Below are 56,203 nucleotides of genomic sequence, written 5' to 3' on the forward strand. Positions count from 1 at the left end.
CCATAATTGTCACACTATAAACCACTTAAATTTTACATTATGAGCAACACGAATCAAAATTTGCTGAACCAGGTTCTTGCGGAGCTGGCAATTACTGAAATTATGGAGGCCCTAACCACCGTAGAGTCCGCCCTGCCCACCGCAACGCTCACAGATGAGCAACGCAGGGAATTGAATTCCATAAATGTGGATAACAAGGTTTTTGCCGAAGAGGTGCTGGACGAGATGAACACCAACCCAATGGCCGCGGTGAACGGCACCTACAACAAGGAATTTCTGGCGAATGACCTCAGTCTATTTGAACAAACGGAGAGCATCTTAAGCCGGCTGACCTTAGCCAGAGGGTGGAGGACATCCGGCGTCTGGCGGGGCACGAGGGCTATGGCCTTGCCACGGCAGCCTATGGCATGTATGATGTTTTGGCTCGCAGCGGCGTGCCGGGCGCACAGGCGAGCTATGACAGGCTGAAGCCTCGGTTTGCAAGGAATGGCGGTAATCAAAACGCTGATCCAGAAATGGAAATCTAAATCCACATTGGTTGAAAAGCGGGCATTGTTGCCCGCTTTTTTGGTTCCTTATTCTAAAAAAAAGTAACGGCTTAAGGCGTTGAACCTTCGGCTTAAACCGATGAAGTTACGCCTTAAACCGATGAAGTTACGCCCTAAGGCGTTGAAGTTACGCCTTAAACCGTTGAACCTTTGTTTTAAACCGTTGAAGTTACGCCTTAACCCGATGAAGTTACGCCTTAAACCATTGAAATTACGCCTTAAACCATTGAAATTACGCCTTAAACCGTTGAATCTTCGCCTTAACCCGATGAACTATCGGCCTAAACCAATTAAAACACAAAAAAATGAGTGAAAAAACCATCTTAACACCGCCCCATATAGGAAACATGCTAAAAAACCATTTCCGAAAACAGCGATTACGCCGGGGCGCGCTGGCCCGTCATTTGCAAAAGAGCTATAGTACCGTATATGAATACCAAAAAGCCGAAAGCATGCGCACACATACCTTGTGGCAGTTATGCATTACCATAAAGCACAACTTTTTTCTGGACCTGGCCGCCCAACTGCCACCGGACTTTACCACCAACGCCCCAGACCAAACCCTGCCCCTGCAGCAGCGCATTGCCGCACTGGAGGAGGAAAATAAGGTGCTGACGACTAAGGTGGAGACGCTTATGGCGGTGGTACGGAAATAAATTTTATATTTGGAGGAGGCTGCTGGTTGTGTGCTTTTGCGGGGTAGCGGTAATAACATTTAAAAATATGCGTATATGCGCATGTTGTGCAACATTAAAATGAACATAGACGCAAAAAGACATAAACTTCTTGGAATATTAAGCAAGCAAGCTAATGATTTGGACTTAAATAAGGCTGAATACAATGCTCTTGGCGTTTCATTTGAACGCATCTTGTATGAACTTAATTGTAACGAAGATGAGCTACAATTAATTACCTCTGACCTATATACTTCTGATGAAATTGGATATCATAATGCTTACGAGATTGTAGGACTTTTCGCAAAAGAAAAGGGAATGACTGCATTTGCTAATAAAAAATATAGAGAACGGATTTATGAACGGAGAAAGGAATTCATTAAATTTCTTGTACAAACTATAATACCAATTTTAGCCCTGATAGTTGCAATACTTTCTTTGTCTTTAAAGTTTGAGAATTTAAAATTACAATCTGATAAAGAATTACAAGAATTAAAAGACAAGTTAAATAAGCAAGAGAATCAGTTGAATCAATTAGAATTAAAAACAACTGCGCCAATAAGAATAGATTCCTCAAAATTTAAAAACCAATAAATAATGTCAGAAAATAAAACACCAAAAACATTTGCAGATTTTGGACTAACGTTCGTTCCAAACGAAGATTGTATAACTTGTAATACAGGCTCCTGCCACAATAACGTAACTTCAAGAATGGATGGGAAAGAATATAATGTTCATATTACAGTTGATTTTGATAGTAATGAATACTTTGTTATTGCACAAGAAAATGCTTCGTCAAACTCTGCTTTCGATACTTTTGAAATATTTAAAAAGGAAGAAGATGCTGTCAAATTTGTCTGTGATAGATTCAATTGGTTTAATTGTTTTTAGTTAAAGAAAAATAAAAACGTTGCACAACAATATATAACCGCAATTACGGCGGATTCGACTGCGTTCCAATCCACGCGTAATTGCTAAAGTCAGTGACAAACTAAAAATTAACGCATATCATCCCGTAACTGCGGTTATACCAAACGTTGCCCTCAATTTAAAAATATATGAAATTACAAGAAGCTAAAGAATTATATGACAAACTCAAACCGTTTGAAAACAATTCAGAAATGGAAGGAGGATTTATTATTCACAAATTTTTCATTTTACCATTAAAGTATATTAAACAAAATAAAATAACAATTGATTGGCATATTCTTATGGAAAGCGATGATATTCTTGAAAATAAGCTATTAGACAATAAAAATTTAGATTTTGATATTGTTGCTATCCACCAAGCAAGATTAAGTGTATTTCTGACATCAAAGGATATTAAGCTATTCAAGTCCTTTCTAATTTAGAATTACAAGTAAAAAGCAAAACAAATTGTAAGCTATAATTTCAATAATTTTCGAATGGATTATATACTAATTTCAAAAGCAATAGTGTTGATTATTATTTTCTTAATTATTAAAACTGGGTATAATAAAATTAATTGGGATAAAAAATCATTGGGAAACTCAGAAAAATTTTTAATTATTCTCTTTGTTTTAATATTGACAATTCCTTTACTTTTTGGTTTAATGGTATTAGTATTCTTTATTTTTCTTAAAGGCACTTTTGATTTTTTATCAAATCAAAATTATTTAGAGCAAATTGTGATTATTACAGGCTTTTTTGTAATATACTTTTTAATTGTACATAAGATTGAAAAAATATTGATTGAGAAAAAAGAGAAAGAGCAGAAAATATTAGAACAATCAAATCACATATCAAGATTAGAATATGAATTAAACCAATTAAAGAATAATTTAAATTAATGAATAGAATTTGAATAAAAAAAGATAAATTAATTAATTCATTTTATATAATACTGTTGAATAAAAACTGTGGCAACAACGTATATAAAAAATAGCGCGATCCATTGCTAACACGGAGGTTCGGGCATTTTTAGGAAGTCGCCAAATTTTTAAATTTGACAAATTCCTAAAAGCAAAATAATTATTAAAATTTAAAAAATCGGCTTGTGTAAAATCGAATGGTTAGTACGTTTTTTGCGCCCTTCTATTCATATACAAATCCGTTGTGCAGCAGCTAAAAAAAGAATATTATGATTGATAAGCAGATAGAACTTTTAAAAAAACAGATTGAGAAACTCGACGAAAATAATTTTAATCTTGATGCTTGGAAAAGTTCGACAATTATTATCTTAGGTAGAATATTTAATACTAACTATCAAGGAATTACATCAATAGATAAAATTAAATTTAGTAGAGGCGGTGGTGGTTTTAGTGGCAAGACACATTTTTGGGACAATATGACTTCTTGCAAAAAACAAGGTAAAGACATTCTAGAAGCGTGTATAACTGAACTTGAGATTTTTGGCGAACCAGAAAAGGTTAATTCTGAAAAGTCTGAAATAACTATTAATCTATCTCAGAACCAAAATCAAACCATAAATATTACCCTTTTAATTTCCGCACTTGAAGATGAGTTAACGATTTCACAATTAAGTGAAGTGAACGAACTAATGAAAGCTGATGAGCCAAAATCTGTGAAAAAGGTAAAGATAATTGAAAAAATAAAAACTTTTGGAAGTGATGTAGCTTCTAATATTCTAGCAAACATTTTAACGAATCCAAACATTTGGGGATAATATGGACTTTAGTATTTTAATCGGCTCACTTCAATTAGCTCTAGCAGCATTTCAATTAAAATTAAACACCCCGCTAGCGCGAGCGTCCCGCTCGTGCATACCCACACAAAATAAAACCAAGAGCCAAGAGGAAAAAAAATCATTCCTCCCTCATATCCCTCTTTCATAACCATTATTCATTACTCTTTATACATTATTCACAAAACCAGCGTTATATAGGCTCATCAATCTAAAAAAATCCTATGCTACAACGTTTTTTCATCTTCTGTTCCGGCGCAGATACCGCCATCCTTGACGAATGTTCCCCCGGCGAGCGCACCAAATATGCCGGCATTGGCGCCACGGTTTTCTTTACCGCCGTTATGGCAACCATTGCGGGCGCCTATGCGCTTTACACGGTTTTCGACAATTATTACTCTGCCATTTTCTTCGGAATTATTTGGGGATTACTGATTTTTAATTTGGATAGATTCATCGTTTCCACCATCAAAAAACGCGACAGTTTTTTTGACGAGCTGCTGCAAGCATCGCCGCGGATTGTTTTGGCAATTATTATTGCAATAGTAATTTCCAAACCCTTGGAAATGAAAATTTTCGAAAAAGAAATCAACCAAGTATTGCTTACCGAAAAAAATGAAATGACTCTCGCCAACAAAGACCAGTTGGCGCTGCAATACACGCCATCGGTAACCGCTTTGGAAACCGAAATTACAGGGTTAAAAAAGGAGGTAACCGATAAAGAAGCCGAAGTAAACGCACTTTACAGTACTTACATTTCAGAAGCGGAAGGAACCGCGGGAACACAAAAATTAGGAAAAGGGCCGGTTTATAAAGAAAAGCGCGACAAACACGACGCCGAACTTATAGCGTTGGCAGATTTGAAGAAAACCAACGCAGAAAAAATAACCGCTGCAGAAGCTAAAATTGCAACCCTAGCCAGCGAATACAAAACGAAGGTAACCGAAACGCAGCCAATAATTGACGGATTTGATGGCTTGATGGCGCGCGTAAATGCATTGAATAAATTACCGCTATTGCCATCACTTTTTATCTTTTTATTGTTTTTGGCAATTGAAACTTCACCCATTCTTGCCAAATTATTGTCGCCAAAGGGAGCTTACGATTTAAAACTTGAAGAACAGGAAAGCGCATTAAAATCGTGGGTAACGCAACAAAGAACCCAACGCGATGTGCTGGTAACAACCGATCGCGACATCAATAACCGCGTGTATGCCGACATTGCCGAAGAACAGGAATTGTATGATTACAAACGCAAAAAAGCCCGCGAACTGATGCAAATGCAAGCGGATGCTTTTTATAAAAAACAGAAAAGCGTTCTCTAAGTTTGAATATTGAATTTGTTTAATTATTGAATAATTTAAATACTCTTTTTGAATGAAGGGTTGGATTTTTCTTATTTTTCGGAATAATTAAAAAGATGCTCTCGACCAATTTCACTTCTTCGGAAGAATTTAAAAATTTCGCCCGAAACCATACCGTTTCACTACATAATCTGTTTCCAAAAACTTCCTTTTCAGAAGTTTTGAAAATAGATATGAGCACAGAACTTTCACCCGATTCCAATTACGACACCGTTGTGGAATTGGGTGATTTTATTTCTGAAATCCAAAAGAAAAACCCCAATGCGCTTTTGGCAAACGGCTATTTGGAACGACGGATGTTTTACACCACCGAAGCTTATAAAAGAATAACACCAAATAGCTCGGAATATAGAAACATCCATTTGGGAACCGATTTTTGGGTTCCTGCGCAAACGCCCGTTCACACGCCATTTGATGGGAAGATTGTCATTTTGGAAGACAATAATTTTCCAAAAGATTACGGCCCGACATTGGTCTTGGAACACAGTTACAATGGCCAGTTATTTTACACCTTGTATGGCCATCTTTCCCGAGAGAGTTTGGCACTTCATAAAAAAGGAAATCAAATAAAAGCTGGGGAACGTATAGGTTTTATAGGCGAACCCGAAGAAAATGGCAATTGGGCACCACATCTTCATTTTCAAATTATTTTGGATTTACTCGGAAACACTGAAAACTTTCCCGGTGTGGCGTTTCCTTCAGAAATTGAAAAATGGAAAACTATTTGTCCAAACCCCAGTCTATTATTTGTTGAAGATTTTTAGAAAAAACAGTCTATCTTAGTTCGAAATTAAACCACCCAACCATGAAAAAGCTATTCGTATTCTTCCTATTTCTTTCCTTAACCACCATCGCCCAAACCGAAGCCGAAGACAGAAAAGCAATTCGGGCAACACTGAAAATGCAACAAGACGCCTGGAACAATGGCGATTTGGAAACATTTATGCAAGGTTACGAAAAAAGCGATTCCCTAAAATTTTATGGTAAAGGTGGCCTTACAAACGGCTGGCAAAATACGTTGGACAACTACAAAAAAGGCTATCCAACAAAAGCGGAAACGGGAAATCTTTCCTTTACAATTGATGCGATTACCAAAATTGAGGAAGGTGCCTATTATATGATGGGGCAATTCCATTTGGTTCGGGATGCGGGAAATGCAAATGGTGTTTTCCTAATTATCTTCCGAAAAATTGACGGGGAATGGAAAGTAATTGCAGATTTAAGCTGTTAATTTCCCTTTATCCGTTCCCACAAATCTGAAAGTAATTTTTTCGCATCGCCGGAAGTTTTGGGATTTTCAGAGATTTCTATTTCATCCCCTTCCTTTTGAATCAAATAACTGAAGGCATATTTATCTGCTTTTGGATCTACGCTTATCATTCCGAAGCGAAGGTCGTTTAGATAAATTTCCCCCTCCCGTTCCGAAATTGTGTACCAACCTTTAGTGATTTTTATAAGCCGCTGTACTTTATTTTCTTCCGCCAAGGAACCGAGCGCCGAATGGTTTTTTGGGTGCGGATAAAATTGTATCGGTTTTGAATCGAAAAATGAATAATCCCCTATCAAAAAAGCATCCTCGGTTTCAACATTTGCCGTCCACAAAATTGTATTTAAAGGACTGGGTTTGGTATCCAATTCTATATAGGAAATATTCTGTGCTTCCAGCGCATTTTCGAATTTTAGGAATGCGATTCCCTTTAAAACCAAGGTTAGCGCCAAATATGATGTACTTATTATCAACCCCAGATTGTTATATTTTCTTCTTTTGGGGCTTGTCCTTTTTTGAAACATTGCCAAAATAACAAACACCAAAAATGGCAGGGTATAAAGTGGGTCAATTACAAATATATTTTTGTATTCCAAGCGAATTTCCGAAGGCCAAAAGAGTTGTGTACCCCAAGTAGTATGCGCATCGAGCAACGGATGCGTTACAAAACAAAGAAACCAAAATAGACACCATTCCTTCAATTTCGCACGCCGGTCCCAAAGCGAAAGCAACCATCCAAAAAACAGTCCGAAAACTACCGCAAACACAATGGAATGGGTAAAGCCTCTGTGCATTTCCAAAGCGGTTACGGTATCGGTGAAATTACTTGCGAGAACATCCAAATCTGGAATCGTTCCGGCAATGGCACCCAAAACCATGGCTTTGTTTCCGATTTTTTTCCCTAAAACCGCTTCGCCCACGGCGGCTCCCAAAACTATTTGCGTTACTGAATCCATAAGCCCGGCCCCCTAACCCCCGAAGGGGGAATTTTTAATTGTTTTTAAATCTGTTTGAAATACTAGTTTACTCATTGGTTTTAAATTGACTTTTTTAAATTCCCCAGGGAAAGTCCCCTTCGGGGATTTAGGGGCCGTGGGGCTATTAATCAACAATCTGCATTTTTTTCAGCAGAAAAGAGGCATTCATATTTTGGCAAATTCCCGGTTTAAACCTATAATCGAAAAAAAGTTCGTCGTTTTCAATGCGTGCGTCGAAGAAATAGTTTTTTACTTCGGGCAATTCCTCCGCGGCGGCGCAAAGGCTTAAATCGTGTGTGGCAATAATTCCCGTGGAATTGCTGGCGACAAGCTTTTCAACAAATTTTCGAGAACCGATGGCTTTGTCTGTGCTGTTTGTTCCTTTTAAAATTTCGTCGAGAATTATGAAATACCTGTCGGTTTTTATTTCGTCCACAATAAATTTCAAACGCTTCAATTCACTGAAAAAGTAGGATTCGTCATCGGTCAAACTATCGGTGGTACGCATACTTGTAATGAGTTTTATTGGGTTATATTCAGCACTTTCGGCACAAACGGGAAGTCCGAGATTTCCCATTACAATTTGAAGAGAAACGGTTCGTAAAAAAGTACTTTTCCCCGCCATATTCGCCCCGGTGATAATAAAAAACTCTTCGGAATTTATTTGAATATCGTTAAGAATCATAGTCGACTCCTTTAACAACGGATGCCCCGCACCTTTCACTTTTAGAACTGGAATGGCATCGGTTATTTTTGGAAAAACATAATTGGGATGGTTAAAAACGAAATTGCCCAAACTGTTGTAAGCATCAAAAAAAGTAATTGCCTCAAACCATACGGGAACGCTTATTTTATGGGCTTCAATCCATTTTTCTATATCATAACTTTGGCGCAAATCACGCAACATAAATCCATTTGTGATCGCACCGATAAACATATTGTTGCGTTGGTCCAAAGCATCCAAATGTTTTGCGAATTTCTTCAGAATTGCAGACGCTTTCTTATCCACATTTACTACTAAACTTCTTTTTTCCGAAAGCAATTCCGAAGAAAATTCCTGATTTTCAATTTCCAAAATAAGTTTGTGAAACTGCTCAAACGTGCTCTGTATTTTTGAAGTGTGGGAAGAAAGATCATTTACTTTTTTCAAATACCGCCCAGAGATTGCAAGCCCCAAAAAGAACCAACCGGCGATGGCATACCCGGAAACCAAATCGAAATAATTCGCTACAATCACAGCCACGGAAACGATTGAAAAAATAAACGAAACAGGTATTATCCATTTTGGGACAAAAGTTTTATAATCCTTTAACCAATCGGTAACTTCGGTGGCAGAAACCTCTGTTTTTACCAAAGATGCAATGCCTGAAAATTGCTGGCGCCACTGGGGCATTTCTGAAAGTTCAGAAATAGCTTTTTGCTTTTTTGGAATGGAATTAATTTTGTTTTCCGTGAAAAGTTTTGCCAAAAAATCGGAACCACTTTCCAACGCCGTCCTATTCAAATATTGAAAGAAAGAACCACGGCCAAAAAGATCAATATCCTGACTATAATAATGTTGCGCATCCTTATATTTTTCGCCGGAAGGCAAGTGGTGAAAAATTCTTTCCAAAACCTGCAATTCGGTTTCATTTTGGGAAATCAAAGCATTTTTTAAATCGCGTTCATATTGCAAACCGCTGTGTTTGGTCACCAAATAAATGAAGGTTATAATGGCGAGCGCTATAATGGTTAGTACAATTTGTGTATTTCCGAAGAAAAAGTAAATTCCAAAACAGGCAAGTAAAAAAACCACAAGGCGAATGACGCTTGAAACAGTGAGTTTTTGCGTTATTTTTTGCCATTCCCCGGAATGGATTTCAATCTGTTTTGTATAAAAATTGGAAGGATGGTTCATTTAATTTTTTAAGATTTTAAAGAGAAGCAAGTTCCGCTTGCAGTTTTTTGGTGAGGCTTTTTACAACCAAATCATAGGAATGGTCAATCAAATCCAAAAGCAATTTGTGGGGGATGTTTCTTTCAAGTTCCACCGTATTCCAATGCACTTTGCTCATATGATAGCCTGGCCTGATCAATCCGTCGTATTCTTCCCGCAGCTCAATGGAACGTTCGGGATCGCATTTAAGATTGGCTTGCGCAGGATTATATTCCAAACCCGTAAGTGCAAACATTTTGCCCATAACTTTAAAGACAAGTGTTTTCTCATCAAAAGGAAAAGTTTCCTCGACACCTCTTTTTGAAAGACAGTAATCCCTGAATTCTTCTATATTCATAGCTTAATTATTACCGATTTTTCCCAAATGGGTATTCTTAAAACTGTCCGGATATTTCAAACCGTAACCGAAAATTCTGTCGAACGATGCGTGGGAAAACAAAATTATTCCTATTAAAATTAAGATCTGATTGTTGGAATAAAATCCAATTAAACCAATGACAATCGCAATTGCTTTATGGTGAAAAATATTATAAATGAGCGCCCCGATTTTTGCATTTATTAAATAGCCAACCATTCCAATATCCGGCAAAAGCAGCAATGCCGGAAACCACCACCACGCAAAATCCAATTGCGAAAACATGAAAATCCCAAAAATGAATTGCGCCAATTCTTCCATTTTTAATGTTGTTTTCATAGGTTTTCTATTTTATACAGCACTGGTTTGCTGGGCGAAGCGTCATTGTGAAAAGAAGCAATCTGTAAATTCAACAAATAACTTCCATCTGCAATGGAATCTGGAACATAAATCAATTCAGTTATGGTGCAATAATGGCGCGGATTTTCGGGATAATTCCAAAATGCTTTGTGCGCCAATAGTTTGCCTTCGTCCCTTTCCTTGTCAACCGATGGCAGGTCAATCAACAAATGTTTTACGCCGATTTCCCGTAAAAACAACGCTGCATTTTCATGAAGAAATGGCCAATTTGTGTCAGACCAATGTTTGGATTTTTTTTCTGAATTGTTCGGAAGTGTTCTTATTATTATTGCTTCGGGTGTTTTTCCGTTTAATGCTTTTACAATACTTTCTTTGGAAATGATTTCATCTTCACCAACACTTTCTGGTTGCACTGAAATTACTTCAGCCAAAAAGAAAAAGGTTTTTAGCGCGTCGTTTACCGAATAACACTCTTCCGAAATATGACCCAAACATTCGGTGTGCGTTCCGTGTGCGTGCGGATTGAAAAAAACATTATTGAAATTAACCGAAGCGCCTTCCGAAACTTTTCCGGTCCAATCGCCCATTTTTACGGGTTCAATAGCGGGTGCGTTTTGATACCAAGCCAAGGGGTTTTTCGCCGAAGCCTGCAATGGGATTGAAATATCCAAAGGTTTGGAAAAGTCAACTTCGATATATTGATTATTAATTTGAATGGTAGCTTTCATCAATCCAAATTTACCAAGAATAAATCGCTCGCAATCCCATCGCTTAAAAACTTTCCTTTTTTTGAGATTTTCAAGGTTTGGTTTTCAAGGATTAAAAGTTCATTTTGCAAATGATTTTCGGCTTGCTTCAAAAGATATTCTGAATAATTAGTACCAAATTCACTTTCAATTTTTTCCAACGAAATCCCTTTTTTAGTTCGCAAACCCGTCATTATATATTCATTGTATTTGTCTTCAATTGAAAGAATTTCCATTTCCGAAGGGAGTAATCCTGCTTCAATACTTTTAATATATTTTGTATTATTTGCAACATTCCAGCTTCGAGATTTTCCGTTATAACTATGCGCAGAAGGGCCAATTCCCAAATAAGGTTTACCTTCCCAATAAGCAGTATTGTTGCGCGAATAGAAACTTGGTTTTCCAAAATTTGAAAACTCATAATTTTCATAACCGGCTTTTTCCGTTTCGGAAAGCAAAATTTCATAATGCTGTTGGGCGGATTCTTCATCAACCGGCGGCACGATTCCTTTTTCGATGAATTTTTTTAAAGCTGTTTTCGTTTCTACCGTTAAAGCGTAACAGGAAAGATGTGGAACGTCCAAATTTAAAGCGATTTCAAGATTTTTTTTCCAGCGTTCATTACTCATTCCGGGAATTCCGTAAATAAGGTCGATGCTGATATTTTCGAAATATCTCTTTGCTTCAATAATACATTCCAAAGCTTCGGAAGCGTTGTGGGCGCGGTTCATCAGTTTTAGGTCTTCTTCGAAAAAGGATTGGATTCCGATGCTTAAACGGTTAATTCGTGAATTTGTGAATTTGTGAATTTGTGAATTCGAAAGATCATCGGGGTTTGCTTCGAGGGTGATTTCGGGGTATTCGGAAATTTTATAATTGGAATAAATCGTTTCAAAAATTTGATTTAATTCTCCCGAAGAAAGCAAGCTCGGAGTTCCACCTCCAAAATAAATAGTCTCAACTTCATCTTTCAATTCATCTTTCCGAAGAACTAATTCTTTGCAAAGCGCATTAACCAATTCTGCTTTTTTCGTCAATGAAGTGGAAAAATGAAAATCGCAATAATGGCACGCCTGTTTGCAAAATGGAATATGAATGTATAAGCCAGCCATCCTATTTATCTATTCGCCCCTCGTTTTGTTTGACGAAGGCCGCCCAACCCGTATAACTTTTACCAACCTCGACTTTGCCGGAATTGTAAAAATGACAAACCGCAGCCGCCAAACCATCCGTACTATCCAAGTTTTTTGGGAGTTCCTTTAATTGAAGTTGGCTTTGAAGCATTTTTGCAACCTGTTCCTTGCTGGCGTTTCCGTTGCCGGTAATCGCCATTTTAATCTTTTTTGGGGAATATTCCGTAATGGGAATTTGTCGCGAAAGTCCCGCCGCCATTGCTACACCTTGCGCCCTGCCCAGCTTCAACATTGATTGTACATTTTTTCCAAAAAATGGGGCTTCAATTGCAATTTCGTCCGGATTATGGGTGTCAATCAATTCGATAGTTCGTTCAAAAATGAGTTTTAATTTTAAATAATGATCTTCGTATTTTTTTAAATGAAGTTCATTCAATTGCATAAACGTCATCTTTTTCCCTACCACTTTTATCAAACCAAACCCCATAATTGTAGTTCCGGGGTCAATGCCTAAAATGATTTTTTCAGATTTGGTTTCCATAATAATGAGATTCCCGCCTTCGCGGGAATTTGTATTTTAGCCCGATGATTTCCATTTCTCACAAAACTAAACAATATCTGCTGGTTAGTGCGAAAGTTTCGGTGCTTGCCGTAACTTTTGGATATATTTTTTATAAAATCACTTTCGGAGCATCAGTTAGCCTGGGTGATTTTATTACCGTTTTAAGCGCGAAAGCTACTATTTCGGGTTATTTGCTTTTGCTCTTTACAATATTGGCCGCCGGAAATTGGTTTTTTGAAATATTGAAATGGCAAAATTTGGTTTCAGTTGTTCATAAAATAACCTTTGCCACGGCCATGAAACAATGCTTGGCCTCCTTAACGGTTTCATTGGCAACTCCCAACAGGATTGGTGAATACGGCGCAAAGGCCATATATTTTGCACCTGCCAAAAGACGGAAAATATTATTATTGAACCTCATTTCCAGTAGCTCACAAATGCTGATCACCAGTGTTTTTGGACTTGGGGGCTTACTATATTTTATGCGAAATTTTAGCGTGGACTATTCCGTGAAAACAATATGTTATTTAGGGATTGGAGTTATTTTATTATTCGCTGTTGGCTATTATTTCAAGGAAAAGGAATTATTGTTGAAAGGATTTTCGATTTCTAAAGCAGTGGAATTTTTTAGAGAAATTCCGTTCCAAATAAAACTGAGAGCACTCGTATTCTCCGCCATTCGTTATTTTATTTTCAGCGGTATGTTTTATGGGCTTTTAGTTTTTTTTGGGGCAGATATCAAATTTTCTGAAGGTATTGTTACGATTTTTGCGATGTACTTTTTCGTATCGGTAATCCCCACTTTTTTTATTTTTGATGTAGTAATTCGCGGAGGGGTGGCAGTTTGGCTTTTTTCCTTTTTGGGGGTGCCGGAACTCACCATTGTATCGACAGTGCTTGCCACATGGCTATTAAATTTTGTGCTGCCAGCAATTTTTGGAAGCATTTACGTACTAACGTATCAACCGGCCACAAAATGATTTTACCTTTTTTCATCCTGTTTTTTGTCTACTTCTTATGTATAATGGGGTTGGTTTATGGATGCACGAGAGTGACTAATTTTTCTTCGAAAGACTTAATTCCCGAAACTCGATTCACCGTTGTAATTCCGTTCAGAAATGAAGCGGAAAATCTTCCACATCTTTTGGAAAGCATTGAAAATATCCAATATCCAGCAATGCTTTTTGAGATTATTTTGGTGAACGATGCTTCCGAAGACAATTCCGAAGCCATTATTATTGAGGCGATGAAAAAAACCAGATTCACAATAAAGCTTATTCAAAATAAACGTTTTTCCAAGTCGCCAAAAAAGGACGCAATTACCGAAGCAATCCAAAATTCCAAATTTGAATGGATTGTGACCACTGATGCCGATTGTAAACTTTCAGAAAATTGGTTGACCACCCTTGATTTGTTCATTCAAAAAAATAATCCCACTATGGTTTGTGGGCCGGTAATTTATGAGTCGGATGGGAGTTACATCCAGACTTTTCAGCAATTGGATGGCTTTAGTTTGCAGGCTTTGACGGTGGGCAGTTTCGGTGTAAAACTGCCACTGCTCTGCAATGGGGCGAATTTGGCTTACCGCAAAAAAGCTTTTAAAGAGGTGGATGGGTTTTTAGGGAATGGGCATATTGCCAGCGGGGATGATATTTTTTTATTGGAAAAAATGCAGAAAACATTTCCAGGCAAAGTGATGGTTTTAAAATCGCAGGAAGCTATTGTTTCCACCAAGCCTCAAAAAAACTGGAAAAATGTTATAAATCAGCGAATTCGATGGGCCTCGAAAACTTCAAAGCAAAAAAATCCCGCTTCAATTTTATTGGGAATTTTAATTTTTTTAGTCAACGTCTCCCTTTTAGCAACACCCGTTCTTATAGTTTTCGAACCCGGAAATTGGGGATTTTACTTTTTTCTTTTCTATTTAAAACTGATCTCCGATTTTATTTTTGTGAAGCAATCCGGAATGTTTTTCAATAAAAAAATATCGTTTTGGAAATTTCATTTGCAAAGTTTCACTTATTCTGCGGTGGTTTTTATCACCGTTTTTGGAAGTGTGTACGGAACCTATTCGTGGAAAGGGCGCAGCTTTGAAAAACAGTAATATTGATTAAATTTTTTACCTTAGCCTTACCTAAAATCACGCCCTTATGAAATCGCTCCTTTCTATTTTCGTATTTTTCTTTTTCCTTTTTTCAATTACACTACAGGCGCAACAAGAATATACTGTTGATGGGCAAACCTATAATTTAAATACCGATGTTGAAGGTTCGTTGACACTGCTTTGGAATTCCATAAATGGCGAATACCGCTATTTTTCAAAAAAAGGAAATGCAATTGTTGAGCTTAAAAACACAAAACAAGACGGCGATTTTCAGGAAGAATATAAAGAAACGCTCAAACAACAAACTAGTGATGCCGCGGTTTCCACGAAAAATTTAAAGTTGACGCTCCCCAGCCTTCACGACTTTTTTGTGGAATACAATAAACAGAAGGATCCCGGTTTTACTGATGAAAAACAATCGATTGATTTACAACTTCGGATCGGATTTTTTGGAGGTGTGGGCAATAGTATTTATTCCGAAAATCCCACCAATGCTTTACAGCCATTGGCCGGGGCGGACTTGGAAATTATTGATAACGTAAAACTGAAAAGACACGCAATGGTGCTACGTTTTAAACAGACTTTTAAGAGTAATGACTATAAATATTCGGCTTCGCAATTTTCGCTGAATTATCGTTTCAAATTTGTAAAAACACCCAAGTTTGATGCTTTTGTCAATTGTAAATTTGCAAGTTTAACTTTTGTGAACCGCGAGGAAATTATCATTGGAGTTGATGAAGCAGACCAACCAATTTATGCTGAAAACGGTAGCGATTTTAATGCGCCGATAACATTCGGAATTGGTGCCGATTATAGAGTTGGCAATGGGTATATAACCTTCAATTACAACGATATTGTTGGTTTAAATGTGGAAAGCAATGATGAGTTTCCGATAGATTTTACGCTTGGCTACAAATTTAATCTGTAATCAATTAGTTTGAATTATCACCGGCAAAGTGAACTGTGTTTTCACGGGAATTCCGCGTTTATAGGCTGGGGCCACAGGTTGCAGAGAATCGATGCTCTGCAAAATCCAAGTTTCCAGATTTGGAAATTCTTTCCGCAATAGTGTATCCATTTTTATTTCGAGAATTGAAAGCTGGCCGGTGCTATTTACTTCAAAATTTACCTTTACGGTATCGTAAACTTCCCGTACAGCGACCATATTTTCGTGGCTAATGGACTGATAAAGCTGTGAACTTATTGTATTTATAAAACATTCCTTTTGTTCTGGTTTTTCCAATTTATTCTCGCAGTGGGAAAAGGAGGGATATCGGTCCACGTCTTTCCAATCTATTGTTCCCATTTCTTCTTTGAAAATTTCTTCGGAAGAAACCTTTTCGGTCTTAAAAAACTGGCAGGAGGTTGCCACCGCGAAAAGAAAAATGAAAAGAAACCGTTTTGCCATTCCAGAAAATTCTACTTTGAAAAGTACAAATTTATTGAAACTTACACGATTAATGGAAAGTATATTGTAAAGGAAAAATATCGTTAAATCCAAACAGTTTTTTCGGCAATGTTGCTTTTGCGCGTGCCTTCAGGAAGTTTTCCGTCATACTTACCCAAATAGAAAAACCCGAGACAGCATTCCCCTTCTTCATGTTGGATAAATTGGTCAAAATATTTTCTGAGACCTGGGGACGACCAATATGCGCCAATTCCCATCTCATGAGCGGTTAACCACATATTTTGAACAGCCATTGCAGTGGCGGCTATTTCTTCCCATTCCGGCAGGCTTTCCGAGGGGTCGCGCTGCATGCAGATTGCTATAACGCAGCCGGCCTTTACAGGGTTGTCCATAAATTTCTTGTATGTAAATTCAGAAAAATTCTCCGTGGTATGTTTATACGTTTCCGCCAAAAACTTTCCGAGTGCAACCTGTGATGTGCCATGAAAAACCTTGAAACGCCATGGTTCTGTACGTTTATGGGTGGGGGCCCAATTCGCGGCTTCCAAAATGGCGGAGATTTCTTCCTTTCTGATTGGCTGGTTGTTGTATTGCGCGGGAAATACTGCGCGTCGGTTTCTGATAATTTCTGAAATCATTTATATTAATTTGCACGTGAATATACTAAAAGCTAAAGGGGAAAAAAAAATTATTTATATAGAATCTCCACACGCCGAATAGTACATTTCATTGTAACAATACAACTATTGTAAGTTTCAATTCTATAAAGGTTTTTCTTTTGGGAATAGACGTTGAAACTAATGATGAGGCATTTTTTTCGACTTGTTTTTTAAATCCCCACGAGACATTTGTACATCTAAAACCAAATACACCGGTAGTCATTAAGTCAGATAGCACCATTCGGTCACAGTATGGCGCCACGAATGTGAACTATGAATAATTGGCTGTCACTACTCAAATTTATACCGTGTGGATTATGATAGAGTAAAGTGCCATTAGGGCGGCAAAAAATGCAATAATGAAATAAATTTTGAACGAGGCTCGATTCTTGCGTTCCGCTGATTTTGAATTTGGCAATCGCATTATAATTTTTAAAATTCGAAAGTTTGATATGCAGTTTTGGGCAAAGGATAAATAAGTTTGCCACCACAAGAAATGGCTTTTATTGTTTCATCATCTGGTATAATTCGACCGTTCCTTCGCTTTTGCTGTAAATAAGCCCCGTTATCATGGCTACTTTTTTTCCAGCGGTTACTGGATCTATAAATTTAGGAAGTGGGCCGTCAAATTCAATCATTAAATGAATTAGAAACCCGCCGTCATAATAACTCCATTTTTTCAGTTCTCCTATATGGTCACTAACAATACTCCATTGCATCGGCAAGCCTAAAAAAGTACCTGTATTATCAGGATTTAGGATAGCGCTGAAATTTTCGTCATACATCCCCCTATAACTTCCGGTAATTATATCGTTTTCGATTTGAGTGACATTGCTGTGGATAAAACAATTGCCTGTACTAATCTCATTGTTGTCAGTTACAAGTATTCTAGCCTTGGAAAACCCACCCTCAGTTTCGTCATAATAGGTTTTTATGCCTGGGCCAGGAATGGAATTATCGGGATGCAATAATTTAAGTTTTATAGGGTGGTTTATATTAAATGGGTTGGCAAATGAAACGATATTAGTTTGTAAATCAATATCCATAATAATTTGGTCGCCACCGTTCCACCCGAATTTATTGGTAGTGCCCAATTCTTTAAATTCAAACGTATTATTGGTCATTGTTAATGGACTATCGAAGCGCTGGCAGGGTTCAATTAAGATAATTGCGTTATCCTTCTTTTTCAAGGTATAATGGGTATCTGTGAATAACGACATATAGGTACCTTCTGGAATTGATTGGGCAGACAAAGAACTATAGAACCCTAAAAGACACAGTAGATTAAGGATTGTTGAAGTTGATTTCATATGGAATATTTGATTATTTATACGTTCTGTTATTTTCCCACCTCCCTCAATAAAGCATCCATTTCGCTGAATGCAACGGGTGTTCGGAGGTTTCTTTCTATTTTGCTATTTAGGAGCGATAATGTATTTTCATTTCTGCGGAGCATTAAGGTTAATGCAAAACATTTATTATCCTTATCTGACCAGATTACCATTACTCCTGAATCGGCAGCGCTAACTATTGGATTATCTGAATTTGTACGGGACAAATATTTATAATACACTGGTTTTATTCCCAACAGTTCATTGTAATATTTGATTTCATCCCACATCTGTTGTTGAAATTCTGCCATTGCTTCCACAGAGAAAGTGTTGGTTTGTACCTTTACTTGTTGTATTTCACCAATAAGTTTCTTTTTCCCCATTCTCATAAAAGTCTGCGATTCTATTCCCTTACCCGTAATTTGCCACTTGTTGGGACTTACGTTTTTCCAGTTGTAGTCGGGGATCAGTTGTTTGAAATCATTATACTTCAAATCTACCGTATATCCGGAAATGATGCTGATTTGGTGTAGATTTTCAAAATTTTCCGAAAAAGTGCCCGCTTCAAAAAATTGTTCGAGGGTTGCCTGATCCAGTGACGCATCAAACGATTTGCCCCTATTCTCAAATTCAAATAATATTTCCGATTTAGACTTCTTTAACCGTGCTTTGGCTTTATCCATAAATGTTTTGGATTCTTTCTTATAGGTTGCAGATTCGGCAATTGCCCCAATGGTGGTTAGCGCCCCCAAGCCTGGATCATAATTTCGGGCTTCCCCCGCAGCTGAATGACTCAAATCTGAAATCATGGACTTTATTTTCAAATGCTTGGTTTCAAGACTATTCAAGTTTTTTGATCGTCCGTCGTAATCCTTATTAATTTCTTCTACTGAAAGGAAATACCTATGCTCCATTACGGAGTTCTCCTTCACAGCATTCTCAATCTTTGTGAGTTCCGCTTGCAACTGCTCATAAGAACTATCGATTTGGTTAATAGCGTCTAAATAATTTAACCCGTTTATCAACGCATCCATTTCTGACTGAAATGCAGTGTGTTCAGCAATAGATGGGGTTGCCGCCGCATTGCCGGCAGGTGGAGTTCCCCATTTTGGAGATTTTCCCAAAAGTTCGGGGCAACAGTCGGTTCCCATGGATTTGATGTTCGACTTGGTGTCATTTATACTTTTTTCTATACCCCATTTTCCGCAATGCAATAAAGGTTGGCCAGCCAGGCGCACATGGAACATCCTTGGGCATCCTCGGAATTTCGGGTGAGTTCCGCATATTTTTTCATGTTTGCATTTTCCATTTCGGAGCATTGGGCGTAAGCTACGTCCGAAAATATGATTAACAGGAATACAAGAATACCGGGGAGGGCGTTTTTCATAGAGGATGGTTTATTGTTATTTTTTACAAACATAAATTCGATATTTTTATGAAAAAATAGCTATATGTAGCCATTTTTAATGTAAACCCATTCTCAAATTTGGATAAAGTAAATAAGCTATTAGACATCTGGGACCGCATTCCACAAGCAGTGAATGAGCAATTGGACCTATCCCAGAAAGATATTATCAATAATTATATGGACGTCTTTCATTTCGGGGAATACTTCTATGTGATTTTCAACACACGGACCACAGAAATGGAATATGTGAATCCGAATGTCGAAAAGTTATTGGGATATACACAGGACGAATTTCAACTTCAGATAGTGTTGGACAATTTACACCCAGACGACTTACCTTATTATTATCATTACGAACAGAGTGCCGTTAGGTTTTTCTCTGGTTTGCTCCCCGAATTATTTTTTAAATACAAGTTTGCATATGATTATAGACTGAAAATAAAGGACAATAGTTACAAAAGGATTCAGCAACAGATTGTTCCCCTTTATTATTTTCCAGAGGGCGGGGCTCGCACACTAGGGATTTTCACAGATTTAACACACCTAAATATTCAGGGAATCCCAAAGCTCTCTTTTATTGGAATGAAGGGAGCTCCCTCTTATTACAATGTGCATTTGAAGGAAGAATTTCATCTATCCTCCAATATTTTTACCAAAAAAGAGGTGGAGATTCTAAATTACATAGCGAAAGGATTGACAAGTGAGCATATAGCCAAACATCTGAACCGAAGTATTTTTACTGTTCGAAACCACCGAAAAAATCTTTTGCACAAATCGGGTTGCGCCAGCGTACCAGAACTTTTAGTGAAATCCATACGGGAAGGTTGGGTATAAACGTAATGTCCGTGGCAGGTTAGTATCCTTCTGAATCAACAATCTGATTAGCAAGCGCCACTTTCACATGGACAATAGTTAAATAGGTGCGCCCATGCATAGCAATTGTAACAACCAACCTACTCCGAAAATGCCTTCTGTAATGAGTGCCTTGCGCCCCCAAGTATTATTGTTTCTTCCTAGTCGAGAAGGATCCCCGCCAAGCTTCGATTGACCATTAAAAGAAAGCTTTACATATTTTTTAATACTTCAAATTCTTAAAACTTTGAAAAAATCCAACATGCGGCAGCTTCCGCCATTGTTGCGATATCGATCGCTCAGGCTAATACACCCCCCCATCCGTGAAGGAATTACGTTGCTCACTATAATATTAAACTTTTTTTTAGGCTTATAAAGCGCGAGCAATGTTATTCCTCATCCTCAGTAATGGCATTTAGGATTAAACCTGTTGCCAATCCTCCAGTTAAATAGTACGCTATGGTTAAGACCTGGGTTTTTGTGTTTTTCGTGACAGGTTTAGGATTAAGACCTAATGGCTTTGGAAGGACCACCGCACCGACTCCGGCAGATAAGCCATAAAAAATGGCGCGTTTCCATAAATGCTCTCTACCGCCCATTCCTATCATGCTATAGTATAAGGTATTGCCAACAATATCGGCGGCCAATGTGGCCTTATATAAGGTGGGCTTATCTTCAATAGTAGTATCAAATTGATGCAATGTTTTTTGAATTGCTTCTTCACCCAGCAGGTCTACTCGTGGCATATAAGCAGCTTTATTCTTTAGGGTTTCATGGAGTATATTGAGGGTGAGCGCGCCCCCTAGCGCTGCCAATAAATTTTTTAGTTTTCTCATTTTACTTCTAATTTTTCAATAAAGATATATATAGAACGAAGATGTTATTAACCTTAAATTTCAAAGTTTAAACTCAAAAGGTTTTTAACTTTCCATGAGATAAGCAATTTCTGCAAACTTTCTACTATGAAAATAATTCGGAAAGGAATTTGGATTTTTTGACGAAAATTTTAACTAGTGTATTTTGCGGAACAAATCTTTACGCAATGTACCCCAAATTTAAAGCGAAACACCCAAAAACAAAAAAAGCCCATCCATATGGATAAGCTTCTCATTGGTAGTACCCAACTTGATTGGGTATCTAAACCACAAGCCACCTTTAAGTGACTCAACACAACATCTTGTTGCGGTCTGGACGAGACTCGAACTCGCGACCCCCTGCGTGACAGGCAGGTATTCTAACCAACTGAACTACCAGACCAATTTTCCATACCAGCCGAGGCGGGCGCTAACATCAGTTAGACTTAAAAGAAATTGTTACCATACCTTTCGGAATAAATTCCTTGCCGTATTAAGCGGTGGCAAATATACCACTCCATTTCATTTTCGCAAACTATTTTTTAAAAAAAATGAATTTTATTTTAAAGCTTCAATCAATAATTCCCATATAAATTGAATGGCCTTAAAAATGCAAACAACTACTGAATATTGGATACTTTTATTATCAACCAAACTTCTGTCGTTCCACTAAATAGGTGGTCAAAATTTTATTGAAACTCTCGTTGATATCGGTCAATACATATTTGATTCTGTATTGGGCGCAGCGCAGTTGAAGTTCCATAAAATAATCTTGCACAGCCCTTTCGTATTGCTCCTTAATATTATCGGCATATAAGTTTACAAATTCTCCCGTTTCAACATCAATAAATCGTTTAGGGCGATTGCTGAAATCAAAATTCACTTCATGCTTTTTATCGAAAGTGTGAAATAGAATGACTTCGTGCTTGTTGTATTTTAAATGTTGAAGCGCCTGGAAAAGTTTATCCGCTTCGGCATCATTTTGGAACATATCGGTAAAAAGAAAAACCAGTGAACGGCGTTTCAACTTTTCAGCAATTAAATGTAGGTGCTCAAAAGTTTTGGTCCGCGCTTTTTCTTTTGTAGATAACAATGCTTGATTTAGTTTTTGAAGCAGCATTTGGTGGTGCCGCTCGCTGCCTTTTTCAGATGCATAAAATTCGTAATTTTCACTATAAACACTTAATCCCACCGCATCGCGCTGCCGTTTCATTAAATTCATAATAGCTGCGGAAGCTAAAACTGAAAAGCCAATTTTGTTGAGGGAATTTATATTGAACTGTTTTAACTTGGGGTAATGCATTGAGCTACTGTTGTCCACAATCAAATGGCAGCGCAGGTTGGTTTCCTCTTCGTAGCGCTTCGTATAAAGCTTATCCGTTTTGGCGAATAGCTTCCAATCTATATGCTTAGTACTTTCGCCCGAATTATAAATTTTATGTTCGGCAAATTCTGCCGAAAAGCCGTGAAAGGGACTTTTATGAAGACCGGAAATAAAGCCTTCCACCACCTGTTTTGCAAGCAGTTCCAGGTTTTTGAAACCCGTAATCTCGTTTATTTCCTTTTCAATTTTCAACTGCATAGGGAAGTGCAAAAAAGTTTATTTCATCAATGATGCTCGAAGAATTCGATCCGATTTTTTCGCTAACTTAAAAATTATTCCGCTGTTTTTTTCAGAACATAAAGATTCGCCAAATCGCCAGTTACTACACTACCATTTTGATCCAACATCCACAATTGGTTTTCGCCAACTTTGTAATTAAGGGTATCATTTTCGGTTTTCAAAAGTATTTTTAGGCCGGACGCGTCCCATTCAAAATTTCCGCTCTGTTCGAATTCATTCTCTCCTGTTTGCTTACCCAAATAAGTTTGTGATAGAATATAGGTTTTGTCATTCTTCAATTCCAAAACGGTTTTGATTCCTTCACAATCCGCACAGGGCGTAGTGCCTTGATAAACTCCCGCCCAATCCAATGAATTTTCAGAGGTGTGCGAATCTACAATTGTGGAGTCAATTATTTCCACTGTTTCTTCGGAAGAAATTTCCTTTTTACTTTCGTTTTTACACCCTATAAATAGAATGGCAGAGATGCCCAATGCTAATGCCGCTTGTTTCATTTTAGTTTTATTTTAGAATTTCATCAACAATGCCGTAGGCCACAGATTCCTGGGCGCCCATCCAATGATCACGGTTGAAATCCTTCATCACTTTTTCAAATGATTGCCCACAGTTTTCAGCCAACAGCCGCGCGCTAATTTCTTTCGTTTTTAGAATTTCCTGTGCAGTGATTTCAATATCGCTCGCAACCCCTCTTGCACCACCGCTGGGTTGGTGAATCATCACCCGCGCATGCGGCTGGATAAACCGTTTTCCCTTTTCGCCTGCGGAAAGTAAAATGCTGCCCATAGAAGCCGCCAATCCTGTACAGATTGTAGAAACGGGACTTTTAATTTCCTTCATGGTATCATAGATGGAAAAACCGGAGGTAACATATCCGCCGGGACTGTTAATATAGAATTTGATTTCGTCGTGGCTCACTGATTCTAAATAGATTAGACGCTCCACAACATGGCGGGCACTTTTATCATCCACCATTCCCCACAAAAATATTTTGCGGTCCTCTAGACATTTGTCATCAATTTTATCCTGTACTTTACTTGTTTTTGTCATAGTTTTCAAAATTTCCCATCGCGCGCAGTCGAGAGGTTTTTATAAGCTCGTTTTAAGTGAAAAGAGGTCTCGACTGTGCTTGAACTGCGCTCAGCAAAACACGTCTGACCAGACATTTTACTAATATAGAAAAAGGCCCGGCAATGCGCCAAGCCTTTTGTTGAATTATTTTTAAATGTCAGAATTTACAAAAGCGAATCAATTGCTTCAGCATAAACATTCTTTGGGGCAACGCCCACTTGGCGGCCCACTACTTCGCCGTTCTGAAAAACCAAAACAGTCGGTATGTTTCTTACTCCATATTTTGCGGCAAACTCTTGGTTTGCATCCACATCAACTTTACCTACCACAGCCTTACCGTCATATTCTTTACTAATTTCTTCAATGATTGGACCTACCATTCGGCAAGGTCCGCACCAGGCTGCCCAAAAGTCAACCAATACCGGTTTGTCACTTTTCAAAACCGTTTCTTCAAATGTTGCGTCTGTTATTTCTAAAGCCATAATCTTTGTTTTTAATGATTCACAAAAATAGGTAAATTTTATGCGAAATCTTTGCGGGTTAATATATGTTTAGGAAATGAAAGAATTGTTTATTTCTATAACTAATTTAATTTATAACTCAATTGCTCGCGCTCCAATTCATCCAGCAATTCCTTTGAAATATTAATTTTGTGCTTTCTGCTGGGCATCGTTAAATGAATTTTTTCCTCATTTTCATAAACCACAAAGAACAATTGCTTTTCGCCTTTATGGGTTTTTACAAGATTTTTAAGCGAATTGATCTTTTCATCTTTTAAATCGTTTAAAGGAATTGTAAGTGTTAGTTTTTTTCCATGGGTTTCCATCACATCGTGCAGCAATTGAATGCTGTTATACTGAAGCCGGGGTTCGCCTTTTTTACCAGTATCGCGATTGGTCCAACCTTCCTTTACAAAAACACGGCCGTAAATAAATGTGTCCAACGTCAATAAATGTCTAAACTTCAAAAAATCTTCTCCAAAAATCCTAAAATCATAACTATCCTCAAAATCTTCTACTGTGAAAATAGCCCAATCCCGTCCATTTTTTGCGGTCATATATCTTACGTCTGAAACAATTCCGCCAAAACACATTTCCTTATTTATGTAATCTTCCAAAAGGTTGAAATGTGAAACCTTACAATTCGTGAAACTATCCATTTCAAGCTTAAACTCATCCAGCGGATGGCCGGAAATATAAACACCAACCACTTCCTTTTCCTGCTTCAGTTTCTTCATCGTTCCCCATTCCGCACATGGCGGCACTTCCGGTTCAGGAATTTGCACTTCACTGGCATCGCCAAAAAGACTTACTTGCGAAGAATTCTGCGTTTCCTGATATTTTGCCGCATATCGTAGCACTTTTTCAATAAACATCACCCCATCGCCGTCGTGGTGCAAATATTGCGCACGATGCGTATCAAAACTGTCAAAGCCACCCGCAAGCGCCAAATTTTCAAAAGCCTTTTTATTTGCGGAACGAAGATCAATTCGCTTCGCCAAATCAAAAACAGATTTGTATTTTCCGTCTTTTCTCTTTTCAACAATCGTTGCAACGGCACTGCTGCCCACTCCTTTTACGGCGCCCATTCCAAAACGGACTGCGCCTTCCGCATTTACGGTGAATTTGTGGAAGGATTCATTTACATCCGGACCCAAAACGGTAAGTCCCATTCGCTTGCATTCGTCCATAAAAAAGGTAACCTGTTTTATGTCGCTCATATTATTTGAAAGTACCGCCGCCATATATTCCGCGGGATAATGCGCTTTTAAATAGGCGGTTTGGTAAGCAATCCAGGCGTAACAAGTAGAATGCGATTTGTTGAAAGCGTAACTCGCGAATGCTTCCCAATCTTTCCAGATTTTTTCGAGTTTTTCTGCGTCGTGGCCTTTTTCCGAAGCTTGGGCAACAAATTTCGGTTTCATTTTATCGAGAACCTCTTTTTGCTTTTTTCCCATCGCCTTTCGCAAAACGTCAGCTTCACCTTTTGTGAACCCTGCCAATTTCTGCGACAAAAGCATTACCTGTTCTTGATAAACCGTGATGCCGTATGTTTCTTTCAAATATTCTTCCATCGCCGGAAGGTCGTATTCAATCTCCTCCTCCCCATGTTTTCTTCGTACGAAACTTGGAATATATTCCATAGGACCTGGACGGTACAATGCGTTCATTGCAATGAGATCGGCAAAGACCGTCGGTTTCAATTCCTTCATATATTTCTGCATTCCGGCAGATTCATATTGAAAAATCCCGACAGTTTCCCCTCTTTGGAAAAGTTCGTAGGTTATTTCATCATCGAGCGGAAATTCATCCGGATCGAGGTCTATATTATGTTTATGCTTTACAAGTTTTACCGTGTCCTTTATAAGCGTCAAGGTTTTCAATCCCAAGAAATCCATCTTTAGGAGTCCCGCACTTTCAACTACTGAGTTATCAAATTGCGTAACATATAATTCTGAATCCTTGGCCGTTGCTACGGGAACAAAATCGGTAATATCACTGGGCGTAATAATTACGCCGCAAGCATGAATTCCGGTATTCCGAACGGAACCTTCAAGAATCTTTGCTTGATTTATAGTTTGCGCTTCCAGATCGCTTCCTTCGGAAAGATTTAAAAGTTCGTTTACCTTCGGAAGCTCATCACTTCGGAAACGGCTTCGCAATTCCGCATCGCTCAAACCGAAAATCTTGTTCAGTTTGGTCATATTCGGAATCAATTTCGAAATCCTATCGGCTTCGTTCAATGGCAAATCCAAAACCCGAGCGGTATCGCGAATGGAGGATTTTGCGGCCATCGTTCCGTACGTAATTATCTGCGCAACTTGGTTACTGCCGTATTTGTTAATAACGTAATCCATGACCTTGCTTCGGCCCTCATCATCAAAATCGATGTCGATGTCGGGCATACTCACACGGTCCGGATTTAGGAAACGCTCAAAAAGCAAATCGTATTTAATCGGACAAATATTGGTGATCCCCAAGCAATAAGCCACGGCACTGCCCGCAGCCGAGCCCCGGCCGGGCCCCACGGAAACATCCATTTTTCGGGCTTCAGCTATAAAATCCTGCACTATCAAAAAGTAGCCGGGATAACCGGTATTTGCGATTACATTCAGCTCAAAATCCAATCGTTGTTTTATTTCCTTTACCCGCTGTGAAGCCTCTTCGGGAATTTCAAAATCGGTCAATGCTTCATATGAAACTTCCAACAATTCCGGGTAACGCCTTTTGGCGCCTTCGTAAGTTAAATGTCGCAGATATGCATTTTCGCCCCGCTTGCCGCCATCAATATCTTCCGAATTTAAAAACGTTTCGGGAATTCCAAAGTTGGGAAGCAATACATCGCGATGCAAACTGAAAGGCTGTATTTTTGAAACAACTTCTTCAATATTCAAAATGGCTTCGGGCAAATCCTTGAACAATGACTTCATTTCATCCTGCCCCTTAAAATAATATTCCTGATTCGGCAAACCGTAACGATAGCCGCGACCACGACCAATGGGCGTTGCCTGCTTTTCGCCATCCTTTACGCAGAGCAAAATATCGTGGGCGTTGGCATCTTCCCTATTTATATAATAGGTGTTATTGCAAGCTACGATTTTTACATTGTTGCGTTTCGCCATTTCAATCAGCACGGTGTTTACGCGTTTTTCGTCTTCTTGATCATGGCGCATAATTTCCAAATACAGATCTTCGCCAAACTTCTCCTTCCACCAAAGTAATGCTTCCTCTGCTTGGTTTTCACCTATATTCAAAATTTTTCCGGGCACTTCGCCGTAAAGGCTTCCGGTTAAAACAATGATGTCTTCTTTATATTTTTCGACAATATTTTTATCAATCCGCGGGACATAATAAAAACCTTCAGTATATGCGATTGACGCCATTTTTGCCAAATTGTGGTAGCCATTTTTGTTTTTGGCGAGCATCACAATTTGGTAGCCGTTGTCTTTGTGGTTTTTGTTCAAATGGTCTTCGCAAACAAAAAATTCGCAGCCAACGATGGCTTTTAGCTGCTTGTGTTTATTTTCTTCCGAAAGGGATTTATTGTAATTGGCAACAGCCTGCACAAAGTGAAATGCGCCCATCATATTGCCCGAATCCGTTAGTGCGACTGCCGCCATATTATTTTCAACGGCGGCATTTACCAAATCTGTCGTGCTGGAAGTGGACTGCAAAATGGAAAATTGTGAATGATTGTGAAGATGCACAAAGGGCGCATCTTCCAGCGTTGCTATGTTCACTTTTATTTCCTCGGAAGAAATTTCCTGCGTTTCCGAAGCAGCTTGTAATTGCTTTCGAATTTCTTCCGAAGCTTTTTTCAGATTAATATGCTTCAGCCCAATCAGTTCGATGGTCTGTGGATTTACCTCAGAAAAGTTTTCAAAATAATCCGGCTGCACGTCCAATTCCTCAATAGTGAAAATCTGACGGCGCACCAATTCCAAAAAGCAGCGGGTGGTTGCCTCAACGTCGGCCGTGGCGTTGTGGGCTTCCGCAAACGGCTCACTGAAAAGGAATTCGTGAAGTTCCGTTAACGTTGGCAATTTAAACTTTCCACCGCGACCGCCCGGAATTTGGCACATTTGAGCGGTAATTTCGGTACACGTATCCAAAACCCGCAGCTTGGGCAACGGGTTTTCAATTCCCAATCGGAAGAATTCCGCACCCATAATATTCACGTCGAAATCAACATTTTGCCCAACAATAAATTTTGCTTTAGAAAGCGCAATGTTGAATTTCTCGACAATCTCTTCCAAAGAAATTCCTTCGGTGGCGGCGAGTTCGGTGGAAATTCCGTGGATTTTTTCGGCGTCAAACGGAATGTTGAATCCTTCCGGCCTTACCAAATAATTTTGGTGCTCCACAAGTTTTCCGTGGGCGTCGTGCAACTGCCATGCAATCTGGATACAGCGGGGCCAATTGTCGCTATCGCTTACTGGAGCGTTGTAACGTTTGGGAAGGCCTGTGGTTTCTGTATCGAAGATTAAAAACATTTCAAGTTATGAGTTATGCGTTAAGATTATGAGCAAGGCTAGCTCTGAGGGTAAAAATAGAAAAAGCGACCGCTTTTGGGAAGTTAAATTGTTAGTAGTTGTTCACAAAAAAAAGACCAATTTCAAGATTTCTAAATCAGCATTTTTGCAATTTAAAAATTATGAAATGAATGATTATTTTTCTTCTACATTCCGAATTTAAACGAACCATTTCAGATTCAACAGAAAAAAGTTTACGCTATATTATGAATCAATAAGCCACATCAAACTGTCCTTCAGTAATCTCTGTTCTGTTGGTTATAAAAGAAAATGTACCCTTGATTCTCATTTCGGAAGTATCATGTTCTATAATTTTCACAATACCACTAGCGGTCGGCTCGGGTCCATTCACCCCTTGAAATTTCGCAGCAAAACCACCGCGGGGCAAACTGTATTCTCCCGGTTCAACATTTGCGGTAACAGAAATTACAATAGAAGCGTTTGCAGTACTCCCGGACGTTATAATGGTATTGCCGGTATTGCGGGAAGTGACAATAATTGGAAGAAATGGATTGCCATCAACCTTGGCAGTAAATAATCCCGCATTTGTTGGGTCTGTTATTTCGCCACCTGTATATGAAACATTATGCAAAGCGCCTTTTGAAACATAAATTGTGTCGATTCCCGGAAGAAAGGCATTAAACCTAAAAGTTCCCGATAGCGTTTTGTTGGCTTCATTAACTTCTGATATTGTGATTACGCCTTCTCCATTGGGTCGGGTGGTGTAAATGCTTCCGCCCACATCCTCAAAAATTGCAAAATTCGGAAGTCCTTCGGCTATGGTAAAATTTCCTTCGGACAGGCGCGACACGTGCAACGTCATTGATTCTTCATCCGTAAAACCTTGAATAGTAAGGCTTCCATCTTCATTTAAGGCCGCACGCGCATCGTTCGAACGGTAAAGATTGTTATCTACATTGGCTTGTAAGGCAACATCATTGGATTCTATGTCTTCACAAGAAATTATTGAGATAGCGGCAAATAGAACGAACAGAAAATTTTTCATGGACAAATGGATTTTTATGGGATTTTGACAAATGTAAAATAAAAACTTTAATCGATTGAATTCCAAAAAGAAAAAATACTATCTTTGCCGTCCTTAATTATAACCGGGGTCGGGAACCCCAAAAATTAATTCAAAACATGCCTGTAAAAATCAGACTACAAAGACACGGAAAGAAAGGGAAGCCTTATTTCTGGATCATCGCGGCAGACAGCCGTGCAAAAAGAGATGGTAAATTCCTTGAAAAAATAGGCTTTTACAATCCAACAACTAACCCTGCGCAGATTGACCTTGATGTGGACAGTGCTGTAAAATGGCTTCAAAACGGAGCTCAGCCTACAGATACTGCTCGCGCAATTCTTTCTTACAAAGGAGCTTTAATGAAAAATCACCTTGCTGGTGGCGTTCGTAAAGGTGCTTTGACGGAAGAGCAAGCTGAGGCAAAATTCAACGAATGGTTAGAGCAAAAATCTGGATCTATCGACCACAAGAAAGCAAGCCTTTCTGAAGCTAAGGAAAAAGAAAAAGCTGAAAAACTTGCTGCCGAAAAAGCCGTGAGCGACAAGCGTGCTGCTGATGCCGCCGCTGCAAATGCTCCTGTTGAAGAAGCAAATGAGGAAGCTGAAGTTGAAACCGAAGCTGCTGAAACTGCAACAGAGGAAACTGCTGGGGAAGAAACTGCAACTGCAGAGGCTCCCGCTGAAGAGACAAACGAAAAAGAAAAAGAAGCATAAATTTCACAACGATGCAAAAGGAGAATTGCTTCTACTTAGGCAAAATCGTTAGGAAATACAGCTTCAAGGGAGAGCTGCTCATAAAACTTGATACAGACGAACCCGAACTTTTTACTGGAATGGAATCGGTTTTTGTGGAACAACGCAAAAACTTGATTCCATTTTTTATTGAGGAAAGCTCACTTCACAAAAGCGAATTGCTACGCGTGCGTTTTGAAGATGTTCAAAATGAAGCCGAGGCTGATGCCCTCATCGGTGCACATTTATATCTGCCTTTGGAATTTCTTCCGAAGTTATCCGGCAATAAATTCTACTATCACGAAGTCATCGGTTTTACCGCCATTGATGAAACTTTTGGCGACATCGGAAAAATTACCGGCGTGAATGACACTACCTCACAAGCCTTATTTGAAATTGACCGCGACGGAAAACAGATATTAATTCCCATTATTGACCATTTTATTAAAAAAGTAGACCGCGAGGCGAAGGCAATTTTACTAAACGTGCCGGAGGGTTTGATTGAAATGTATCTTTGAAAAAAAATCCCAAAAATAAAATCACAAATTCCAAAATCAAAGGTTCAAAAATCTTAAATCAGCAATCGTTAATCTAAAATCCTTTGGAGCCTTTTAAATTCAAACAATTCACAGTTGAACAAGACCGTTGCGCAATGAAAATTGGCACCGACGGGGTTTTGCTCGGCGCCTGGGTTTCGATAAAAAATAATCCTTTTTCTATTTTGGATATTGGCGCTGGCACAGGGATTATTGCGCTACAATGGGCGCAACGCTCCCATGCCGAATTGATTGACGCTCTTGAAATTGACGAAAACGCATATGAACAATGTGTCGATAATTTTGAAAATTCGCCTTGGGGTGATCGGCTTTTTTGTTATCACGCTTCGCTCGAGGAATTTGTGGAGGAAATTGAGGATAAGTATGACCTCATCATTTCAAACCCGCCATTTTATTCCGAAGATTATAAAACACCAAATGAATCTCGAGACATTGCACGTTTTAGCGACGCGCTTCCGTTTGATGAATTGATTGAAAGTGCTTCGCAATTACTTTCGGACGAAGGTATTTTTGCGGTAATCATTCCTCGGAAGGAAGAGGAAAATTTCATCAAAATGGCTTCGGAAGTAAACCTTTTTCCAAGGAGGATTTGCAGGGTTCGCGGCACTGAAACTTCCCGCCACGGCGGGCAGGCAGAAGAAAAACGAAGTATGCTGGAGTTTTCCTTTAAAAAAATTTCACCTAAAATTGAAAACCTTACCATTGAGATTTCCCGCCATAATTACACCGAAGAATACAAAAATCTGGTGCAGGATTTTTACTTGAAAATGTAGGTCTTTCACCATTCTATTCCTATTTTTGTAGGCTATTATCCAGCTATGAAAGTCATAGAAAAATATCGGGAAAAAATTATAGGGCTATGTGAAAAACATAAGGTCGTTTCACTTTTTGTTTTCGGTTCGGTCACGAAATCTTCATTTAACCAAAATAGCGACATTGATTTTTTGGTGGATTTTTCCAAAATAGATTTGGATAATTATGCCGATAATTATTTCGATTTAAAATTTTCTTTGGAAACCCTTTTAAATAGAAAAGTTGATTTGATTGAACGAAAAGCACTTCGTAATCCATACTTGAAAAAAGAGATTGAAAGTACCAAAACATTGGTTTATGGATATTGAACTGAAAACTTGGATGTTCGACATTCTCCAATCCATTGAGGAAATTGAAAGTTATTTTGAGAAAGAAAAATCTTTGGAACAATATCAAAAGGATCAAAAAACCAAACGTGCCGTTGAAAGAAACCTCGAAATTATTGGAGAAGCTGTTAACCGAATATTAAAAAAAGAACCCGATTTTAAACTTACCAATTCCCGTAAAATTATTGGCACACGAAACATAATTATCCATAATTATGATTTTATTTCGGATGATTTGATTTGGAGTATAATTACGCAATATCTTCCCGATTTAAAGAAGGAAGTCAAACTATATTTAAACGAATCTAAAAAATAATGAAACCAGACCTATTCGAAGCCCCAGATTATTATAATCTTGACGAATTACTTTCCGATGAACATAAATTGGTGCGCCAAGCAGCCCGCGATTGGGTGAAGCGCGACGTATCTCCCATTATAGAAGAATACGCACAAAAGGCAGAATTTCCAAACCAAATTATTAAAGGCCTTGCCGAAATTGGCGCTTTTGGCCCGTATATTCCCGAGGAATATGGAGGTGCTGGACTTGACCAAATTTCTTACGGTTTGATTATGCAGGAAATTGAGCGCGGCGATAGCGGTGTTCGCAGTACGGCTTCGGTTCAGTCTTCATTGGTGATGTACCCCATTTGGAAATATGGCAATGAGGAACAGCGTAAAAAATATTTACCGAAGCTGGCATCCGGCGAATGGATGGGCTGTTTCGGATTGACAGAGCCGGACCACGGCAGTAATCCGGGCGGAATGACCACCAACTTTAAAGACAAAGGCGACCACTATCTTTTGAATGGCGCCAAAATGTGGATAAGCAACGCGCCTTTTGCGCAAGTGGCGGTAGTTTGGGCGAAAAACGAGGAAGGTAGAATCCATGGCTTGATTGTAGAACGAGGAATGGAAGGTTTTTCCACACCGGAAACACACAATAAATGGTCGCTACGTGCTTCGGCAACCGGCGAGCTTATTTTTGATAATGTAAAAGTGCCGAAGGAAAATTTACTTCCAAATAAATCTGGGTTGGGTGCGCCGCTTGGCTGTTTGGATTCCGCCCGTTATGGAATTGCTTGGGGCGTAATTGGTGCCGCGATGGATTGTTACGACACCGCGCTTCGTTATTCAAAAGAACGGATTCAATTCGGAAAACCGATTGGGCAATTCCAACTTCAGCAGAAAAAATTGGCCGAAATGATTACTGAAATCACGAAAGCGCAATTGCTTACTTGGCGTTTGGGAGTTTTAAGAAATGAGGGAAAGGCAACTTCCGCCCAGATTTCCATGGCAAAAAGAAACAATGTTGAAATGGCGATAAACATTGCCCGCGAAGCACGGCAAATATTAGGCGGAATGGGAATTACAGGCGAATACAGCATTATGCGCCACAGCATGAATCTTGAAAGCGTGATTACTTACGAAGGCACGCACGACATTCATTTATTGATTACCGGACTTGATATTACTGGGCTGAACGCTATTCAGTAAATTAGAAAATGTTTAATAATTTAAAAAGGCTTCACTAATTTGAAGCCTTTTTTTGTTTCTGATGCAAATTGTATCTTTCAGCAAATAATTGAATAATGTCCTCGCGAACCCGAATGTCCCGTGCCTATAATGCCGCTCGCCGCGTTACCTTTAACGATGATTCAAAGTTTATAATATTCAGCGATTGCCATCGTGGCGACAACAGTTTTGCCGATGATTTTGCGAACAACCGCAACATTTACTTTCACGCGTTGCAGGATTACTATAAAAACGGATTTACGTATTGCGAAGTGGGAGACGGCGATGAACTTTGGGAGAATCTTTTTTTTAAGGATATTTTTGAGGCTCACCAAAATGTGTATGCGTTGATGAAACTTTTTTACGCTGAAAACAGATTGTTGCGGGTAGTGGGGAATCACGATATGGTTTATTTGAATCAAAATTTTGTTGAGAAAAATCTTTTCACCTATTTCGATAAAATAACCAATAAGGAAGCGCCACTTTTCCCCGGAATTAAATTTACTGAAGGATTAATTCTGGAGCACGAAACAACAGGGCAGGAAATCTTTATGATGCACGGCCACCAGGCGGATTGGATGAATTACGTAGGTTGGAAATTCAACAGGTTTATGGTGAGGGCACTGTGGCGGCAACTTCAGATTTTTGGAATCGGGGATCCCACGAGCCCCGCAAAAAATTACAAAGAATTAATAAAAGTCGAAAGACGAACCAAACGCTGGATAGTTGAAAACAAAAACATTTTCACCATTACCGGCCACACGCATCGACCCCGATTTCCGGAGCCGGGAGAAATTGCCTTTTTTAACGATGGAAGCTGCGTACATCCGCGAAGCATCACCGGTTTAGAAATTGAGAAAGGAGAGATTTCATTAATAAAATGGCATATTTCCACCACCGAGGATGGCATTCTAAAAGTAGGCCGCGTATTGTTGGAAGGCCCACAGAAATTAATCGATTATAAAACCGAATGATATTTTTCAGCGTAAATCTTTAAATCTTTACCAATAATGATAAACGGAAAACTATTACTCCTGCTATTAACATTGACATCCCTATCCTGCGGAATTTCAAAACCCGAGGTCATTGCAGAAAATATAACCCAGAAATATCTTGCTCTCGGCGACAGTTATACCATTGGCGAAAGTGTTTGTGGCCATTGTAATTATCCAAAACAGCTTACGGATAGCTTAAACAATGTTTTAAAGGCAAAAACATCCGTAAAAATAATTGCCAAAACAGGTTGGACAACCACAGATTTGTTGGGTGCGATTGCTGCTGAAAATCCTCCAAAAGATTATGATTTGGTTACGCTGCTCATTGGCGTAAACAACCAATACCAAGGAAAATCGTTTTCGGTTTACGAAGAGGAATTCCCCAAATTACTGGATATGGCCATTGCTTTCGCCAAAGGAAAAAATGAAAATGTTATCGTGCTTTCCATTCCGGACTATGCCTTTACCCCTTTCGGACAAAAATCTGGGAAAGGTGAAAAGATTACTTCGGAATTAAAACGATATAATGCTTTTGCGGAAAGGATTTCAAAAGAAAAAAACGTCCATTTTGAAAACATTACCCCGATAACGCAACAAGGTTTGGAAAACCCAAAATTGGTTGCTTCTGATGGTTTGCATCCTTCTGCGGAAGCTTATAAAAAATTTGTTGAAAATATATTCCAAAAGGCTGCGGAAATTCTCCGTTAAACTTCGGGGGCGAGCTCAACTTCCAAACCGTTAAGTTCTTCCTTTATAAAAATTTGACAACCAAGCCTACTGTTTTCTTTTACATTAAATGCTTCGGAAAGCATCAAATCTTCGTCATAGCTCATTTTGGGAAGTTCGTGATTGCTTAAAATGTAACATTGACAAGAGGCGCACATCGCCATTCCGCCGCAAATACCAATGGTTCCTTCGGGTGCCAACTCGTATGACCGGACAATTTCCATCAAATTCATATTCATATCCGTTGGAGCGTCAACCTCGTGGATGACGCCTTCACGATCAATGATTTTTATTTTGATGTCGTTCATAAAGTATTATGAGTTGAAAGGTTTATGAGTTGATGGCGCTTTTAATCAATTGATTTTACAACTGCTTTTGGCGCCTCTTTTTTACTTCCGTCAAAGCCTTCCACGCCGCCAACGGTGGTATATTTCATTACATATCTTTTCTCCGGAAAAATACGTTGGAACGCGCTTTGGCACATTAAAGTTGCCTCGTGAAAACCGCAAAGAATCAACTTCAATTTTCCGGGATAGGTGTTCACATCCCCAATGGCGTAAATTCCGGGAATATTGGTTTGATAATCCAAAGTATTATCAACCTTAATTGCATTTTTTTCAATTTCAAGTCCCCAATCGGCGATCGGGCCAAGTTTTGGCGCTAAACCGAACAATGGAATAAAATGCTCGCATTCCCTATTGAAAACTTCTGCGCCCTGTTTAATGACAACTTCCTCAAGTTGATTTCTTCCAACAAGACCCACGACTTCGGCCGGCGTAATCAATTCAATTTTACCGATGTTTTTCAGTTCCTGAACTTTTTCAACACTATCCAAAGCGCCGCGGAATTCATTTCTTCTGTGAATTAGCGTCACACTTTTTGCAACATTCGTAAGGAAAATACTCCAATCCAATGCCGAATCGCCACCTCCGGAAATAACCACATTTTTGTTTCGATATAATTCCGGATCGCGAATGATATATTCCACACCCTTGTCCTCAAAGTCCGAAAGATTTGTAATGGGTGGTTTTCGGGGTTCAAAACTTCCCAAACCGCCTGCAATTGCTACTATTGGGGCGTGGTGTTTTGTGCCTTTGTCCGTGGTTACAATAAAGGAACCATCGTTTAATTTTTCAATTGTATCGGCACGTTCGCCCAATGTAAAGCCTGGTTGGAAAGGCTCAATCTGCTTCATGAGATTGTTTACCAAATCGCCCGCAAGAATTTCGGGAAATGCCGGGATATCGTATATAGGTTTTTTGGGATATATTTCCGCACACTGCCCACCAGGTTGCGGAAGCGCATCAATTAAATGACATTTCAATTTCAATAATCCTGCCTCAAAAACAGCGAAAAGCCCTGTGGGACCCGCACCAATAATGAGAATATCTGTTTTAATCATGAGAAAATTTCTCTTTTTTTAAGTTCAAAAATTTGGGTGGAGATTGACATAAGGAATGACGATTGCACTTATTGGGAAATGCTGACCACCCTTTCAATTTGTGGAGCGTATTTTTTGATGGTCATTTCCACACCGCTCTTCAACGTCATTTGGTTAATGGAACAACCAACGCAAGCTCCTTTGAGCTGTACATTCACAATTTTTTCATCTACGATCGAGACCAAAGCGATATCTCCTCCATCATTCTGAAGAAAAGGACGAATTTCTTCTAAGGCCTCCTCCACTTTTATTATAAGTTCCGGTGTAGTCATATTATTTTTTTACGGCGCTGCAACCTGCCATTGTTGTAATTTTTATAGCTTCGGTGGGCGGGAGATTTTCATTTCGTCGTACCGTTTCTTCCACCACATTTCTTGTAATTGTTTCAAATGCTTCCTCAATTTGGGTTGCCGTCTGTAATGCAGCCGGTCTTCCCGCATCGCCCGCTTCACGAATGCTTTGCACCAATGGCACCTCGCCTAAAAATGGCACTTCCAAATCTTCCGCTAAATGTTTAGCGCCCTCTTTTCCAAATATGTAATATCTGTTTTCCGGAAGTTCGGCCGGCGTGAAATAGGCCATATTCTCTATAATACCCAACACGGGAACATCAATATTTTCTTGTCTAAACATCGCTACCCCTTTACGAGCATCCGCCAAGGCAACATTTTGTGGCGTACTAACTACAACGGCACCAGTAATTGGCAACGATTGCATAATACTCAAATGGATATCCCCGGTTCCGGGCGGAAGATCGATCAACATAAAATCCAATTCGCCCCAGGCTGCATCAAATATTAATTGATTTAAAGCTTTGGCAGCCATCGGGCCTCGCCAAATTACGGCCTGGTCCGGCTGGGTGAAAAATCCAATGGAAAGGATTTTAATGCCATAATTTTCAATGGGTTTCATTTTACTTTTGCCTCCAAAGTTTACCGAAAGCGGCTTTTCCATCGCCACATCAAACATAATCGGGATTGATGGCCCGTAAATATCGGCATCCAAAATACCGACTTTGAATCCCATTTTTGATAGGGATACCGCCAAATTTGCCGTAACAGTAGATTTCCCGACGCCTCCTTTTCCGGAGGCAACAGCAATTATATTTTGAATTCCGGGAATTGGTTTTCCTTTAATTAAATTTGGGTTTTGTGGTTTTGCGGGAGCTTCCACTTTAATATTTACTTGCACTTTTGCATTGGGATCCACTTTTTCATGAATGGTTTTTATAACATCTGCCTCGACCCTTTTCTTTATGTGAAGTGCTGGCGTGGAAAGTTTCAAATCCACAATAATTTCATCAGCGAACGTAACAACATTTTGAACCGCACCGCTCTCTACCATATTTCTTCCTTCACCGGAAACCGTAATAGTTTTAAGTGCTGAAAGAATTTCTTGTTTTGAAATGCTCATTTTTAAGTATAATATTTAGATTGATTCTAAAGTGCAAATATAGTAAAAAAGTATGCAGCAGTCAGTATTCAGTAAGTAGTATGTTTGGTTGAAAATATTTGCTTTTACTCAAAAATATTTCAAAAAATGAGGAAATTAAAAATTCAAAAATTATAGGCGAAGATTGAATTGGAACTTGAAACTTATTCTCTTTATAAAAGCTCATTCATCGGGTCCCAAAAATGCTTCTCAAAATTTTGGATTTGGTTGTTAACCACTTCAATTCCTTCGTTTTCCAAAAGCTGTTGCATTAAGTTTGTACCTTGGAAATGATGTTTACCGGTAAGCAAACCATTCCGATTTACGACACGATGGGCGGGTATTTCACTTTTTGAGCAACCATTCATAGCCCACCCCACCATTCGCGCGCTTCCTTTGGCACCCAAATAATTGGCTATAGCGCCGTAGGAGGTAACTTTTCCGAAAGGAATCTGCGCCGCAACCTTATATACCTGTTGAAAAAAACCTTCGTTAGCCATGGTTATAACTTCCTTAAAATTTTCAATAAGGTAATAACAGAAATGGCCGCAGTAACAAAGCCAATCACATAGTTCATGTTTAAGCTAAGCTTGCGTGAATGTTCCTTGGGTCTAAAAAATTGAACATATAAGGCTAGGCTCGCATAAGTGCCAATTCCGGAAGCTATGACAGCCAACCACAATTCCGGTTGCGCAAATGTAAACGCACCAAAGGCGGCAAATGTAATGCTGAGATAAATCCAATATGGGATGGGGAGAATGTTAAGAACAGCAATAAAAATTCCCAAAAAAAAACGGTTCCGTTTGGAATTTTCAGTGTGATCGGGGATTTCCCTGCGCGTATCCTTTGCAATCAATAAAAAGTATATTGTGAGACTTATAAAAATGCCCAAAGCAACTTTCTGAAGCATGCTCACCACATCGGGATGTTGCCCAATGTAGCGGGCGAGTAAAAGCGCAATATAGGTTTGGAGCATTACTGTGATGCAAACGCCCATCGAAAAAAGAAAGCCTCTTTTTCTACCTTCTTTCATACTTATTTTTGCGGCATACATATTTATTAGTCCCGGAGGAAGGACGCCAATAAAAGCACCTAAAAACCCGATAAGTAAATTGTAAAAAACTGACATTTTGTGGGTGTATGTTTCTGTGAATATACTGAATTCTCTTTAATGAAATTTAAACCGAATGTAAGTTATCTTCTTTCCAATCTGCAGATATTGCTGTTCATAATAGGTTTGGATATTGGTCACGGCTTCCGGCGCGCCTTCACTTCCATAGACATCGTGATGCGCATATTCAACAATTTCGCCTAGGCCATGCAACAGCCCGAGGGTATAGCCGTGCATAAACTCACTATCGGTTTTGAGGTGGATATACCCTTCCGGTTTTAATATCTTTTTATACTTTTTAAGAAAATCCTGATTGGTCAATCGGTGCTTGGTGCGCTTGTATTTTATTTGGGGGTCGGGGAAGGTGATCCAGATTTCGTCCACTTCATTTTCTTCGAAAAGATGGTCCACAAGTTCAATTTGGGTGCGTAAGAATCCGACATTTTCTAGCTTCTCTTTCAAAGCAATTTTTGCGCCACGCCAAAATCTTGCGCCTTTAATGTCAATACCCAAAAAATTAGTTTCAGGATAGGCCTTTGCAAGATTTACCGAATATTCGCCCTTGCCGCAGCCCAGTTCCAAAACCAACGGATTGTTGTTTTTGAAGAATTCTTTGCGCCAATTTCCTTTCAATTCCACCGCATTGTTTAAAATTTCATCGCGCGAGGGCTGAACAACATTGGAAAAAGTTTCATTTTCCCTAAAGCGTCTCAATTTATTTTTACTTCCCAAAATTTTAATTTTCGGTAAAATTAAGGAAATATACTCCCGCTGCAATTATTGCTACATTTGTTTTATGACCAAAAAGAAAACCATCCTGGTTGCGCCATTGCATTGGGGATTAGGCCATGCAACCCGGTGCATTCCAATTATTTCAGCATTGCGGGAATCTGGCTTTGAGGTTATTTTGGCCTCCGATGGGGCGGCGCTGCTGCTACTTCAAAAAGAATTCCCCCAATTGGAATATGTGGAATTACCGTCATACAACATCACATATTCGAAAAACAAACATTTATTTAAATGGAAATTGTTCACCAACCTTTTTACAATTTTCAATACGATCCTTTCCGAGAAACGAATTGTCCAAAAGCTAGTTGCCGAAGGAAAAATCCAAGGAATTATCAGCGATAACCGGTTTGGGGTTCGAAGCAAAAGGGTACCTTCGGTTTTTATAACGCATCAACTTAATGTTCTTTCGGGAAGCACTACGTATTTAAGCAGCAAAATAAATCAATGGTTTATCAAAAAATTTGATGTTTGTTGGGTGCCGGATACTGAAAACGTGGTCCTAAACTTAAGTGGAAAATTAGGTCATTTAACCCACGAGTCATTTCCAATTAAATATATAGGTATCCTAAACCGAATGAAAAAAAGGGAAATTCCAAAATCCATCGATATTTTGGCATTAATATCCGGGCCAGAACCGCAACGATCTCTTTTTGAAGAAATGCTCAAACAAACCCTTTGCAAAAGCCGCCAAAGAGTGCTGATGGTTCAGGGAATAGTAGAGAAGGAGCAAAAAACCCATTATTTCGAAAATATAGAGATAGTAAATTTTTTGACCACCGAATCACTTGAAGAAGCCTTGAACAAAAGTGAGACGGTTATTTCCCGATCGGGCTACACGACAATTATGGATTTAGCATCACTTGAAAAAAAGGTTTTTTTCATTCCCACTCCTGGACAATATGAACAGGAATATTTGGCAAAGCGTTTAAAAAATCTTGGAATTGTCCCGTCCTGCAAACAGCAAAAATTTAAATTGAAAAAATTGAAGAGAATCTCGGTTTTTAGTGGGTTGGAAAATATAGCCGTTGAACCCGTGAATTTCCCGGAATTATTTTCCCTTTTCCAAGGTAAATGAAAATTCAGAGCCAATACCAAATTGGCTTTCAACGTAAATTTTCTGATTGTGGGCCTCTACAATATGCTTAACAATGGAAAGACCCAAACCGCTTCCGCCCTCCTTTCGGGATCCGCTCTTGTCCACCCGATAGAAGCGCTCAAAAATCCGTGGCATGTTTTCTTTTAAAATTCCTTCCCCATTATCGGTCACACGAATGAGAACCTTATTTTTGAGTATCTCCTCAATGCCAATTTCAGTTGTTCCGTCCTGTTTTCCATATTTCAGGGAATTAACGATCAAGTTGGTGATCACCTGCTCTATTCTTTCACGATCCGCGCGCACAGTAATTTCTTCCAAATATTCCCTGTCAAAGACTAATGAAATATTCTTTTTGGCGGCTTTCATCTCCAATAAATCGAATATATTCTGAATCAATTCCAGGATATTGAAATTTTCTTTGTTTAGCACCAGGCCGCCACCTTCCAACTTTGCAATCATATCCAGTTCTTTCACAATATATGTAAGCCTTTCAACACCCTTACTTGCTCTTCGAAGATACTCTTTTCTTACTTTTTTATCTTTCATGGCGCCATCCAAGAGGGTCAAAATGTAGCTCTGAACCGTGAATAGCGGAGTTTTGAGCTCATGCGAAATATTTCCCATAAATTCCTTTCGGTAATTTTCGCGAACATTCAGGGTTTCAATTTCAAGCTTTTTTACATTCACGTAGTTCTCAACTTCACGGGTGAGCACCTCCATATCTGTCGTTACAGAGGGTTGCGCAAAATCCTTTTCACTGAGAATGCGAACATCTTTGTAGATTTTTTTTATTCGTAAATAAATGAATTTCTCGACCCTATATTGCAGAATAAAAAACGTGAGCAAAAACAAGGCAATGAAGAAAAGAAGTAAATACACGAAAGAGGTTGTTTGCAAAAAATATAAAAATACGCCCATTGCCAAAGAAGCGCTTGTGGATATGAACAGCGCGGTGGTGGCCGCAAAATTATATTTCTTGGGAAGTTTCATTCTATTTTAAACAACGAATTTATACCCCACCCCTTTCACGGTCTTAAATTTGTTATCGCCAATTTTCTCGCGAAGTTTACGGATATGCACGTCAATGGTTCTGCCGCCCACTACCACGTCATTACCCCAAATGTTTTCTAGAATATCTTCGCGTTTAAAAACTTTTCCGGGCTTGGAAGCGAGCAGTGCCAAAAGCTCAAATTCCTTTCGCGGAAGCAAAATTTCATCTTTGCCTAGCAAAATTTTATATTCTTCGCGGTTAATTGTTAAGTTGCCAAGTTTTATATTTTCATCTTCCTCTTCTTCCTTAAATCTTCGCAATAGCGCCTTTACCTTGCTGACCAGCACTTTTGGTTTAATAGGTTTCGTGATATAATCATCTGCACCCGCTTCAAAACCGGCCATTTGGGAATAATCCTCGCCACGGGCAGTTAAAAAAGTAATGACGGTTTCTGAAAGCTCGGGGATATTGCGGATTTTCTCACAAGCTTCAATCCCGTCCATTTCGGGCATCATTACATCCATAATGATAAGCTGTGGCCGAATCCTTTCGGCTTTGGTTATAGCTTCCATTCCATTTTCGGCAGTGGCCACTTGATATCCTTCAGAGGTGAGATTATAACGGACAATTTCTAAAATATCCGGTTCGTCATCGACCAACAAAATTGTTATTTCTTTTTTCTTCATATAAAAATTAAAAACCCTTTTATGTGTTCAAAGATACTATTATTTAACAACCGAAAAGTTTAGCACACTTATTGTTAACTGTGGCATAACGTTTTAATAACATACATAATTTTTATAAAAAAAGAACTCCAAAATTTATCATTAATCTAACATTAAACATTGGCATCACTTTTTTATAACCCAAACATTTATATATCTTTGCAGAACAATTATTAAACAATTACTGATGAAAAAAATTACTTTATTTGCGGCCCTTTTATGTGGTGCCGTTTCTTTTGCCCAAGTTGCGGGAACCAGTTTCGAGGAGCCAGAGGCGCTTTCCGGAAAATATACCGACGTGGGCGATCCCAATGTAGCTCATGATTTGGTGAACAACGCTGGCGAACCAATTGTAGATTTTACCTCTACTGGCGGCGAATTGGGCTTTAACGCAACTTATACTCCTTATGACACTCCCGATGTAGGTTTGACCGATGGAGATTTTGTGGGCGTTACAGATTTCACACCTTCACCGACAGTTATGTTTACGGACGGCTCCAAAGGATACCAAATGAACGATATTGACGGAAATATGATCCTAACTTTCGATCAGGTGGACTTAACCGGAGTTTCTTCACCTGCTGTATCCATCGATTTTTTATTGTCTATTAATGACACTCCAGCCAACGGAAATTATGAAGGGGATGGAACCGTTAACGAATCGGGCTCCGACAGGTTGCGTATTTATGTGAGAGACCTTACAAACAGTACTGAAATCGACCTTTTCAATTCAACAGGAACGGACCTTGATGACTTGGTGCCTTTTGATGCAGGATCTGGAGAATATCAACTACAGTGGCAGAACGCAATGGTAAACCTTTCTGCGGGAAGCACGGTTCAATTGGTTATTGAAGGCAGAACGAACGCAAGTGCGGAATCTTTTTGGTTCGACAATATTGAGTTTTTAGGCGCAATTGGCGTAAATGAGTTTTCTGCTGATCAATTTGCAGTTTATCCAAACCCTGCTATAAAAGGTTATGTGAATATTTCATCAAAAGTGAGCGGCGCAAAGAACATCTCAATTTTTGACGTTCTTGGAAAACAAGTTGTAAAAACTACTTTGAATGGCGATAAATTGGATATTTCAGCTTTAAATAGCGGAGTTTATATCTTAAAAATTGAACAAGGAAAAACTTCAGCTACCAAAAAATTGGTTGTGAAGTAATTTGATATTATATATTTATTAAAGGCTCCTGTTTCGGCAGGAGCTTTTTTATTTAATTATTTTTGAAGGAAATTTTAAATATTGAAAAATATGCTGGAAAAGCAAGTTTTTGAGATAAACACTCCTGCAGAATTCGAACATCTTGCCTTGGAGGTGTTCCGTTTTCAATATGAAAATGTTGCGGTTTATCGAACCTTTTGCGAACTTTTAGGCATTGAAATTTCCGCAGTTAAAAACATTGAAAAAATTCCATTCTTACCAATTCAGTTTTTCAAGAACAAAAAAATAATTTCCGAAAAATTAGCTGCGCAATACATTTTTAAAAGCAGTGGAACTACGGGGAGCAACACGAGCAATCACTATGTTGCCGATATAAGGATATATGAAAAAAGTTTTCTTTCAGCCTTCCAAAAACAGTACGGAAATCCTTCAGATTATGCCATCTTGGCGTTGCTTCCTTCCTATTTGGAACGCGAAGGATCTTCCCTGATTTATATGGTGGAAAGTCTGATCGCAAAAAGCAGCAATCCCGAAAGCGGATTTTATTTAAACAACACGCAGGCGCTAATCGAAAAATTGCACAATTTGGAAAGTAATGGTCAAAAAACCATTTTAATAGGCGTCTCGTATGCCTTGTTGGATTTGATTGAAAAGAACCAATTCTGCCTCAAGAATACGATAGTTATGGAAACCGGCGGAATGAAAGGAAGACGTAAGGAAATGATTAAAAAAGAAATGCACGAAATCTTAAAAAAAGGATTCGGTGTGCAAGAAATCCATAGCGAATATGGAATGACCGAATTACTCTCCCAAGCCTATTCAACGGGCAACGGAATTTTTTCTTGTCCGCCATGGATGAAGGCTCTGGTTCGTGATACGGAAGATGCGCGAACGTTTACTATCGGTAAAACTGGCGGCTTGAATATTATTGATTTGGCCAATCTATATTCTTGTGCTTTCATTGCCACCCAGGATTTGGGGAAGGTTTTTCCAAATGGCGATTTTGAAGTTTTAGGCCGTTTCGACGCCAGCGATATTCGGGGATGCAACCTTATGGTTTTGTAGGGAAAAGTTTAACACAAAAACTTCAAGATTAATGCGTAAGGTATTCGGAAATACATCGACCAAACCATTGTGAAAAAGTGATGATTTTTCATAATTTGGTTGGTTAGTTAATCGAAAAATCCCCGTGCAACTTTTGCAGGGGATTTTTTTTATTTGGAAAATACGTGGCTATACAGCTTTTATAACAAAGTAATTCCTCCTGCCCCGCTGTAACAGCACAAATTGTCCGTTGATCAAATCCTTTTCTGAAACGGTATAATTTTCAGAAACCTTTTCTTTATTAACGGCAATAGAATTTTCTTTTAAAGCGCGGCGAGCTTCACCGTTGGATTTTAAAAATCCAGTTTTTTCGGCCAATGCTGCAATAATATCTAGCCCTTCAATAATTTCCGCTTTAGAAATTTCTGCCTGCGGAACTCCTTCAAACACATCGAGAAAGGTTTTATCATCCAACGTTTTCAGGTCTTCCGAAGTGGAATTGCCAAATAATATATCAGATGCTCTAACAGCCTTTTCAAAATCCTCCGTGCTATGAACTGTTGTAGTAACCTCTTGTGCCAATCGTTTTTGAAGCAATCGTAAATGTGGTGCCTTTTTGTGTTCCGCTATCAAATTCTCAATCGTTTCCCTATCCAAAAAAGTGAAAATCTTGACATATTTTTCAGCATCATCATCACTACTGTTCACCCAATATTGATAAAATCTATAGGGAGAAGTTCTATTGGCATCCAACCACACATTACCTCCTTCACTTTTTCCGAACTTACTTCCATCACTTTTTGTAATTAACGGACATGTTAGCGCGTAACCCTTTCCACCAGCGACTCTTCTAATGAGTTCGGTTCCTGTGGTTATATTGCCCCATTGGTCACTTCCGCCCATTTGAAGGGTACAATTTTGATTTCTATATAGGTGAAGAAAATCGTAACCTTGAATTAACTGATAGGTAAATTCCGTAAATGAAAGACCATCGGCACTTTCACCGGTAAGTCGGGATTTTACTGAATCCTTGGCCATCATATAGTTCACGGTTATGTGCTTGCCAACATTTCGAATAAAATCCAAAAATGAAAATTCTTTCATCCAATCATAATTATTCACCAAAAGAGCCTGGTTTTCAGCTCCGGAAGTGAAATCCAGAAATTGTGAAAGTTGATTTTTTACACATTCCTGATTGTGGCGCAGCGTAGTCTCATCCAGCAAGTTACGTTCCGTGCCTTTTCCTGAAGGATCGCCAATCATTCCCGTTGCACCGCCCACTAGAGCCACCGGTCTGTGCCCACAGCGCTGGTAGAAGGAAAGTAGCATTATAGGCACCAAGTTACCTATATGCAACGAATCTGCCGTGGGATCAAAACCCACATATGCCGATCGCATGGTTTCCATTAGGTGCGCTTCGGTTTCGGGCATTACGTCGTGAATCATGCCACGCCATTGTAATTCTTCAATGAAATTTTTCAGTTCCATTTTTTGTAAATATTTTAAATTAATTCTGGTTTGGTGAACAGCGCTGCAAAGATAGGCTTATGGTTTAAAGATTCAAGGCAAAGAAGTTGATTTTCCTCATCGATTGGATTAAGGATTCAATTTCATTTTGAGTATTTTCGCCAAATGATTTTAGTAACCGGCGGTACTGGCTTGGTGGGTTCCCATTTGTTGTATTTCCTTGTAAAGGAAAACGAGCGGGTGCGCGCAATCCATAGGGAAAACAGTGATATTACTTCTGTGAAAAAAGTATTTGCACTTTACACGTCCGAAGTAGATTCGCTTTTCAACAAAATTGAATGGTTTCAGGCCAGCATTACAGATATTCCTGCGTTATCAGTGGCATTTAGGGACATTTCAAAAGTATATCATTGTGCTGCAATAATTTCCTTCGATCCGTCCAAATATAAAATTCTAAAAAAAATAAATGTTGAAGGCACCGCAAATATTGTGAACCTTTGCCTAACGCAGGATGTTGAAAAACTTTGTTATGTTAGTTCCGTAGCTACTTTAGGCAGCAATATAGACGATCAGTTGATTTCTGAGGAAAGCCCATGGAATCCGGATGAAAAAAACAACGTTTATGCCATTACCAAATATGCCGCTGAAATGGAGGTCTGGCGTGGCTCACAGGAAGGCTTGAAAGTTGTTATAGTGAATCCCGGTGTTATTTTGGGCAGTGGTCCAAAAGATGGGGGAAGTGGCGTTATTATATCTTTGGCGGCCAATGGAATTCCGTTTTATCCTTTCGGGGCAATGGGAATTGTTGACGTTCAAGATGTGGCAAAGGCAATGGTACAACTAATGGATTCCGAAATTCATAATGAACAATTCATATTGGTGGGCGAAAATATAACCTATAAATCCTTACTTTCTAAATTAGCCAAATTGTTCGGCAACAAACCGCCAACCATAAAATTATCGAAAAGAATTATGCTTTTTGTGAGCGGGATGGATTGGCTTATCAATTTAATTTTCAAAACCGAGAGAAAAATAATAAAAGCAAATGTGAAATCAATGTTCGCAATATCGCTCTACGATTCAAATAAAATAAAGAATGCAATAAATTTCCACTATACTTCAACCCAACAAACCTTAGAAAGAATTGTAAAGGAAAAAAGAAAAAATTAAAGTAAACTATCTTTGGCAGGCATTATTGACGCGCCATTTTCGTCAATTGAGGTATTATTATTGCCATTTTTTAGACGTTCCTTTTCCCAGATACTGTCCATTTTTTTCTGCTTCGCCGAAAGTTGCGTTTCCACTTTTTGAATTATTTCCATATAAGTATTTACATCCGCGGCATAATAGGCGTTGCTTTGTGCAAACTGCAAACTATCGATCCCAAATTTGGCATATACCAAAGAATCCATTTTCACACCTTTGTTCGTGATGGTTTTGTTGTCAATACTTCGCGCGGCATTGTCTAAATAGGTTTCCATCAGTATCGCGGCCATTTTATCTTTCGGAATCAGATTTCTTGGTTTTTCCGGTTGCCTTACATCTTGGCAAGCAACCAAAAACGAAATAGAAAACACTAAAGGAATTATGAGCCTCATGGTCTGTTAAAAGTAAGTCGTTCGGGATTGCTTTTGTTCGGAAATTTGGAATTTTCATAAACCAAAATTCCATTGACAAAAGTATGCGTAACTCGTGATTTAAATATGGTTCCCTCAAAAGGTGACCATCCACATTTGTACAGTAAATTTTCCTTCTTAACACTCCAAGGAGAGTTTAGATCCACCAAAACCAAATCTGCTTTATATCCTTTTCGGATATACCCTCGTTCTTTAATTTGAAAAAGGATTGCCGGATTGTGTGCGGTTTTCTCCACTATTTTTTCCAAAGAAATTTTCCCGCGATGGTACATTTCCAACAACGCTACCAATGCATGCTGCACCAACGGCCCGCCGGACGGTGCATTAAGATAGTTGTTGTTTTTTTCTTCCAACGTATGTGGCGCATGGTCAGTAGCAATCACGTCAATTCGGTCATCAAGTAACGCCTTCAGCAGGGCATTCCTGTCCTTTTCAGTTTTAACCGCAGGATTCCATTTTATTTTGGTGCCCTTGGTTTTATAGTCCTCATCGGTAAACCACAAATGGTGAATGCAGACCTCTGCGGTTATTTTCTTGTCCGCAAGAGATTTTTTATTGCTGAAAAGATGTGTCTCCTTTTCCGTGGAAACATGAAAAACATGAAGGCGCGCACCAGTTTTTTCGGCAAGTTTAATCGCTTTCGAAGAGGAAATATAACACGCCTCTTCCGAGCGGATTTTTGGGTGAAGTTCCACCGGAATATTTTCACCATATTCAGCCCTGTATTTTTCAAGATTGGCTTGGATAGTAGCTTCATCTTCACAATGAGCAGAAATGAGCAATTTGGTTTTGCTAAAGATTTCCTCCAGAATTTTAGGATCGTCCACTAACATATTGCCTGTGGAAGATCCCAGAAACAGTTTTAGTCCGGCCACTTTTTGTGGGTCAACTTTTAATATTTCCTCTAAGTTATTGTTGGTGCCCCCAAACATGAAAGAATAGTTGGCCCAGGAGGTTTTTGCGGCAATGGCGAATTTTTCTTCGAGCAATTCAATGGTTGTAGCTTGCGGCACAGTGTTGGGCATTTCTATAAAAGAAGTAATTCCACCGGCAACCGCAGCTTTTGATTCAGATTCAATGGTGGCTTTATGAGTTAGTCCTGGCTCGCGAAAGTGAACTTGATCATCAATCATGCCCGGTAACAAATAGCTTCCGTCCGCATCAATCACTTTTGTTTCAGCCGATTTCATGCTGATGGATTCAGAAATTTCAGCAATCCGACCGTCCTGCACGAGCACGTCGCCTTTTACTATTTCTCCTTCATTTACAATATTGGCATTCTTTATTAAAACTGACTTCATTGTTGTATTTAAATTCTTCTTTTAAAAATTATGGATATTATTGGGGCATGTTTCTTTTTCAAAATTTAATGAAAAGAGGTTCTATTGAAATTTTTTCTGTTGAAAACACTATTGAATTTCATTGCAATCACTCCAAAAATCGCTTCGGAAATTATGCCGGAACTCATCTTGGATTCTCCCTTTGTGCGATCTGTAAAGATTACCGGGACCTCCTTTATCTTGAAATTGCTTAAATGGGTTTTGAACTTCATTTCAATTTGAAAGGCGTAGCCCACAAAACGTATGTTGTTTAAGTTTATTCTTTCCAATACGTTTCTTTTGTAACATATAAACCCGGCGGTAGTGTCATAAATATCGAGCCTCATAATTAACCGAACATATTTTGATGCCAACCACGACATCAAAACGCGGCTCATTGGCCAGTTTACCACATTTACACCCTTCACATAGCGGGACCCAATAGCCATATCATTTCCATCCTTGTGACAGGCGTTGAACAGGCGTATCAAATCATTTGGATTGTGGGAAAAGTCAGCATCCATTTCAAAAATATAATCATATTCTTTTTCGAGGGCCCATTTGAATCCCGCGATATACGCAGATCCCAGGCCATCCTTTTCTTTGCGATTTAGAATAAACAACCGGTTAGGGTAGGTTTTAAAGTTTGCTTCCACAGCTCGGGCCGTGCCATCGGGTGAGTTGTCATCTACAACTAGCACGTGAAATTCGCGCTGTAATGAAAAAACAGTTCGCAGTAGCCGCTCAATATTTTCAATTTCATTATAGGTTGGCACCACAACTACCGCCTTGCACATACAGCTGTTTTAGCGCAAATGTACCTTTTTTTGAATAAATAAATGTGAAGTAAAATCTAATTCCTGGGGCAAAAAGGAATTTTATTTTCCAGTACCTTTACCAAAAAAATTAGGAGTGGAATATAGTGAAAACCATATTGTAGCAACAGATTGGGCCACCTATTTGCTACTGGCCTGTTTCATTCTTTTCGCACTATCAAAGTATTTTTATCCGAAAAGATTTCACGAATTTTCTCTATTGCCCATCACCAATCAATATTTTTTTGTACACGGTAAGAACGACGAGCTGAACCATCCGTTTAACCTCATGCTTTTTGTTGCACAGATTGTTTGTGTATCCATATTTATTTATTTGATGTTTCAGGTTTACGATCCTTCCGAGGTTGAAACCAATGAATGGCTGTTTGTTCAAATTTGCTCGGGCTATAGCTTTTTCATTCTTATAAAATTTTCCTTCGAAAAAATTGTGGGGAATATTTTTTCCATCGACGCACTTATCAATAATTATTTGTACCAAAAGCTTAGCTATCGAAATTTTCTGGGTATTTTGTTTTTTATTGGCAACCTGCTTTTCCTTTATGCCGTCCCTCCCACGGCGCTTGCACTCCTTCTTTTTGGAGGCGGCGCCCTCGCTCTCAACGGTATTGCACTGTTGTACAGTTATAAGAAAAATGGAAAATTAATATTCACTAATTTCTTCTATTTTATTTTGTATCTTTGCGCACTTGAAATTGCACCCTATATTATCCTTTACAAGGCGTTTGTCTAGTTGGATATTATTATAAAAAATCAGGAAAATATATGAAAGTGAAAACTATTTTGGTTTCCCAGCCCGAGCCTAAAATTGAAAACTCCCCGTATTTCGATTTGATCGAGAAACAAAAGGTGAAAATCGATTTTCGTCCCTTCATTCACGTAGAAGGCGTGTCAGGCAAGGACGTTCGTGCCCAAAAAGTTGATCTTACCCAATATTCGGCCATTATTTTAACGAGCCGAAACTCCGTGGACCATTATTTTCGCATTGCGGAAGAACTTAGATTTAAGGTGCCGGACACGATGAAATATTTTTGTTTGAGCGAAGCCGTAGCCTATTACCTTCAAAAATATGTGGTGTACCGAAAACGAAAGATTTATGTTGGGAAGAGAACTTTTTCAGAACTGGCGCCGCTGATAAAAAAGTATAAAAATGAAAAATTCCTGTTGCCAACCTCGGACAAATTGAAACCGGAAGTGCCCGAGGTTCTGAATGAACTGAAAGTAGATTGGAAGGAAGCCACCTTTTATAAAACCGTAATTAGTGATCTTTCCGACTTACGCGATGTTTATTACGATATTTTGGTTTTTTTCAGCCCAAGCGGAATCCAATCGCTCTTTGAGAATTTTCCAGATTTTAAACAAAATGACACGAGAATTGCAGTATTCGGGAACACCACTGTGAAAGCCGCCACGGACGAAGGTCTGCGAGTGGATATTCAAGCACCAACGCCGGAAACTCCCTCAATGACAATGGCTTTGGAAAAATATATTAAAGAGGTGAACAACAAAAAGTAATTATTGATTAATTGCACAAGAAAAAAGGCTTGCCAAATTGGCAAGCCTTTTTATATATAATCTTTCTCTAGAAATTATTCAGAAACTGGGGCGCCCGACAATATTTCGTCATTCGCGTAGGCTTCAAATTTTGCAAAATTTTCCTTGAAGGAATTTGCCAATTCCTTGGCTTGAATGTCATAGGCTTTTTTATTTTTCCAAGTCTCCTTCGGATTTAACAACTCGGATGGAACGTTCAGGCATGATTTGGGCATCATTAAATTAAAAATAGGATGTTTCTCAAATTCTACATCTTTCAAATCCCCGTCCAAGGCGGCAGAAATCATAGCTCTGGTAAATTTAAGCTTCATTCTGTTTCCCACTCCGTATGGACCTCCTGTCCAACCGGTATTTACCAACCAAACATTCACTCCCGCATCCTTCATTTTTTTACTCAACATTTCGGCATATTCGGTGGGATGGAGCGGCATAAATGGCGCGCCGAAACAAGCAGAAAAATTGGGAGTTGGCTCGTTTATGCCTTCTTCCGTTCCCGCAACTTTGGCCGTATATCCGCTAATAAAGTGATATGCCGCCTGGCCTGGTGTTAATTTTGAAATGGGTGGCAGTACACCAAAAGCATCCGCAGTTAAAAAGAAAATATTCTTCGGGTTGCTCCCGATGGATGGTATTTGAATATTGTTTATGTGGTATATAGGATAGCTTACCCTTGTATTCTGAGTAATGGAGGTGTTGGAAAAATCCACTTTACCTTCATCATTCATCACCACATTTTCAAGTATTGCACCCGGTTTTATGGCATTGAAGATATCTGGCTCGTTTTCTTCGGAAAGATTAATAACCTTTGCATAACACCCACCTTCAAAATTGAAAATTTTATTGTCCTCAGTCCATCCGTGCTCATCATCACCAATCAATTTTCGATCTGGGTCCGCGGATAATGTGGTTTTTCCGGTACCGGATAATCCAAAGAAAATAGCGGTTTCGCCATCTGCGCCAACATTTGCCGAGCAGTGCATGGGCATGGTATTCTTGTCAACTGGAAGAATGAAATTAAGCGCAGAGAAAATCCCTTTTTTAATTTCACCCGTATATCCAGTTCCGCCAATTAACGCAACTTTTTTGGTAAAGTTAAGTATTGCAAAATTATGCTGTCGGGTACCATCCACTTCTGGATCTGCCATAAATCCGGGTGCATTTATTATTAGCCATTCGGGATCAAAAGAGGCTAATTCATCAGTGTCGGGACGTAAAAACATATTGTGAGCAAACATATTGGCCCAAGGATTTTCCGTAATAACGCGTATATTCAATTTATATCTTTCATCCGCACAGGCATAGCTGTCGCGTACATATATTTCCTTGCCGGAAAGATAATCTGTCACTTTATTGTAGAGCCTCTCAAACATATCTGGAGGAAAGGGTATGTTCACATTTCCCCACCAAACCTTTTCACGGGTCACATCGTCCTTTACAATAAATCTGTCCTTTGGGGATCGTCCCGTAAATTCTCCGGTATTCACTGCCAAAGCACCGCTAGCGGCTTCTTTTCCTTGACCCTTTTCTAAGGTCTCGTTGTGGAGTTCTTCAGAAGTAAGTTGATATTTAACTTTTGCGTTTTTAATTCCGTATTCGTCAACCGAAATAGAATTTGTAGCTTGGTTTTTAGCGACCATACCTTTTTTAAATTTTGTAGTGTACAAAAGTAGCAAATCTTAAAGAGATTGAAGAATATAAAAAAAACATTTATCGCTTCTTTAACGTAAGGGTTTTATAGCCAAACCATATCCATCCGATGATAAACATCAACCCTCCAATGGGGGTTATAAAACCAATTTTTGCGGCGTCGAACGGCAAAATCCCATTCAATGCCAAAAGATAAATAGAACCAGAAAAAAGAATAATTCCCAATATAAAAAACCAGAAAACGATTGTTTTTAAGGGTTCAGAGATTGAAGGTGCCAATCCCAACACTAAAAGGGCTAAACTATGGTACATTTGGTAACGCACACCCGTTTCAAAAGTCACTAAGGCAGAAGTGTCCACAATGTTTTTTAAACCATGAGCTCCAAAGGCCCCTAATGCTATGGTTGCGGCAATCAGAAATGAAGCAATAACAACCATATTTTTATCGAAAACTGTCATTTTTACAAATTGGAATTAGTAATTTCGTCCGTTTCAAATCTATCTCCAAAGTTAACAAAAAACCCTCCCAATGCGAAACATATTGATTATTGGTGCCGGAAGATCTGCCACAAGTTTAATCCGCTATTTGCTCGACAAAAGTGAAAAGGAAGATCTTTTTATTACCATCGGTGATATTTCCATACAGTCGGCCCAAAAATTTACGACCGGCCACCCCAATGCCCGCGGAATTTTGTTGGATGTATTTAACGATGTTCAAAGAAAACAAGCGGTTGAAAGTAGCGATTTGGTTATCTCCATGCTGCCCGCCCGCTATCATATTGAAGTAGCGAGGGATTGTATTGAATTTGGAAAACATATGGTCACTGCTTCCTACATAAGCAAGGAAATGCAGGCATTAAATCCTAAAGCTGAATCAAAGGGTTTAGTGTTTATGAACGAAATTGGCCTCGATCCCGGTGTTGACCATATGAGTGCGATGCAAGTTATAGATAGAATAAGGGCAAAGGGTGGCAAAATGTTGCTTTTTGAATCTTTCTGCGGCGGGTTGATAGCTCCTGAAAGCGACAATAATCTATGGAATTATAAATTCACTTGGAATCCGCGAAATGTAGTGTTGGCGGGTCAAGGCGGCGCTGCGGAATTTATTCAGGAAGGAAAGTATAAGTACATTCCCTATCACCGTCTTTTCCGAAGAACGGAGTTTATTAACATTGAAGGTTACGGCAAATTTGAGGTTTACGCCAATCGAAATTCGCTGCAATATCAATCCATTTATGGCCTTGATAATATTTTAACTCTATATCGGGGGACGATTCGCCGAGTTGGTTTCAGCCGCGCTTGGCACATGTTTGTGCAATTGGGGATGACGGACGACAGTTATACAATTCCAGATTCTGAAAGCATGAGCTACCGCGAATTTGTGAACCTATTCCTGCCCTATTCGCCAACCGATACTGTGGAACTAAAACTGCGCCATGCCCTGAAAATGGACCAAGACGATTTGATGTGGGAAAAACTGGAAGAATTGGACCTTTTCACAAAAAATAAAAAACTAGGCATTAAAGATGCAACTCCAGCTATGGGATTACAAAAAATTCTGGAGGATAAATGGACGCTGGCGCCACAGGATAAAGATATGATTGTAATGTATCATAAATTTGGTTACCAATTGGACGGTAAAAAATATCAAATAGATAGCCATATGACCTTAATTGGCGAAGACCAGACACATACCGCAATGGCGAAAACTGTGGGACTGCCGGTAGCAATTGCTGCCTTGAAAATTCTGAATGAAGAAATAACTACTCCCGGAGTTCAGCTGCCTATTGCCAAAGAAGTGTATGAGCCCATATTACGGGAGCTTGAAGAAAACGGAGTAATTTTTCACGAAAAGGAAGTGAATTATTTAGGTTACAACCCAGACAATCTTCATTAACAGCACGCTTCATAAAGAATAAACCCGCCCATAAATAAATATAGACGGGTTTATTTTTTAAATTTTAATCTGCTTTAGTCCCGGCTTCCCAGAAATACAGAAATGAAGTATAACAAAGTAGCCAACGATCCAAGGGCGGCAACTACATAAGTTCGGGCTGCCCATTTTAATGCATCTTTCGCCCCGTCGTGTTCCTGTGGAGTTACCATATTGTTGGTTTCCAACCATACAAGCGCGCGCTTACTGGCGTCAAATTCTACGGGTAAGGTAATGAAAGCAAATGCAGTGGTTACGGCAAACAATAAAATTCCAATTCCAAAAATCCAGCTTCCAAAAGCAGAACCCGTTGCGAAAAGAATAATTCCCGCCATAATTACAAAGTTGGAAAGTTTACTTGAAACACTCACCGCCGGCACAATCGTTGAACGCAATTTCAACCAACTGT

Annotated in this window: 64 protein-coding genes and 1 tRNA gene (1 of these 65 cut by a window edge); 29 read left to right on the plus strand and 36 right to left on the minus strand. The window is 39.0% G+C overall.

From position 1 onward, the window contains the following. Positions 1-39: 39 nt before the first annotated feature. The 10 genes from QRD02_RS00005 to QRD02_RS00050 all read left to right on the plus strand — a co-directional run bounded on the left by QRD02_RS00005 (position 40) and on the right by QRD02_RS00050 (position 6,482). Positions 40-468, plus strand: coding sequence for a hypothetical protein (locus QRD02_RS00005; protein WP_290252836.1), 429 nt, complete (start codon positions 40-42; stop codon positions 466-468). A 385-nt stretch (positions 469-853) separates the two neighbouring features. Next, entirely contained in the window at positions 854-1,204 is a 351-nt protein-coding gene (locus QRD02_RS00010; protein ID WP_290252837.1) for a hypothetical protein, read from the plus strand. A 99-nt stretch (positions 1,205-1,303) separates the two neighbouring features. Further along, a complete protein-coding gene (locus tag QRD02_RS00015) occupies positions 1,304-1,816 on the plus strand; it encodes a hypothetical protein (protein WP_290252838.1) in 513 nt (170 codons plus the stop codon). Positions 1,817-1,819: 3 nt separating this feature from the next. Continuing rightward, positions 1,820-2,113 carry a hypothetical protein gene (locus QRD02_RS00020; protein WP_290252839.1) on the plus strand — a complete coding sequence of 98 codons (294 nt, stop codon included), beginning with the start codon at positions 1,820-1,822 and terminating at the stop codon, positions 2,111-2,113. A 167-nt stretch (positions 2,114-2,280) separates the two neighbouring features. Next, a complete protein-coding gene (locus QRD02_RS00025) occupies positions 2,281-2,574 on the plus strand; it encodes a hypothetical protein (RefSeq protein WP_290252840.1) in 294 nt (97 codons plus the stop codon). A 54-nt stretch (positions 2,575-2,628) separates the two neighbouring features. Then, a complete protein-coding gene (locus tag QRD02_RS00030) occupies positions 2,629-3,033 on the plus strand; it encodes a hypothetical protein (protein WP_290252841.1) in 405 nt (134 codons plus the stop codon). A gap of 290 nt (positions 3,034-3,323) precedes the next feature. Next, positions 3,324-3,869 (plus strand): hypothetical protein, encoded by a 546-nt coding sequence (locus QRD02_RS00035; protein WP_290252842.1) that lies wholly within the window; start codon positions 3,324-3,326, stop codon positions 3,867-3,869. 242 nt (positions 3,870-4,111) lie between these two features. Beyond that, on the plus strand, positions 4,112-5,212 hold the full coding sequence (locus QRD02_RS00040; RefSeq protein WP_290252843.1) for a DUF4407 domain-containing protein: 1,101 nt from the start codon (positions 4,112-4,114) through the stop codon (positions 5,210-5,212). A gap of 95 nt (positions 5,213-5,307) precedes the next feature. Further along, the gene (locus tag QRD02_RS00045; protein ID WP_290252844.1) at positions 5,308-6,015 is read left to right on the plus strand and encodes a peptidoglycan DD-metalloendopeptidase family protein; all 708 of its coding nucleotides are present in this window, start codon (positions 5,308-5,310) and stop codon (positions 6,013-6,015) included. 41 nt (positions 6,016-6,056) lie between these two features. After that, positions 6,057-6,482 carry a YybH family protein gene (locus QRD02_RS00050; protein ID WP_290252845.1) on the plus strand — a complete coding sequence of 142 codons (426 nt, stop codon included), beginning with the start codon at positions 6,057-6,059 and terminating at the stop codon, positions 6,480-6,482. Here QRD02_RS00050 and QRD02_RS00055 read toward each other — a convergent pair. The 7 genes from QRD02_RS00055 to ruvC all read right to left on the minus strand — a co-directional run bounded on the left by QRD02_RS00055 (position 6,479) and on the right by ruvC (position 12,566). Beyond that, positions 6,479-7,474 carry a metal-dependent hydrolase gene (locus QRD02_RS00055; RefSeq protein ID WP_290252846.1) on the minus strand — a complete coding sequence of 332 codons (996 nt, stop codon included), beginning with the start codon at positions 7,472-7,474 and terminating at the stop codon, positions 6,479-6,481. The genes QRD02_RS00050 and QRD02_RS00055 overlap by 4 nt on opposite strands. A 145-nt stretch (positions 7,475-7,619) precedes the next feature. Continuing rightward, entirely contained in the window at positions 7,620-9,392 is a 1,773-nt protein-coding gene (locus QRD02_RS00060; RefSeq protein WP_290252847.1) for a MutS-related protein, read from the minus strand. Positions 9,393-9,408: 16 nt separating this feature from the next. After that, complete coding sequence (locus QRD02_RS00065; RefSeq protein WP_290252848.1) at positions 9,409-9,768, minus strand: MmcQ/YjbR family DNA-binding protein; 360 nt, start codon at positions 9,766-9,768, stop codon at positions 9,409-9,411. A 3-nt stretch (positions 9,769-9,771) separates the two neighbouring features. Beyond that, complete coding sequence (locus QRD02_RS00070; protein WP_290252849.1) at positions 9,772-10,125, minus strand: DUF4260 domain-containing protein; 354 nt, start codon at positions 10,123-10,125, stop codon at positions 9,772-9,774. Then, positions 10,122-10,874 carry a cyclase family protein gene (locus QRD02_RS00075; RefSeq protein ID WP_290252850.1) on the minus strand — a complete coding sequence of 251 codons (753 nt, stop codon included), beginning with the start codon at positions 10,872-10,874 and terminating at the stop codon, positions 10,122-10,124. The genes QRD02_RS00070 and QRD02_RS00075 overlap by 4 nt, the downstream gene beginning before the upstream one ends. After that, positions 10,874-12,004: a radical SAM family heme chaperone HemW gene (hemW, locus tag QRD02_RS00080; RefSeq protein WP_290252851.1), complete on the minus strand. Its 1,131-nt coding sequence runs from the start codon at positions 12,002-12,004 to the stop codon at positions 10,874-10,876. Before hemW ends, QRD02_RS00075 begins: the two co-directional genes overlap by 1 nt. Position 12,005: 1 nt before the next feature. Next, the gene (gene ruvC / locus QRD02_RS00085; RefSeq protein ID WP_290252852.1) at positions 12,006-12,566 is read right to left on the minus strand and encodes a crossover junction endodeoxyribonuclease RuvC; all 561 of its coding nucleotides are present in this window, start codon (positions 12,564-12,566) and stop codon (positions 12,006-12,008) included. A gap of 44 nt (positions 12,567-12,610) precedes the next feature. On the opposite strand from ruvC, the gene QRD02_RS00090 reads away from it, so the two are divergent. From QRD02_RS00090 to QRD02_RS00100, 3 genes are read left to right on the plus strand one after another with little or no spacing between them, the layout of a single operon-like run. Then, complete coding sequence (locus tag QRD02_RS00090; protein ID WP_290252853.1) at positions 12,611-13,567, plus strand: lysylphosphatidylglycerol synthase domain-containing protein; 957 nt, start codon at positions 12,611-12,613, stop codon at positions 13,565-13,567. Further along, a complete protein-coding gene (locus QRD02_RS00095) occupies positions 13,564-14,691 on the plus strand; it encodes a glycosyltransferase family 2 protein (protein ID WP_290252854.1) in 1,128 nt (375 codons plus the stop codon). The genes QRD02_RS00090 and QRD02_RS00095 overlap by 4 nt, the downstream gene beginning before the upstream one ends. Before the next feature lie 46 nt (positions 14,692-14,737). Beyond that, a complete protein-coding gene (locus QRD02_RS00100) occupies positions 14,738-15,619 on the plus strand; it encodes a hypothetical protein (RefSeq protein WP_290252855.1) in 882 nt (293 codons plus the stop codon). Here QRD02_RS00100 and QRD02_RS00105 read toward each other — a convergent pair whose 3' ends face one another. The 5 genes from QRD02_RS00105 to QRD02_RS00125 all read right to left on the minus strand — a co-directional run bounded on the left by QRD02_RS00105 (position 15,620) and on the right by QRD02_RS00125 (position 19,476). After that, entirely contained in the window at positions 15,620-16,099 is a 480-nt protein-coding gene (locus QRD02_RS00105) for a hypothetical protein (RefSeq protein ID WP_290252856.1), read from the minus strand. 83 nt (positions 16,100-16,182) lie between these two features. Then, the gene (locus tag QRD02_RS00110; RefSeq protein WP_290252857.1) at positions 16,183-16,737 is read right to left on the minus strand and encodes a nitroreductase family protein; all 555 of its coding nucleotides are present in this window, start codon (positions 16,735-16,737) and stop codon (positions 16,183-16,185) included. Positions 16,738-17,261: 524 nt separating this feature from the next. Continuing rightward, complete coding sequence (locus tag QRD02_RS00115) at positions 17,262-17,978, minus strand: hypothetical protein (protein ID WP_290252858.1); 717 nt, start codon at positions 17,976-17,978, stop codon at positions 17,262-17,264. A gap of 119 nt (positions 17,979-18,097) precedes the next feature. Next, the gene (locus QRD02_RS00120; protein WP_290252859.1) at positions 18,098-19,240 is read right to left on the minus strand and encodes a hypothetical protein; all 1,143 of its coding nucleotides are present in this window, start codon (positions 19,238-19,240) and stop codon (positions 18,098-18,100) included. Positions 19,241-19,278: 38 nt separating this feature from the next. Beyond that, positions 19,279-19,476, minus strand: coding sequence for a hypothetical protein (locus QRD02_RS00125; protein ID WP_290252860.1), 198 nt, complete (start codon positions 19,474-19,476; stop codon positions 19,279-19,281). 99 nt (positions 19,477-19,575) lie between these two features. On the opposite strand from QRD02_RS00125, the gene QRD02_RS00130 reads away from it, so the two are divergent. Further along, a complete protein-coding gene (locus tag QRD02_RS00130; protein ID WP_290252861.1) occupies positions 19,576-20,331 on the plus strand; it encodes a LuxR C-terminal-related transcriptional regulator in 756 nt (251 codons plus the stop codon). 407 nt (positions 20,332-20,738) lie between these two features. On the opposite strand, the gene QRD02_RS00135 is transcribed toward QRD02_RS00130, so the two are convergent. From QRD02_RS00135 to QRD02_RS00170, 8 genes are all read right to left on the minus strand, one after another. Continuing rightward, entirely contained in the window at positions 20,739-21,185 is a 447-nt protein-coding gene (locus QRD02_RS00135; protein WP_290252862.1) for a hypothetical protein, read from the minus strand. Between the two features lie 347 nt (positions 21,186-21,532). Continuing rightward, a tRNA-Asp gene (locus QRD02_RS00140) sits at positions 21,533-21,606 on the minus strand. 243 nt (positions 21,607-21,849) lie between these two features. Further along, positions 21,850-22,779 (minus strand): DUF58 domain-containing protein, encoded by a 930-nt coding sequence (locus QRD02_RS00145; protein ID WP_290253475.1) that lies wholly within the window; start codon positions 22,777-22,779, stop codon positions 21,850-21,852. Between the two features lie 80 nt (positions 22,780-22,859). After that, the gene (locus QRD02_RS00150; RefSeq protein WP_290252863.1) at positions 22,860-23,321 is read right to left on the minus strand and encodes a copper resistance protein NlpE; all 462 of its coding nucleotides are present in this window, start codon (positions 23,319-23,321) and stop codon (positions 22,860-22,862) included. 7 nt (positions 23,322-23,328) lie between these two features. Then, positions 23,329-23,874, minus strand: a complete 546-nt coding sequence (locus QRD02_RS00155) for a ClpP family protease (RefSeq protein WP_290252864.1) — start codon at positions 23,872-23,874, stop codon at positions 23,329-23,331. 185 nt (positions 23,875-24,059) lie between these two features. Beyond that, entirely contained in the window at positions 24,060-24,377 is a 318-nt protein-coding gene (gene trxA / locus QRD02_RS00160) for a thioredoxin (protein ID WP_068761863.1), read from the minus strand. A gap of 101 nt (positions 24,378-24,478) precedes the next feature. Beyond that, complete coding sequence (gene dnaE / locus QRD02_RS00165) at positions 24,479-28,888, minus strand: DNA polymerase III subunit alpha (RefSeq protein WP_290252865.1); 4,410 nt, start codon at positions 28,886-28,888, stop codon at positions 24,479-24,481. A 250-nt stretch (positions 28,889-29,138) separates the two neighbouring features. Next, the gene (locus tag QRD02_RS00170) at positions 29,139-29,933 is read right to left on the minus strand and encodes a DUF6252 domain-containing protein (protein ID WP_290252866.1); all 795 of its coding nucleotides are present in this window, start codon (positions 29,931-29,933) and stop codon (positions 29,139-29,141) included. A gap of 137 nt (positions 29,934-30,070) precedes the next feature. Here QRD02_RS00170 and QRD02_RS00175 point away from each other — a divergent pair, with 137 nt between their 5' ends. The 8 genes from QRD02_RS00175 (at position 30,071) to QRD02_RS00210 (ending at position 35,593) form a co-directional block, all read left to right on the plus strand. Continuing rightward, complete coding sequence (locus QRD02_RS00175; protein ID WP_290252867.1) at positions 30,071-30,664, plus strand: 30S ribosomal protein S16; 594 nt, start codon at positions 30,071-30,073, stop codon at positions 30,662-30,664. A gap of 11 nt (positions 30,665-30,675) precedes the next feature. Continuing rightward, entirely contained in the window at positions 30,676-31,200 is a 525-nt protein-coding gene (gene rimM / locus QRD02_RS00180; RefSeq protein WP_290252868.1) for a ribosome maturation factor RimM, read from the plus strand. A 134-nt stretch (positions 31,201-31,334) separates the two neighbouring features. Beyond that, the gene (locus tag QRD02_RS00185) at positions 31,335-32,012 is read left to right on the plus strand and encodes a tRNA1(Val) (adenine(37)-N6)-methyltransferase (protein WP_290252869.1); all 678 of its coding nucleotides are present in this window, start codon (positions 31,335-31,337) and stop codon (positions 32,010-32,012) included. Positions 32,013-32,057: 45 nt separating this feature from the next. After that, the gene (locus QRD02_RS00190) at positions 32,058-32,360 is read left to right on the plus strand and encodes a nucleotidyltransferase family protein (protein ID WP_290252870.1); all 303 of its coding nucleotides are present in this window, start codon (positions 32,058-32,060) and stop codon (positions 32,358-32,360) included. Continuing rightward, positions 32,350-32,694 (plus strand): HepT-like ribonuclease domain-containing protein, encoded by a 345-nt coding sequence (locus tag QRD02_RS00195; protein ID WP_290252871.1) that lies wholly within the window; start codon positions 32,350-32,352, stop codon positions 32,692-32,694. Before QRD02_RS00190 ends, QRD02_RS00195 begins: the two co-directional genes overlap by 11 nt. Continuing rightward, positions 32,694-33,872 (plus strand): acyl-CoA dehydrogenase family protein, encoded by a 1,179-nt coding sequence (locus tag QRD02_RS00200; RefSeq protein ID WP_290252872.1) that lies wholly within the window; start codon positions 32,694-32,696, stop codon positions 33,870-33,872. Before QRD02_RS00195 ends, QRD02_RS00200 begins: the two co-directional genes overlap by 1 nt. 95 nt (positions 33,873-33,967) lie before the next feature. Then, on the plus strand, positions 33,968-34,864 hold the full coding sequence (locus QRD02_RS00205; RefSeq protein ID WP_290252873.1) for a metallophosphoesterase: 897 nt from the start codon (positions 33,968-33,970) through the stop codon (positions 34,862-34,864). Positions 34,865-34,900: 36 nt separating this feature from the next. Continuing rightward, positions 34,901-35,593, plus strand: coding sequence for an SGNH/GDSL hydrolase family protein (locus tag QRD02_RS00210; protein WP_290252874.1), 693 nt, complete (start codon positions 34,901-34,903; stop codon positions 35,591-35,593). Here the strand turns inward: QRD02_RS00210 and QRD02_RS00215 are convergent. The 7 genes from QRD02_RS00215 to trmB form a co-directional block, all read right to left on the minus strand. Beyond that, entirely contained in the window at positions 35,590-35,919 is a 330-nt protein-coding gene (locus tag QRD02_RS00215; RefSeq protein WP_290252875.1) for a 2Fe-2S iron-sulfur cluster-binding family protein, read from the minus strand. The genes QRD02_RS00210 and QRD02_RS00215 overlap by 4 nt on opposite strands. 41 nt (positions 35,920-35,960) lie before the next feature. Then, positions 35,961-37,013: an NAD(P)/FAD-dependent oxidoreductase gene (locus QRD02_RS00220; protein ID WP_290252876.1), complete on the minus strand. Its 1,053-nt coding sequence runs from the start codon at positions 37,011-37,013 to the stop codon at positions 35,961-35,963. Positions 37,014-37,081: 68 nt separating this feature from the next. Next, positions 37,082-37,324 (minus strand): NifU family protein, encoded by a 243-nt coding sequence (locus QRD02_RS00225; RefSeq protein WP_290252877.1) that lies wholly within the window; start codon positions 37,322-37,324, stop codon positions 37,082-37,084. A gap of 1 nt (position 37,325) precedes the next feature. Next, complete coding sequence (locus QRD02_RS00230) at positions 37,326-38,465, minus strand: Mrp/NBP35 family ATP-binding protein (RefSeq protein WP_290252878.1); 1,140 nt, start codon at positions 38,463-38,465, stop codon at positions 37,326-37,328. Positions 38,466-38,656: 191 nt separating this feature from the next. Then, complete coding sequence (locus QRD02_RS00235; RefSeq protein ID WP_290252879.1) at positions 38,657-38,983, minus strand: MGMT family protein; 327 nt, start codon at positions 38,981-38,983, stop codon at positions 38,657-38,659. A 2-nt stretch (positions 38,984-38,985) separates the two neighbouring features. Then, on the minus strand, positions 38,986-39,612 hold the full coding sequence (locus QRD02_RS00240; RefSeq protein WP_290252880.1) for a LysE family translocator: 627 nt from the start codon (positions 39,610-39,612) through the stop codon (positions 38,986-38,988). 39 nt (positions 39,613-39,651) lie between these two features. Next, positions 39,652-40,326 carry a tRNA (guanosine(46)-N7)-methyltransferase TrmB gene (trmB, locus tag QRD02_RS00245; protein WP_290252881.1) on the minus strand — a complete coding sequence of 225 codons (675 nt, stop codon included), beginning with the start codon at positions 40,324-40,326 and terminating at the stop codon, positions 39,652-39,654. A 64-nt stretch (positions 40,327-40,390) separates the two neighbouring features. Between trmB and QRD02_RS00250 the strand changes: the two genes are divergently transcribed. Further along, entirely contained in the window at positions 40,391-41,458 is a 1,068-nt protein-coding gene (locus tag QRD02_RS00250) for a glycosyltransferase (protein ID WP_290252882.1), read from the plus strand. On the opposite strand, the gene QRD02_RS00255 is transcribed toward QRD02_RS00250, so the two are convergent. Together QRD02_RS00255 and QRD02_RS00260 are read right to left on the minus strand one after the other, a co-directional pair. Beyond that, complete coding sequence (locus tag QRD02_RS00255) at positions 41,432-42,469, minus strand: sensor histidine kinase (protein ID WP_290252883.1); 1,038 nt, start codon at positions 42,467-42,469, stop codon at positions 41,432-41,434. The two genes, QRD02_RS00250 and QRD02_RS00255, sit on opposite strands and share 27 nt — an antisense overlap. A gap of 6 nt (positions 42,470-42,475) precedes the next feature. Further along, entirely contained in the window at positions 42,476-43,156 is a 681-nt protein-coding gene (locus QRD02_RS00260) for a response regulator transcription factor (protein WP_290252884.1), read from the minus strand. A 226-nt stretch (positions 43,157-43,382) separates the two neighbouring features. Between QRD02_RS00260 and QRD02_RS00265 the strand changes: the two genes are divergently transcribed. After that, on the plus strand, positions 43,383-44,360 hold the full coding sequence (locus tag QRD02_RS00265) for a T9SS type A sorting domain-containing protein (protein ID WP_290252885.1): 978 nt from the start codon (positions 43,383-43,385) through the stop codon (positions 44,358-44,360). Positions 44,361-44,450: 90 nt separating this feature from the next. Then, complete coding sequence (locus QRD02_RS00270; RefSeq protein ID WP_290252886.1) at positions 44,451-45,425, plus strand: long-chain-fatty-acid--protein ligase; 975 nt, start codon at positions 44,451-44,453, stop codon at positions 45,423-45,425. A 168-nt stretch (positions 45,426-45,593) separates the two neighbouring features. Here QRD02_RS00270 and tyrS read toward each other — a convergent pair whose 3' ends face one another. Beyond that, positions 45,594-46,892, minus strand: coding sequence for a tyrosine--tRNA ligase (gene tyrS, locus QRD02_RS00275; RefSeq protein ID WP_290252887.1), 1,299 nt, complete (start codon positions 46,890-46,892; stop codon positions 45,594-45,596). Positions 46,893-47,036: 144 nt separating this feature from the next. Here tyrS and QRD02_RS00280 point away from each other — a divergent pair, with 144 nt between their 5' ends. Then, complete coding sequence (locus tag QRD02_RS00280) at positions 47,037-48,041, plus strand: NAD-dependent epimerase/dehydratase family protein (RefSeq protein WP_290252888.1); 1,005 nt, start codon at positions 47,037-47,039, stop codon at positions 48,039-48,041. On the opposite strand, the gene QRD02_RS00285 is transcribed toward QRD02_RS00280, so the two are convergent. The 3 genes from QRD02_RS00285 to QRD02_RS00295 form a co-directional block, all read right to left on the minus strand. Next, positions 48,038-48,469, minus strand: coding sequence for a DUF4296 domain-containing protein (locus QRD02_RS00285; RefSeq protein WP_290252889.1), 432 nt, complete (start codon positions 48,467-48,469; stop codon positions 48,038-48,040). The two genes, QRD02_RS00280 and QRD02_RS00285, sit on opposite strands and share 4 nt — an antisense overlap. Beyond that, positions 48,466-49,809, minus strand: coding sequence for a dihydroorotase (locus QRD02_RS00290; protein ID WP_290252891.1), 1,344 nt, complete (start codon positions 49,807-49,809; stop codon positions 48,466-48,468). The genes QRD02_RS00285 and QRD02_RS00290 overlap by 4 nt, the downstream gene beginning before the upstream one ends. 65 nt (positions 49,810-49,874) lie before the next feature. After that, the gene (locus QRD02_RS00295) at positions 49,875-50,624 is read right to left on the minus strand and encodes a polyprenol monophosphomannose synthase (protein ID WP_290252892.1); all 750 of its coding nucleotides are present in this window, start codon (positions 50,622-50,624) and stop codon (positions 49,875-49,877) included. A 115-nt stretch (positions 50,625-50,739) separates the two neighbouring features. Here QRD02_RS00295 and QRD02_RS00300 point away from each other — a divergent pair, with 115 nt between their 5' ends. Together QRD02_RS00300 and QRD02_RS00305 are read left to right on the plus strand one after the other, a co-directional pair. Then, positions 50,740-51,393: a DUF4271 domain-containing protein gene (locus tag QRD02_RS00300; protein ID WP_290252893.1), complete on the plus strand. Its 654-nt coding sequence runs from the start codon at positions 50,740-50,742 to the stop codon at positions 51,391-51,393. Positions 51,394-51,425: 32 nt separating this feature from the next. Further along, positions 51,426-52,175: a uroporphyrinogen-III synthase gene (locus QRD02_RS00305; protein ID WP_290252894.1), complete on the plus strand. Its 750-nt coding sequence runs from the start codon at positions 51,426-51,428 to the stop codon at positions 52,173-52,175. Positions 52,176-52,249: 74 nt separating this feature from the next. On the opposite strand, the gene pckA is transcribed toward QRD02_RS00305, so the two are convergent. Together pckA and QRD02_RS00315 are read right to left on the minus strand one after the other, a co-directional pair. Then, positions 52,250-53,851: a phosphoenolpyruvate carboxykinase (ATP) gene (gene pckA / locus QRD02_RS00310; protein WP_290252895.1), complete on the minus strand. Its 1,602-nt coding sequence runs from the start codon at positions 53,849-53,851 to the stop codon at positions 52,250-52,252. Between the two features lie 70 nt (positions 53,852-53,921). Further along, on the minus strand, positions 53,922-54,320 hold the full coding sequence (locus QRD02_RS00315; protein WP_290252896.1) for a DUF423 domain-containing protein: 399 nt from the start codon (positions 54,318-54,320) through the stop codon (positions 53,922-53,924). Between the two features lie 70 nt (positions 54,321-54,390). Here QRD02_RS00315 and QRD02_RS00320 point away from each other — a divergent pair, with 70 nt between their 5' ends. Next, the gene (locus QRD02_RS00320) at positions 54,391-55,758 is read left to right on the plus strand and encodes a saccharopine dehydrogenase family protein (RefSeq protein WP_290252897.1); all 1,368 of its coding nucleotides are present in this window, start codon (positions 54,391-54,393) and stop codon (positions 55,756-55,758) included. 74 nt (positions 55,759-55,832) lie between these two features. On the opposite strand, the gene QRD02_RS00325 is transcribed toward QRD02_RS00320, so the two are convergent. Further along, on the minus strand, positions 55,833-56,203 hold the 3' portion of the coding sequence (locus QRD02_RS00325) for a zinc metallopeptidase (protein WP_290252898.1). The gene runs 322 nt beyond the window's last position; only the last 371 of its 693 coding nucleotides appear in the window; its start codon lies beyond the right edge, outside the window — the gene reads right to left on this strand; it ends in the stop codon at positions 55,833-55,835.

The sequence above is a fragment of the Aequorivita aurantiaca genome, from assembly GCF_030410135.1.
In the GTDB taxonomy this organism is placed as follows: Bacteria; Bacteroidota; Bacteroidia; order Flavobacteriales; family Flavobacteriaceae; genus Aequorivita; species Aequorivita aurantiaca.

Excerpts from the sequence above, each read along its gene's own strand:
- QRD02_RS00005 (WP_290252836.1), top strand. The coding sequence starts at position 40 with ATGAGCAACACGAATCAAAATTTGCTGAACCAGGTTCTTGCGGAGCTG.
- QRD02_RS00010 (WP_290252837.1), top strand. The coding sequence starts at position 854 with ATGAGTGAAAAAACCATCTTAACACCGCCCCATATAGGAAACATGCTA.
- QRD02_RS00015 (WP_290252838.1), top strand. The coding sequence starts at position 1,304 with ATGAACATAGACGCAAAAAGACATAAACTTCTTGGAATATTAAGCAAG.
- QRD02_RS00020 (WP_290252839.1), top strand. The coding sequence starts at position 1,820 with ATGTCAGAAAATAAAACACCAAAAACATTTGCAGATTTTGGACTAACG.
- QRD02_RS00025 (WP_290252840.1), top strand. The coding sequence starts at position 2,281 with ATGAAATTACAAGAAGCTAAAGAATTATATGACAAACTCAAACCGTTT.
- QRD02_RS00030 (WP_290252841.1), top strand. The coding sequence starts at position 2,629 with ATGGATTATATACTAATTTCAAAAGCAATAGTGTTGATTATTATTTTC.
- QRD02_RS00035 (WP_290252842.1), top strand. The coding sequence starts at position 3,324 with ATGATTGATAAGCAGATAGAACTTTTAAAAAAACAGATTGAGAAACTC.
- QRD02_RS00040 (WP_290252843.1), top strand. The coding sequence starts at position 4,112 with ATGCTACAACGTTTTTTCATCTTCTGTTCCGGCGCAGATACCGCCATC.
- QRD02_RS00045 (WP_290252844.1), top strand. The coding sequence starts at position 5,308 with ATGCTCTCGACCAATTTCACTTCTTCGGAAGAATTTAAAAATTTCGCC.
- QRD02_RS00050 (WP_290252845.1), top strand. The coding sequence starts at position 6,057 with ATGAAAAAGCTATTCGTATTCTTCCTATTTCTTTCCTTAACCACCATC.
- QRD02_RS00055 (WP_290252846.1), bottom strand. The coding sequence starts at position 7,474 with ATGGATTCAGTAACGCAAATAGTTTTGGGAGCCGCCGTGGGCGAAGCG.
- QRD02_RS00060 (WP_290252847.1), bottom strand. The coding sequence starts at position 9,392 with ATGAACCATCCTTCCAATTTTTATACAAAACAGATTGAAATCCATTCC.
- QRD02_RS00065 (WP_290252848.1), bottom strand. The coding sequence starts at position 9,768 with ATGAATATAGAAGAATTCAGGGATTACTGTCTTTCAAAAAGAGGTGTC.
- QRD02_RS00070 (WP_290252849.1), bottom strand. The coding sequence starts at position 10,125 with ATGAAAACAACATTAAAAATGGAAGAATTGGCGCAATTCATTTTTGGG.
- QRD02_RS00075 (WP_290252850.1), bottom strand. The coding sequence starts at position 10,874 with ATGAAAGCTACCATTCAAATTAATAATCAATATATCGAAGTTGACTTT.
- hemW (WP_290252851.1), bottom strand. The coding sequence starts at position 12,004 with ATGGCTGGCTTATACATTCATATTCCATTTTGCAAACAGGCGTGCCAT.
- ruvC (WP_290252852.1), bottom strand. The coding sequence starts at position 12,566 with ATGGAAACCAAATCTGAAAAAATCATTTTAGGCATTGACCCCGGAACT.
- QRD02_RS00090 (WP_290252853.1), top strand. The coding sequence starts at position 12,611 with ATGATTTCCATTTCTCACAAAACTAAACAATATCTGCTGGTTAGTGCG.
- QRD02_RS00095 (WP_290252854.1), top strand. The coding sequence starts at position 13,564 with ATGATTTTACCTTTTTTCATCCTGTTTTTTGTCTACTTCTTATGTATA.
- QRD02_RS00100 (WP_290252855.1), top strand. The coding sequence starts at position 14,738 with ATGAAATCGCTCCTTTCTATTTTCGTATTTTTCTTTTTCCTTTTTTCA.
- QRD02_RS00105 (WP_290252856.1), bottom strand. The coding sequence starts at position 16,099 with ATGGCAAAACGGTTTCTTTTCATTTTTCTTTTCGCGGTGGCAACCTCC.
- QRD02_RS00110 (WP_290252857.1), bottom strand. The coding sequence starts at position 16,737 with ATGATTTCAGAAATTATCAGAAACCGACGCGCAGTATTTCCCGCGCAA.
- QRD02_RS00115 (WP_290252858.1), bottom strand. The coding sequence starts at position 17,978 with ATGTCGTTATTCACAGATACCCATTATACCTTGAAAAAGAAGGATAAC.
- QRD02_RS00120 (WP_290252859.1), bottom strand. The coding sequence starts at position 19,240 with ATGGGAACCGACTGTTGCCCCGAACTTTTGGGAAAATCTCCAAAATGG.
- QRD02_RS00125 (WP_290252860.1), bottom strand. The coding sequence starts at position 19,476 with ATGAAAAACGCCCTCCCCGGTATTCTTGTATTCCTGTTAATCATATTT.
- QRD02_RS00135 (WP_290252862.1), bottom strand. The coding sequence starts at position 21,185 with ATGAGAAAACTAAAAAATTTATTGGCAGCGCTAGGGGGCGCGCTCACC.
- QRD02_RS00150 (WP_290252863.1), bottom strand. The coding sequence starts at position 23,321 with ATGAAACAAGCGGCATTAGCATTGGGCATCTCTGCCATTCTATTTATA.
- QRD02_RS00155 (WP_290252864.1), bottom strand. The coding sequence starts at position 23,874 with ATGACAAAAACAAGTAAAGTACAGGATAAAATTGATGACAAATGTCTA.
- trxA (WP_068761863.1), bottom strand. The coding sequence starts at position 24,377 with ATGGCTTTAGAAATAACAGACGCAACATTTGAAGAAACGGTTTTGAAA.
- dnaE (WP_290252865.1), bottom strand. The coding sequence starts at position 28,888 with ATGTTTTTAATCTTCGATACAGAAACCACAGGCCTTCCCAAACGTTAC.
- QRD02_RS00170 (WP_290252866.1), bottom strand. The coding sequence starts at position 29,933 with ATGAAAAATTTTCTGTTCGTTCTATTTGCCGCTATCTCAATAATTTCT.
- QRD02_RS00175 (WP_290252867.1), top strand. The coding sequence starts at position 30,071 with ATGCCTGTAAAAATCAGACTACAAAGACACGGAAAGAAAGGGAAGCCT.
- rimM (WP_290252868.1), top strand. The coding sequence starts at position 30,676 with ATGCAAAAGGAGAATTGCTTCTACTTAGGCAAAATCGTTAGGAAATAC.
- QRD02_RS00185 (WP_290252869.1), top strand. The coding sequence starts at position 31,335 with ATGAAAATTGGCACCGACGGGGTTTTGCTCGGCGCCTGGGTTTCGATA.
- QRD02_RS00190 (WP_290252870.1), top strand. The coding sequence starts at position 32,058 with ATGAAAGTCATAGAAAAATATCGGGAAAAAATTATAGGGCTATGTGAA.
- QRD02_RS00195 (WP_290252871.1), top strand. The coding sequence starts at position 32,350 with ATGGATATTGAACTGAAAACTTGGATGTTCGACATTCTCCAATCCATT.
- QRD02_RS00200 (WP_290252872.1), top strand. The coding sequence starts at position 32,694 with ATGAAACCAGACCTATTCGAAGCCCCAGATTATTATAATCTTGACGAA.
- QRD02_RS00205 (WP_290252873.1), top strand. The coding sequence starts at position 33,968 with ATGTCCTCGCGAACCCGAATGTCCCGTGCCTATAATGCCGCTCGCCGC.
- QRD02_RS00210 (WP_290252874.1), top strand. The coding sequence starts at position 34,901 with ATGATAAACGGAAAACTATTACTCCTGCTATTAACATTGACATCCCTA.
- QRD02_RS00215 (WP_290252875.1), bottom strand. The coding sequence starts at position 35,919 with ATGAACGACATCAAAATAAAAATCATTGATCGTGAAGGCGTCATCCAC.
- QRD02_RS00220 (WP_290252876.1), bottom strand. The coding sequence starts at position 37,013 with ATGATTAAAACAGATATTCTCATTATTGGTGCGGGTCCCACAGGGCTT.
- QRD02_RS00225 (WP_290252877.1), bottom strand. The coding sequence starts at position 37,324 with ATGACTACACCGGAACTTATAATAAAAGTGGAGGAGGCCTTAGAAGAA.
- QRD02_RS00230 (WP_290252878.1), bottom strand. The coding sequence starts at position 38,465 with ATGAGCATTTCAAAACAAGAAATTCTTTCAGCACTTAAAACTATTACG.
- QRD02_RS00235 (WP_290252879.1), bottom strand. The coding sequence starts at position 38,983 with ATGGCTAACGAAGGTTTTTTTCAACAGGTATATAAGGTTGCGGCGCAG.
- QRD02_RS00240 (WP_290252880.1), bottom strand. The coding sequence starts at position 39,612 with ATGTCAGTTTTTTACAATTTACTTATCGGGTTTTTAGGTGCTTTTATT.
- QRD02_RS00250 (WP_290252882.1), top strand. The coding sequence starts at position 40,391 with ATGACCAAAAAGAAAACCATCCTGGTTGCGCCATTGCATTGGGGATTA.
- QRD02_RS00255 (WP_290252883.1), bottom strand. The coding sequence starts at position 42,469 with ATGAAACTTCCCAAGAAATATAATTTTGCGGCCACCACCGCGCTGTTC.
- QRD02_RS00260 (WP_290252884.1), bottom strand. The coding sequence starts at position 43,156 with ATGAAGAAAAAAGAAATAACAATTTTGTTGGTCGATGACGAACCGGAT.
- QRD02_RS00265 (WP_290252885.1), top strand. The coding sequence starts at position 43,383 with ATGAAAAAAATTACTTTATTTGCGGCCCTTTTATGTGGTGCCGTTTCT.
- QRD02_RS00270 (WP_290252886.1), top strand. The coding sequence starts at position 44,451 with ATGCTGGAAAAGCAAGTTTTTGAGATAAACACTCCTGCAGAATTCGAA.
- tyrS (WP_290252887.1), bottom strand. The coding sequence starts at position 46,892 with ATGGAACTGAAAAATTTCATTGAAGAATTACAATGGCGTGGCATGATT.
- QRD02_RS00280 (WP_290252888.1), top strand. The coding sequence starts at position 47,037 with ATGATTTTAGTAACCGGCGGTACTGGCTTGGTGGGTTCCCATTTGTTG.
- QRD02_RS00285 (WP_290252889.1), bottom strand. The coding sequence starts at position 48,469 with ATGAGGCTCATAATTCCTTTAGTGTTTTCTATTTCGTTTTTGGTTGCT.
- QRD02_RS00290 (WP_290252891.1), bottom strand. The coding sequence starts at position 49,809 with ATGAAGTCAGTTTTAATAAAGAATGCCAATATTGTAAATGAAGGAGAA.
- QRD02_RS00295 (WP_290252892.1), bottom strand. The coding sequence starts at position 50,624 with ATGTGCAAGGCGGTAGTTGTGGTGCCAACCTATAATGAAATTGAAAAT.
- QRD02_RS00305 (WP_290252894.1), top strand. The coding sequence starts at position 51,426 with ATGAAAGTGAAAACTATTTTGGTTTCCCAGCCCGAGCCTAAAATTGAA.
- pckA (WP_290252895.1), bottom strand. The coding sequence starts at position 53,851 with ATGGTCGCTAAAAACCAAGCTACAAATTCTATTTCGGTTGACGAATAC.
- QRD02_RS00315 (WP_290252896.1), bottom strand. The coding sequence starts at position 54,320 with ATGACAGTTTTCGATAAAAATATGGTTGTTATTGCTTCATTTCTGATT.
- QRD02_RS00320 (WP_290252897.1), top strand. The coding sequence starts at position 54,391 with ATGCGAAACATATTGATTATTGGTGCCGGAAGATCTGCCACAAGTTTA.